55 protein-coding genes (2 of these 55 only partly in view) are annotated in these 57,671 nt (G+C 30.2%); 15 read left to right on the forward strand and 40 right to left on the reverse strand.

Annotation, left to right across the window (positions count from 1 at the left end):
• Together Q0958_RS01810 and Q0958_RS01815 are read right to left on the reverse strand one after the other, a co-directional pair.
• Positions 1-688 carry the 5' portion of a phosphoglycerate kinase gene (locus Q0958_RS01810; RefSeq protein ID WP_299118818.1) on the reverse strand. The gene continues 500 nt to the left of window position 1, outside the view, so only the first 688 of its 1,188 coding nucleotides appear in the window; its start codon is at positions 686-688; its stop codon lies beyond the left edge, outside the window.
• Positions 689-697: 9 nt separating this feature from the next.
• Positions 698-2,245, reverse strand: a complete 1,548-nt coding sequence (locus Q0958_RS01815; protein ID WP_299118821.1) for a hypothetical protein — start codon at positions 2,243-2,245, stop codon at positions 698-700.
• A 76-nt stretch (positions 2,246-2,321) separates the two neighbouring features.
• Here Q0958_RS01815 and Q0958_RS01820 point away from each other — a divergent pair, with 76 nt between their 5' ends.
• Entirely contained in the window at positions 2,322-2,744 is a 423-nt protein-coding gene (locus Q0958_RS01820; protein WP_299118823.1) for a molybdenum cofactor biosynthesis protein MoaE, read from the forward strand.
• Between the two features lie 9 nt (positions 2,745-2,753).
• Complete coding sequence (locus Q0958_RS01825) at positions 2,754-3,287, forward strand: GNAT family N-acetyltransferase (protein ID WP_299118825.1); 534 nt, start codon at positions 2,754-2,756, stop codon at positions 3,285-3,287.
• Here the strand turns inward: Q0958_RS01825 and Q0958_RS01830 are convergent.
• Positions 3,284-6,040, reverse strand: coding sequence for a PD-(D/E)XK nuclease family protein (locus Q0958_RS01830; RefSeq protein ID WP_299118826.1), 2,757 nt, complete (start codon positions 6,038-6,040; stop codon positions 3,284-3,286). The genes Q0958_RS01825 and Q0958_RS01830 overlap by 4 nt on opposite strands.
• A gap of 73 nt (positions 6,041-6,113) precedes the next feature.
• Between Q0958_RS01830 and Q0958_RS01835 the strand changes: the two genes are divergently transcribed.
• Positions 6,114-6,899, forward strand: coding sequence for an amidohydrolase (locus Q0958_RS01835; RefSeq protein ID WP_299118827.1), 786 nt, complete (start codon positions 6,114-6,116; stop codon positions 6,897-6,899).
• 33 nt (positions 6,900-6,932) lie between these two features.
• On the opposite strand, the gene Q0958_RS01840 is transcribed toward Q0958_RS01835, so the two are convergent.
• The 10 genes from Q0958_RS01840 to Q0958_RS01885 form a co-directional block, all read right to left on the reverse strand.
• Entirely contained in the window at positions 6,933-7,913 is a 981-nt protein-coding gene (locus tag Q0958_RS01840) for an acyl-ACP desaturase (RefSeq protein WP_150898268.1), read from the reverse strand.
• Between the two features lie 32 nt (positions 7,914-7,945).
• The gene (locus Q0958_RS01845; RefSeq protein WP_299118831.1) at positions 7,946-8,674 is read right to left on the reverse strand and encodes a lysophospholipid acyltransferase family protein; all 729 of its coding nucleotides are present in this window, start codon (positions 8,672-8,674) and stop codon (positions 7,946-7,948) included.
• A 63-nt stretch (positions 8,675-8,737) separates the two neighbouring features.
• Positions 8,738-9,160: a hypothetical protein gene (locus Q0958_RS01850; protein WP_299119970.1), complete on the reverse strand. Its 423-nt coding sequence runs from the start codon at positions 9,158-9,160 to the stop codon at positions 8,738-8,740.
• 144 nt (positions 9,161-9,304) lie between these two features.
• Positions 9,305-12,511 carry a TonB-dependent receptor gene (locus tag Q0958_RS01855; protein ID WP_299118833.1) on the reverse strand — a complete coding sequence of 1,069 codons (3,207 nt, stop codon included), beginning with the start codon at positions 12,509-12,511 and terminating at the stop codon, positions 9,305-9,307.
• A gap of 136 nt (positions 12,512-12,647) precedes the next feature.
• Positions 12,648-14,216, reverse strand: a complete 1,569-nt coding sequence (pgi, locus tag Q0958_RS01860) for a glucose-6-phosphate isomerase (RefSeq protein WP_299118835.1) — start codon at positions 14,214-14,216, stop codon at positions 12,648-12,650.
• A 7-nt stretch (positions 14,217-14,223) separates the two neighbouring features.
• On the reverse strand, positions 14,224-15,537 hold the full coding sequence (locus Q0958_RS01865) for a peptidoglycan DD-metalloendopeptidase family protein (RefSeq protein ID WP_299118837.1): 1,314 nt from the start codon (positions 15,535-15,537) through the stop codon (positions 14,224-14,226).
• Between the two features lie 96 nt (positions 15,538-15,633).
• On the reverse strand, positions 15,634-16,410 hold the full coding sequence (locus Q0958_RS01870; RefSeq protein ID WP_299118838.1) for a DUF3108 domain-containing protein: 777 nt from the start codon (positions 16,408-16,410) through the stop codon (positions 15,634-15,636).
• A gap of 97 nt (positions 16,411-16,507) precedes the next feature.
• Positions 16,508-17,425 carry a tryptophan 2,3-dioxygenase family protein gene (locus Q0958_RS01875; protein ID WP_299118841.1) on the reverse strand — a complete coding sequence of 306 codons (918 nt, stop codon included), beginning with the start codon at positions 17,423-17,425 and terminating at the stop codon, positions 16,508-16,510.
• A gap of 171 nt (positions 17,426-17,596) precedes the next feature.
• Positions 17,597-18,757 (reverse strand): 4-hydroxyphenylpyruvate dioxygenase, encoded by a 1,161-nt coding sequence (hppD, locus tag Q0958_RS01880; protein WP_299118844.1) that lies wholly within the window; start codon positions 18,755-18,757, stop codon positions 17,597-17,599.
• A 22-nt stretch (positions 18,758-18,779) separates the two neighbouring features.
• On the reverse strand, positions 18,780-19,937 hold the full coding sequence (locus Q0958_RS01885) for a homogentisate 1,2-dioxygenase (RefSeq protein ID WP_150898260.1): 1,158 nt from the start codon (positions 19,935-19,937) through the stop codon (positions 18,780-18,782).
• Positions 19,938-20,259: 322 nt separating this feature from the next.
• On the opposite strand from Q0958_RS01885, the gene Q0958_RS01890 reads away from it, so the two are divergent.
• The 6 genes from Q0958_RS01890 (at position 20,260) to Q0958_RS01915 (ending at position 29,354) form a co-directional block, all read left to right on the forward strand.
• Entirely contained in the window at positions 20,260-22,599 is a 2,340-nt protein-coding gene (locus tag Q0958_RS01890) for a TonB-dependent receptor (protein ID WP_299118852.1), read from the forward strand.
• A 217-nt stretch (positions 22,600-22,816) separates the two neighbouring features.
• Entirely contained in the window at positions 22,817-25,525 is a 2,709-nt protein-coding gene (locus Q0958_RS01895) for a TonB-dependent receptor (RefSeq protein WP_299118853.1), read from the forward strand.
• 100 nt (positions 25,526-25,625) lie between these two features.
• Positions 25,626-25,955: a hypothetical protein gene (locus Q0958_RS01900; RefSeq protein ID WP_299118854.1), complete on the forward strand. Its 330-nt coding sequence runs from the start codon at positions 25,626-25,628 to the stop codon at positions 25,953-25,955.
• 1 nt (position 25,956) lies between these two features.
• Positions 25,957-26,259 carry a hypothetical protein gene (locus tag Q0958_RS01905; protein ID WP_299118855.1) on the forward strand — a complete coding sequence of 101 codons (303 nt, stop codon included), beginning with the start codon at positions 25,957-25,959 and terminating at the stop codon, positions 26,257-26,259.
• Entirely contained in the window at positions 26,259-28,328 is a 2,070-nt protein-coding gene (locus Q0958_RS01910) for a PepSY-associated TM helix domain-containing protein (RefSeq protein WP_299118857.1), read from the forward strand. The genes Q0958_RS01905 and Q0958_RS01910 overlap by 1 nt, the downstream gene beginning before the upstream one ends.
• A 57-nt stretch (positions 28,329-28,385) precedes the next feature.
• Complete coding sequence (locus Q0958_RS01915; RefSeq protein WP_299118861.1) at positions 28,386-29,354, forward strand: AraC family transcriptional regulator; 969 nt, start codon at positions 28,386-28,388, stop codon at positions 29,352-29,354.
• Position 29,355: 1 nt separating this feature from the next.
• Here Q0958_RS01915 and Q0958_RS01920 read toward each other — a convergent pair whose 3' ends face one another.
• The 11 genes from Q0958_RS01920 to Q0958_RS01970 are packed head-to-tail and all read right to left on the reverse strand — an operon-like array spanning position 29,356 to position 42,700.
• The gene (locus Q0958_RS01920) at positions 29,356-30,186 is read right to left on the reverse strand and encodes a crotonase/enoyl-CoA hydratase family protein (protein ID WP_299118863.1); all 831 of its coding nucleotides are present in this window, start codon (positions 30,184-30,186) and stop codon (positions 29,356-29,358) included.
• A 23-nt stretch (positions 30,187-30,209) separates the two neighbouring features.
• On the reverse strand, positions 30,210-31,130 hold the full coding sequence (locus Q0958_RS01925) for a sterol desaturase family protein (RefSeq protein WP_299118865.1): 921 nt from the start codon (positions 31,128-31,130) through the stop codon (positions 30,210-30,212).
• Positions 31,131-31,132: 2 nt separating this feature from the next.
• Positions 31,133-32,149, reverse strand: a complete 1,017-nt coding sequence (locus Q0958_RS01930) for an alpha/beta hydrolase (protein WP_299118867.1) — start codon at positions 32,147-32,149, stop codon at positions 31,133-31,135.
• A 1-nt stretch (position 32,150) separates the two neighbouring features.
• Complete coding sequence (locus tag Q0958_RS01935; protein WP_299118870.1) at positions 32,151-33,251, reverse strand: heparan-alpha-glucosaminide N-acetyltransferase domain-containing protein; 1,101 nt, start codon at positions 33,249-33,251, stop codon at positions 32,151-32,153.
• A gap of 13 nt (positions 33,252-33,264) precedes the next feature.
• A complete protein-coding gene (locus Q0958_RS01940; RefSeq protein ID WP_299118873.1) occupies positions 33,265-33,846 on the reverse strand; it encodes a nitroreductase in 582 nt (193 codons plus the stop codon).
• A 1-nt stretch (position 33,847) separates the two neighbouring features.
• The gene (locus tag Q0958_RS01945; RefSeq protein WP_299118876.1) at positions 33,848-35,671 is read right to left on the reverse strand and encodes an IucA/IucC family siderophore biosynthesis protein; all 1,824 of its coding nucleotides are present in this window, start codon (positions 35,669-35,671) and stop codon (positions 33,848-33,850) included.
• Positions 35,661-36,254 carry a GNAT family N-acetyltransferase gene (locus tag Q0958_RS01950; protein ID WP_299118879.1) on the reverse strand — a complete coding sequence of 198 codons (594 nt, stop codon included), beginning with the start codon at positions 36,252-36,254 and terminating at the stop codon, positions 35,661-35,663. Before Q0958_RS01950 ends, Q0958_RS01945 begins: the two co-directional genes overlap by 11 nt.
• Before the next feature lie 2 nt (positions 36,255-36,256).
• A complete protein-coding gene (locus tag Q0958_RS01955) occupies positions 36,257-38,677 on the reverse strand; it encodes a GNAT family N-acetyltransferase (protein ID WP_299118880.1) in 2,421 nt (806 codons plus the stop codon).
• Between the two features lie 3 nt (positions 38,678-38,680).
• The gene (locus Q0958_RS01960) at positions 38,681-39,856 is read right to left on the reverse strand and encodes an MFS transporter (RefSeq protein ID WP_299118884.1); all 1,176 of its coding nucleotides are present in this window, start codon (positions 39,854-39,856) and stop codon (positions 38,681-38,683) included.
• 4 nt (positions 39,857-39,860) lie between these two features.
• Positions 39,861-41,183, reverse strand: a complete 1,323-nt coding sequence (locus tag Q0958_RS01965) for a lysine N(6)-hydroxylase/L-ornithine N(5)-oxygenase family protein (RefSeq protein WP_299118887.1) — start codon at positions 41,181-41,183, stop codon at positions 39,861-39,863.
• Positions 41,183-42,700: an aspartate aminotransferase family protein gene (locus Q0958_RS01970; RefSeq protein ID WP_299118890.1), complete on the reverse strand. Its 1,518-nt coding sequence runs from the start codon at positions 42,698-42,700 to the stop codon at positions 41,183-41,185. The genes Q0958_RS01965 and Q0958_RS01970 overlap by 1 nt, the downstream gene beginning before the upstream one ends.
• A 127-nt stretch (positions 42,701-42,827) precedes the next feature.
• On the opposite strand from Q0958_RS01970, the gene Q0958_RS01975 reads away from it, so the two are divergent.
• Complete coding sequence (locus Q0958_RS01975; protein ID WP_299118893.1) at positions 42,828-43,346, forward strand: flavodoxin; 519 nt, start codon at positions 42,828-42,830, stop codon at positions 43,344-43,346.
• A 31-nt stretch (positions 43,347-43,377) separates the two neighbouring features.
• Here Q0958_RS01975 and Q0958_RS01980 read toward each other — a convergent pair whose 3' ends face one another.
• The 7 genes from Q0958_RS01980 to Q0958_RS02010 form a co-directional block, all read right to left on the reverse strand.
• Positions 43,378-43,710: a 2Fe-2S iron-sulfur cluster-binding protein gene (locus Q0958_RS01980; RefSeq protein WP_150898244.1), complete on the reverse strand. Its 333-nt coding sequence runs from the start codon at positions 43,708-43,710 to the stop codon at positions 43,378-43,380.
• A gap of 4 nt (positions 43,711-43,714) precedes the next feature.
• Entirely contained in the window at positions 43,715-44,047 is a 333-nt protein-coding gene (locus tag Q0958_RS01985) for a hypothetical protein (protein ID WP_299118896.1), read from the reverse strand.
• Between the two features lie 27 nt (positions 44,048-44,074).
• Positions 44,075-44,983: a sterol desaturase family protein gene (locus Q0958_RS01990; RefSeq protein ID WP_299118899.1), complete on the reverse strand. Its 909-nt coding sequence runs from the start codon at positions 44,981-44,983 to the stop codon at positions 44,075-44,077.
• 4 nt (positions 44,984-44,987) lie between these two features.
• Positions 44,988-45,566, reverse strand: coding sequence for a GrpB family protein (locus Q0958_RS01995; protein WP_299118902.1), 579 nt, complete (start codon positions 45,564-45,566; stop codon positions 44,988-44,990).
• A 3-nt stretch (positions 45,567-45,569) separates the two neighbouring features.
• The gene (locus tag Q0958_RS02000; RefSeq protein WP_299118906.1) at positions 45,570-46,625 is read right to left on the reverse strand and encodes an NAD(P)/FAD-dependent oxidoreductase; all 1,056 of its coding nucleotides are present in this window, start codon (positions 46,623-46,625) and stop codon (positions 45,570-45,572) included.
• A gap of 64 nt (positions 46,626-46,689) precedes the next feature.
• The gene (locus tag Q0958_RS02005) at positions 46,690-46,926 is read right to left on the reverse strand and encodes a NifU family protein (protein WP_150898241.1); all 237 of its coding nucleotides are present in this window, start codon (positions 46,924-46,926) and stop codon (positions 46,690-46,692) included.
• Positions 46,927-46,935: 9 nt separating this feature from the next.
• A complete protein-coding gene (locus Q0958_RS02010) occupies positions 46,936-48,066 on the reverse strand; it encodes an Mrp/NBP35 family ATP-binding protein (RefSeq protein WP_272150480.1) in 1,131 nt (376 codons plus the stop codon).
• A gap of 127 nt (positions 48,067-48,193) precedes the next feature.
• Here Q0958_RS02010 and Q0958_RS02015 point away from each other — a divergent pair, with 127 nt between their 5' ends.
• The gene (locus Q0958_RS02015) at positions 48,194-49,093 is read left to right on the forward strand and encodes a sterol desaturase family protein (protein ID WP_299118960.1); all 900 of its coding nucleotides are present in this window, start codon (positions 48,194-48,196) and stop codon (positions 49,091-49,093) included.
• Here the strand turns inward: Q0958_RS02015 and Q0958_RS02020 are convergent.
• From Q0958_RS02020 to Q0958_RS02035, 4 genes are all read right to left on the reverse strand, one after another.
• A complete protein-coding gene (locus tag Q0958_RS02020; RefSeq protein ID WP_299118962.1) occupies positions 49,088-49,414 on the reverse strand; it encodes an MGMT family protein in 327 nt (108 codons plus the stop codon). The genes Q0958_RS02015 and Q0958_RS02020 overlap by 6 nt on opposite strands.
• Before the next feature lie 3 nt (positions 49,415-49,417).
• Complete coding sequence (locus Q0958_RS02025; RefSeq protein ID WP_299118964.1) at positions 49,418-50,029, reverse strand: hypothetical protein; 612 nt, start codon at positions 50,027-50,029, stop codon at positions 49,418-49,420.
• 95 nt (positions 50,030-50,124) lie between these two features.
• Positions 50,125-50,796, reverse strand: a complete 672-nt coding sequence (gene trmB / locus Q0958_RS02030) for a tRNA (guanosine(46)-N7)-methyltransferase TrmB (RefSeq protein WP_299118967.1) — start codon at positions 50,794-50,796, stop codon at positions 50,125-50,127.
• 12 nt (positions 50,797-50,808) lie between these two features.
• A complete protein-coding gene (locus Q0958_RS02035; protein ID WP_299118969.1) occupies positions 50,809-51,027 on the reverse strand; it encodes a hypothetical protein in 219 nt (72 codons plus the stop codon).
• Positions 51,028-51,069: 42 nt separating this feature from the next.
• On the opposite strand from Q0958_RS02035, the gene Q0958_RS02040 reads away from it, so the two are divergent.
• A complete protein-coding gene (locus Q0958_RS02040; protein ID WP_299118971.1) occupies positions 51,070-51,972 on the forward strand; it encodes a DUF6427 family protein in 903 nt (300 codons plus the stop codon).
• A gap of 2 nt (positions 51,973-51,974) precedes the next feature.
• On the opposite strand, the gene upp is transcribed toward Q0958_RS02040, so the two are convergent.
• The 3 genes from upp to Q0958_RS02055 are packed head-to-tail and all read right to left on the reverse strand — an operon-like array spanning position 51,975 to position 53,656.
• Positions 51,975-52,628 carry a uracil phosphoribosyltransferase gene (upp, locus tag Q0958_RS02045; protein ID WP_299118973.1) on the reverse strand — a complete coding sequence of 218 codons (654 nt, stop codon included), beginning with the start codon at positions 52,626-52,628 and terminating at the stop codon, positions 51,975-51,977.
• A gap of 23 nt (positions 52,629-52,651) precedes the next feature.
• Entirely contained in the window at positions 52,652-52,864 is a 213-nt protein-coding gene (locus tag Q0958_RS02050) for a hypothetical protein (protein WP_299118976.1), read from the reverse strand.
• A 15-nt stretch (positions 52,865-52,879) separates the two neighbouring features.
• A complete protein-coding gene (locus Q0958_RS02055) occupies positions 52,880-53,656 on the reverse strand; it encodes an alpha/beta hydrolase (protein ID WP_299118979.1) in 777 nt (258 codons plus the stop codon).
• 50 nt (positions 53,657-53,706) lie between these two features.
• On the opposite strand from Q0958_RS02055, the gene Q0958_RS02060 reads away from it, so the two are divergent.
• From Q0958_RS02060 to Q0958_RS02070, 3 genes are read left to right on the forward strand one after another with little or no spacing between them, the layout of a single operon-like run.
• On the forward strand, positions 53,707-54,255 hold the full coding sequence (locus Q0958_RS02060; RefSeq protein WP_299118982.1) for a hypothetical protein: 549 nt from the start codon (positions 53,707-53,709) through the stop codon (positions 54,253-54,255).
• On the forward strand, positions 54,256-55,527 hold the full coding sequence (gene brnQ, locus Q0958_RS02065) for a branched-chain amino acid transport system II carrier protein (RefSeq protein ID WP_299118985.1): 1,272 nt from the start codon (positions 54,256-54,258) through the stop codon (positions 55,525-55,527).
• A gap of 46 nt (positions 55,528-55,573) precedes the next feature.
• Positions 55,574-56,029, forward strand: a complete 456-nt coding sequence (locus tag Q0958_RS02070; protein ID WP_299118988.1) for a nuclear transport factor 2 family protein — start codon at positions 55,574-55,576, stop codon at positions 56,027-56,029.
• A gap of 57 nt (positions 56,030-56,086) precedes the next feature.
• Here Q0958_RS02070 and Q0958_RS02075 read toward each other — a convergent pair whose 3' ends face one another.
• A complete protein-coding gene (locus Q0958_RS02075) occupies positions 56,087-56,575 on the reverse strand; it encodes a DUF3575 domain-containing protein (RefSeq protein WP_150898222.1) in 489 nt (162 codons plus the stop codon).
• Between the two features lie 214 nt (positions 56,576-56,789).
• A protein-coding gene (gene feoB / locus Q0958_RS02085) for a ferrous iron transport protein B (RefSeq protein WP_299118994.1) crosses the window boundary here: on the reverse strand, positions 56,790-57,671 show its 3' portion. Its footprint extends 1,224 nt past the window's final position; the window shows 882 of its 2,106 coding nt (coding positions 1,225-2,106); its start codon lies off the right edge, out of view; the stop codon is at positions 56,790-56,792.

Genomic DNA, 57,671 nt, shown 5'->3' on the forward strand with positions numbered 1-57,671 from the left:
CTAAAGCTTTAATAAAAGTGAATGTCATTCCTCCACCTACAATAATGTGGTCTACTTTTTCAATAATATTTTCAATCACTCCTATTTTAGACGATACTTTAGCTCCACCTAAAATTGCTGTTACTGGCTTTTCTGAATTATTTAAAACCTTGTCAATACTTTCAATTTCGGTAGCTAATAAATTTCCAAAACATTTATTCTCAGGAAAAAACTGTGCTATTACTGCTGTAGATGCATGTGCTCTGTGTGCAGTTCCAAAAGCATCGTTTACATACACATCTCCTAATTTAGATAATTGCTCAGCAAAAGCAACATCTCCAGCTTTTTCTTCTGAATAAAAACGTAAATTTTCTAATAATAAAATCTCCCCGTTTTTTAAATCAGCAACAGCAGCTGATACTTTATCACCAACACAATCGTCAACAAACTTAACTTGTACCCCTATTACTTCGGTTACTTTGTCTACAATATGACCTAATGAAAATTTATCTTCCTTTCCTTTTGGTCTTCCTAAATGTGACATTAACACACAGCTTCCTCCATCTTCTAAAATCTTTATAATCGTTTTCTTAGCTGCTTGTATTCTGGTATCATCAGTTACTTCAAAACTATCGTTTAAAGGAACATTAAAATCTACTCTTATTAATGCTTTTTTATTTTCGAAATTAAAATCGTTAAGTGTTTTCATTACTTAAATTTAGTTGATTGTTATTTTTAAAAATTGTCTTTTCTTTCTTCTTTCACCGTATAAAATTAACTCATTCTCTGAAACTTGTTGTACATATCGGCAATTAAAAGGTGCTACTTCTTCTTTATTAGCTAATAAAGTTTTATAAATAAAGTTTCCATCGGTGTCAAATTTAACAATATATAAATTGGTATTATTCCTTGTTGCTTTCCATAAGAAACTTTCTCTAAATTTTATTCTACCTCCTGATAATTCTCCCATTTTCTTATGAGCGTTTAAAATAAGATACTCATTATTGTTATATTGAGCTGTACCAAAAGACATTAATGGATTTGAAAAATATCCTGACGTTTGTGCTTTATTGATATTTCTAGCCCACAAAAGATCTCCTTCATCACTTAATTTCAATGTAATTATATCGTCAAAATTGTATGATATTCTTGAATACCCTCCAAACCTATTGTAAACATACGTTGTTGTTATAAAAAATTCTTCTGCTGTAATAATCATTCCTCCTCCGTCTGGATATGAAACGCTTTTAAACCTAATATTACTCAACTCTTTATCTTTCGATTTCCCGTATTTGTCCATTAAAAACTGCTCAGTAAATGGAGAAAATTTAGAGTTTTCTATATTCAAATTTTCTGGATCAATAATAAAAGAACATACTCCCTTAAATCTAAACTCATTTCTATCTGAATAAAAACCTATACAACTTAATTTATTTTCTGGTGTAAAATCTAATTCCAAAGTTGCTACAAAATGATCTTCTACAGACAATTTTGTTGAAATTACATTGTTTTCTGTGATTTTAAATAACTCATAATGATAATTTCCTCCTTTTTTCTTTTTCTTCTTTTTAGGATATACTTTCCCTAAGACAGATACTTCTCCTTCATCTGATACTTTTACATCTTGAAGTTTAAATTGTTTGTCTTTATAAGGTAACTCAAACTCCTTCTCCCAAAGTTGATTAAAATCTTCATCAAAAACTAAGATACTGTGATGTTCATTTTTTTTATCAGAAGAATCTATATTAAACACATTATATTTCCCTGATTTTGAAAAAGATAAATTACCTTCAAAATCCCTATCTATTTTAGACCCTGAAAAAATAGATGCAAAAAATGATGGATACCTATCTGTAGTTACCTCGAAAATTTTTCTTTTGGTAAAATCAAATTCTTCTTTTGCTGAAGTATATAAAAAAGCCTCTATCTTTTTTTCTTTTTTATTTCTATAATACTCAATAAAGCCTAGAATATCTCCATTTAAAAAACTTGCAGATACTCTTCGTCTTTTTTCCATTTTATGTTCAAATGATTTTATCTTTTTAAAATCATTATCAAAAACATCTATATAAAAGTATTTTTCATTTTCTGAAGTTTTAAGTACATATAACTTATTAGACTCGTCTTTAAAAATAGTTCTTAAAATATTTGATTGTTTTTCTTTTTGAACGTCACTTTTAAACAAAGCAACATCTATTGGGCTTTCTTGTGCCTTTATTTTTAAGGCAATAAGAATAAATAATACTAAAAAAAGTGTTTTTTTCATTGCAATTGTGTTTTGATAAATTTAGTTGTCGAAAATACTATATTTTAGCAATACATTTAACCTTATTTTAATCAATATGGAAAACACTTCTGTACTAATAAAATCAGAAAAATTAAATCTACAAGAATGTTACAATTTTGTTTCCGATCCTTCTTGTGGTGGTATTGCTGTTTTTGTTGGAACCGTAAGAAATGCCACTCAAAACAAAAGTGTTACTCAACTAGATTTTTCAACATATAAACCCATGGCTATTAAAGAAATGCAAAAAATTGCCAACATAGCTTTGGATAAGTTCTCTATTAAGAAAATTGCCATTCATCATGCCGAAGGTTTACTACAAATAGAAGATATTCCTGTTATTATTACCGTTTCTTCTCCTCATAGAAAAGCCGCTTTCGATGCTTGCCAGTATGCTATCGATACTTTAAAAGAAACTGTACCTATTTGGAAAAAAGAATACTTTGAAGATGGTGAAGTTTGGGTAAATGCTCATCCATAACTCTTTTTTATGATACAGTACAAAACAACATCAAGTATTGAAGAACTAAACCAAATTATAGATTTACAGCTTAGTAACTTACCTCAAAACTTAACTGATATTGAGAAAAAGGAGCAAGGTTTTGTAACTGTACAACATTCTATTGAGGTTTTAACAAAAATGCATGATATACATCCTCATATTATTGCTAAACATGGAGAACAAGTTATTGGTTATGCTTTATCCATGTCTAAAATTTTTAGGAATGAAATTCCTGTTTTAGTTCCTATGTTTAATGAAATTGATAAATCTTCTAAAAAAGAGGACAACTATATTTTGATGGGACAAGTTTGTATTGATAAAAATTACAGAGGCAAAGGAATTTTTAGAAGCTTATATGAAGAAATGAAAAATGCATTTTCTAACACTTATGATGCTATTATTACTGAAATTGATGCTAACAATACTCGGTCTTTAAATGCACATAAAGCAATTGGTTTTAAAGAATTATCTATTTATAAATCTAACAACCAAAATTGGATTATTGTTTATATGGGTATTTAATACGGTAAATCTGCTGGCTCCATAAAACTAACTTCTGGGTTATACATTTCTTTTAAAACCTCTTTTATCTCTTCCATAAACTCGCTCAATTTCTCTTTTGTTACTAAATTATCAGGCTTTCTATAATTTGATGAAAAATTCATTTTCAAAAACCCACTTTTTAAATTCTTGAAAGAAATTATTCCTGCTTCTATTTCTTTAGAAAAATCAAACTTAGTATTTTGAGTATATAAAAAAGCATATAACATAACTTGTATTGCTTTATGATACTTTAACTCTCGAATGCTATCAAAATCTATAACTTTCAAATTGGTTGAACTAACCATACCAGTTTTATAATCAATAATTCGGGTTACTCCGTTTAGTTCATCAATTCTATCAACCTGTCCATGTATTTTTATCGGAAACTCTATTCCTTCAACAGCTATTTCAGCAGCTAAGTTTTGCTCTGTTGCTATAATTTTTAATTGGTTATTTTTATCTTTTAGTAATTGTTCTTCTTTTGCTAAAAAATTTTTTACAAAACGATTTGCAACTTCAAAAACCAATCTATTTTTACCCGTTTTTATATCTCCGTTTCTAAAATGCTTTGAAAAGAAAAAGACAACAAGGTCTTCTCTTTTCTTATGCATTTGCTGTACATCCTCTAATTGTAAAAACTTATTTAAATACGGCTTATATAATTCTTCCAAAGTATCATGAACTACTGTTCCCATTGTATTCGCTGCCACAGTTTCTTCTACATTTTCAAACTCATTTATTTTTAAAACTTTTTGTTTATAAAAAGCTATCGGATTGTATAAGTAGTTTGTTAATGCAGATGGTGAAATTCCTTTCCTTGCCAGTTCTTGCAATCGTTCTAAAGCTTTTTCATCTTTTTGTATTTCTTTTAATTTTACTGGCGATGTTACTACTTTTGGACTTATTGTTTCCTCAGTAATATCATCTCTCATCATTTCTAACTGTGTTACAAAACGACTTTTTTCTCCACTTCCAAATACATCATGTTCTGTATTATACAGTATATAAATGTTCTTTGCTCTTTGTAATAATCTAAAAAAGTGATACGAAAAAAGAGCATCTTTTTCCTTATATGTTGGAAGCCCAAATGCTATTTTAACATCAAAAGGAATGAATGTATTTTGTTGACTACTAGCTGGCAATACTCCTTCATTTACTGAAGTTATAATTACGTTTTCAAAATCTAACATACGTGTTTCTAGTACTCCCATAAGTTGCAATCCTTGTAAAGGTTCTCCCTGAAAAGACAAACTTTCTGATTGAATTAATTGTTTAAAAAACTGATGTAATGTTTTTAAATCTTGTACATAATTAAACTCGTTATGCAAGTTTTGTAATTGCGTAAATGCTGTATAAAATCTAAACAAGTATTCTTTCTCTAAATCGTTTGCTGTATCTTTTAAAACATTGATGAGCTCTAATATTCTTGATAAAAAATCGCTTATTGATGTAAATGGTTTAAAAACATTATCGATTACCTCCTTTATTTTATCCTCTAAAGGAAGAAGAAACTCATTAATTTTCTCTTTGTCTACAAACGTGTTGTTCTCTTTTACGATAGCTTCTGAAATTACATCTGCAATATTTTTTTGCTCTTCTACTTGTAAAAGTCTATATATGGTTGCGTCTTTTACCAACCGAACAACATCTTTATGGTAGAATAACCCTTCTTCTTGTTTTTGTAATTTTTCTTGATTGATAAACAATTGAAAAACAGCAAAAATTAAACTTGTTGTTGGAATATCTTTTAACGGATATCCCATTGTTATATTTATTGCATCTACATTTTTTGGTAAGGAGTTTAGAGTAATTGGTAATAAAGTTTCATCAGCCAACACCAATGCTGTATTATTATAACTTGGTAATTTTGATAAAATCTCACCAGTATATTTTATTTGAGTAATATTTTTTGACGCTCCAATTACTTGGATGTTTTTGGATTCAGAAAAATAATCTTTAATCGTTTGAATTGGATTGTTTTCATAATGCTTCCAAGTAGTTTTATATTTCCTTAGAAAACTTCCTGCTTGATGAGTTCCTTCATAAAACGTTTTTTCAATATCCCAATATACTTCAGTAGTTTCACTAGTTAAAAACTCTTGAAATATATATTCTTCAGCACTATTCAATGCATTGAACCCTATAAAAACATACTTCTTATCTTTATTTCTTTGAACATAATCAGCTACTTTTTTAGTTGCTTCTCTGTACAGTACTCCTTGATAACCTATTTTATTGTCTGTTAAAAAATGATATAAAGATTCGTATAATTTTTCCAACTCTTCCATAAAAGAAAAGTGATCTTTCATTAGTTCAGTTTCCTTAAACTCTCCTTTTACTGACCATTTTTTTAAACGATGTATATCTCTCAAATACACAAAAATATCGCGAGGATTAATTAAATGTTGATCTATCTCATTAAAATCTTGTAATACCGTAAATGCCCAAGAAGAAAATTTATCAAATGAATCCGGATCTTTTACTATTTCTTTATAAATTGTATAAAAGTGAAATAATAACTGAACACTATCTGCTTTTTTTATTTCAGAAATTTCTTCAACAAAATCGCCAATATTAACTATACGAGGTAAAAAACCTGCTAAAATTTTATTCTTAAAATCTTGTTTAACAAATACACCTGCTCTTTGAGATGGTAATATAAACACTACATTTTCAAACGTTTTTGTTGTTTGCGCAATAGCATCTAAAGTTTCTGAAATAAACGATTGCATAAGCTAATTTTAGTATAAGCAAAGTACAATTTTTATCTTATTTTTGAGATGATAATACTTTCAATTTTTAGCAATGAATTCATCTAATAAACTTAAGATTGCTCTTATACAATCTGACCTTGTATGGGAAAATCCAACTGAAAACAAAAATCGCTTTCAAGAGAAAATTATGGCTATTTCTGATACTATCGATTTAATTATTCTTCCTGAAATGTTTACTACTGGTTTTTCTATGACGCCAGAAAATATTGCTGAAACTATGGAAGGAAATACGGTGAATTGGATGCTTAAATTAGCTAAAGAGAAAAACTGTGCTATTACTGGAAGTATTATTATTACTGAAAACAATAATTATTATAATAGATTACTTTTTGTTCATCCTTCGGGGAAAATAGATTCTTACGATAAAAAACATACGTTTACATTAGCTGGTGAACATGAAGTATATACTGCTGGAAAAACTAAAAATATTATTGATTATAAAGGATGGAAAATATGTCCTTTAATTTGTTATGATTTACGCTTTCCTGTATGGGCTAGGAATACTGAAAACTATGATTTATTATTATATGTAGCCAGCTGGCCTAAACCTCGTGTTGAGGCATGGGATTCTTTACTAAAAGCTCGTGCTATTGAAAATATGAGTTATACTATTGGTGTAAATAGAGTAGGGGTTGATGCTAACAACTATGAATATAATGGTAACTCCGTTGCTTATGATATGCTAGGAAACTGTATAGACAAAAAGAATAATAACGAAGAAGTTTCTATAATGATTGAACTTGATAAAAAATCTCAACTTAAAATTAGAAATAGATTTCGTTTTTTAGAAGATCAAGACAATTTTATATTTCAATAAAAAAAGCAACCTTTTAAAGGTTGCTTTTTTGTTTTAAGCTGGTATCATCCACTTAAAATTAAACTTGGTATCTGGAACTACAATACGTTCTGTAATTCGATACATTCTATCTGGCAACTTCATTAAGTAGTCTCTTGCTTTTTCTGCCTCTGGAGTTAAACCGGTGATTTTATCAATCTCCCAAGCTTTGTTTAACTTCCTTAAAATGTCAACATAGTCAAAACCTGTGTATACACCTATTCTTTGAGCTACTGTAGAGAAATCATCAAATAAACTTCCTTTTTCTCCAAAAGACTCTCTTAAATGCATTGCAGGCATTACTATTTTGTGTTTCATCATGTGTTGAAAAGCTAACATCATTTCACTCGGATCTATTTTAAATATTTCCTTCACAAAATCTGTATAAGCAATGTGATGACGCATTTCGTCTCCTGCTATAATTTTAGACATTTTTGCTAAAGCTTTATGTCCTTTTTTCTTAGCTATCTTAGCTACATTATTATGTGAAATGTATGTTGCTAATTCTTGGAAGCTTGTATACACAAAGTTTTTATATGGATCAGTAGCTGTTCCAATATCAAAACCATCAGCAATTAAATGCTGAGTAGAAATTTCAACTTCACGCATATTTACTCTTCCAGAAAGGTATAAATACTTGTTTAATACGTCTCCATGACGATTTTCTTCTGCTGTCCAAGCGCGAACCCATTTTGCCCAACCATTATCTGGTTGCTGTGTTACTCCATCTAAATCTAATAACCAAGACTCATATGTTGGTAAAGCTTCTTCTGTGATTGTGTCTCCAACCAAAACTACCCAAAAATCATCATCAAGCTCTTTAGAAAGCTCTTGAATTTCTTTTACTTCTTCTATAAAAGAATCTTTTTGAGAATTTGGTAAAAAATCTGTTGGTTGCCAAATTTTTTCAATTGGGATTAAGAATTTGTCTACAAAACTGTCAATATTTTTTTCCAGCGTTTGCATTACTTCCTTTCGAATGTTTTGTAATGACATAATTATATTTAATTTTAATTTTTATAAGGGGGTTATTCAATTGACTCTTTGATGGTGGTCTCTACATTTGCTATCAACTCATCAAACGGTAAACTATCAATTTTTATTGGTTGGTGTGTTTTAATTTTTATGGGACTTCCTAATCCTAATGGAAATTTACCATACTTAAACACTTTCCATGAATTGTTAATTGTTAGTGGTACAATATACGCTTCAGGATTATATTTTGTAATCATTTTAAGACCATTAACTGAAAATGATTTAGGTTTTCCTGTTCTACTTCTTGTTCCTTCTGGAAATATAGCTGCAGACCATTTATTTTTATTAATTCTTTTTGAAAAACTTGCTAACTCTGTTAAAGCTTGTCTAGAATCTTTTCGATCAATTAAAGCTGCTCCTCCATGTTTTAAATTGAAAGAGATACTTGGAATTCCTTTTCCTAGTTCTTTTTTGGATACAAATTTTGGGTAGTGTTTCCTAAAATACCAAATAATTGGCGGAATATCAAATGTACTTTGATGATTTGCAACAAAAATTAGTGTTGTGTCTTCAGGTAAATTTTGTTTATTCTCAACTTTTACTCTAATTCCTAAGATTAGAAGTGATTTAATTAAAAACCAATTCATAATATCTACCACGTTTTGATGCCCTTTTTGACCAAATAATTTTAGGCCAATCCATTGCAAAGGATGGAATATTAATAGTAGAGAAAAGAACACCAATGCAAAAATTGATGACAATATATAGCTTAAGAATTTCATTGTTTTATTTTTAATAATCTGCAAAAATAAAAAATCCCGCGAAAGCGGGACTATATATCTGTGTTAAAACCAATTATTCCATGGAATTCTCGATAGCACTATTACTAATGCTAATCCATAAAAAATTGCAAAAGTTTTAAATTTTGCTTCACTCTTAACTTGCTTTTTATGTTTTGACCAACCAATTGTTATTAAAACAATAGCTATAATCATCATTATTGGATGCTCTAAAGCCAACAAACGTGCTCCAGAATCTTTCATTACCTCTCCTCCATTACTTTTTAAGGCTTTATACCAAGGAGACATAAAATACCATCCTAAACCTATTAATAATTGAATGTGGGCCGTTATTAAAGTAAATAAACCTAAACGGAATTCTTTATGAGTAAATTCTTTTTTTTGTACTAAACCAATTATTGCATTTACAACTGTATAAACTAATACGGCTAATACTATATACGCCCAATAAGAATGTATTGTTTTCATCATATCTTCACTTAATTTTATAGAGTGATGCAACTAATAATTACATCAAAATTTGTTAGTTTTTGTTGCTTGCAAAGTTACTGTTTTTTATGCATAAAAAAACCACCTCAATTGAGGTGGTTTTAAATTTTATTAAACTAAGTTTTAATTAAACTTATATCTAACTCCTAATTGCATTTGCCATCTTGATGAGTTTAATCCACTATCATCAGATCTATTAAGTGATGTTTCTGCTCTTGGATCATAAGTATATCTTGGAGTAGTACCATCCGCTTCAAATCCTTCGAAGTTTATTAACTGTACAGCATTGAAACTTCCTGAGAAATATCTTTTACCCCAATTCTTATTTAATAAGTTTGTGAAGTTAAAAATATCTGCAGTTAATTCTATTGCGTGAGAATTTTTCTTTCCTTTTAATTTAAACTCATGAGCAAATTTTAAATCTACTACATGGCTCCATCTAGATCTATCTCCATTTCTTTCAGCAAACTGACCTCTTCTACTTCTAAGATAATCATTACTTTCAATAAAGTTGTTTAAATCTGTCCATTGCTGAGCTGCTGTATAAGTACCATCGTCGATTAAATTAATTTCAGATGCGCTAGAAGGTACATAAATTAATGAATTAGATGCTCCAGAATCAGAAGCTAATGCTCCTCTATCGTTGTATATGTAACTAAATACATTTCCTTGACCTGCATCATAAAATAACCCTAAAGTTGTTTTATTCCAATCATTCCATTTGAAATCAATAGATGCATTAGATAATACTCTATGTCCTTGAGCAAAATCAGATCTTGATAAACCTAAATCGTTAGCTCCATTAATATTTTCTACTCTTGCCCATTGAGAACTGTTTTGAGAAGAAGTTCCATCATTGATTACATAAGAATCACCATAAGAATATGAAGCTTGTGCTCTTACATCAATAAAATCTGAATAAAAGTTTTTACTTAATGTTGTTGAGAAGTTCCATGAGTGACCTTCATTTGTATTAGATGCTAAATACACTCCTTGATAAGCATTATCTACTCTCTTGTATCCATAATTTGGTCTACTTCCTGGTTCAGTAGTTTTAAACTGAGGTCCTTCTATATTTAAGTTTTCATATTTAATAGCTCTGATATTATCATTCCAGATAAAATCTGCAGAGATATTAAAATTAGCTGGTAATTTTTGATCAATTGCTAAGTTTGTTTTAAAAACTTGAGGTAACATAAAGTCTGCTGCAAATAAATCAACTACACCTCCTGTAGAACCTGAACCAGGTGCTGGATCTTTATATTGAGAATTAACGTCAGGATTAAAATCTGGTATAAAGTCACCTCTACTAGAACGGTTATCAATTCTTCCTGATGTAACTCCATTATTGTTATAAGCTCCTCCTGGCCATACTAAAGGTACTCTTGAAGTAAAGATACCAAATCCTCCACGGATTTTTGTACTCTTATCTCCTTTAACATCCCATGTAAATCCAACTCTTGGAGAAATATGTAACTTAGAGTCAATTCCTTTACCTACTCTAGCTCCTTGTAAATTTTTACCAGCAGCAGTTAATAAATTAACTGTTCTAGTGTTAAAGTCTGCATTTGTTCTTCCATTTTCCCAGAAAGGAACATCAAAACGTAAACCTGCTGTTACTTTAAGTCTGTCAGAAAATGTAATTTCATCTTGGAAATATACACCTAATTGATAAGCATCAAATTTTGCAGCTCCTAATGAAGTATCTCCATTACCTCCAATTAAAGAATAACCTAAACGATATCTAATAGCTTTTTGTTTTGCTAAGAAATCATTTACATTACTAAATTCATAATATCCAAAGTTTCTTCCAAAGAAAACATTGTTAATAGATGAAAATTCATTGTGAGTACCTATAGTAACTTTATGAGCTCCAGCGTAAATTTCAAAATTATCAGTAATTGTTAATATATCTGTCTCTAATAAGTTTGCTGTAGAAAAAGGCTCTGATCCAAAAGTAATACTACCTCTACCATCTCTAATTCTTACATTAGGAAAAGGACTACCATTAAATCCTCTATCATCTTTAACTTTTGTATAACCTACTACTAAGTTGTTAGAATATTTACTACCAAAAGTAGAGTTTAATTCTAAAGTAGATGTATTAGTAACTGATTCGAAAACTTGGTTACCATTTGAAAAATTGATACTTCTTGTAGAAGATGAATTTGCATTATTATTTACTCCTTTTACATAAGAGTGCTTTAAAGATAACTTGTGGTTATCGTTAATGTTCCAATCTATCTTAGCAATTAACTTATCACTTTTTAATGAAGAAATTGCATTATTAAATCCTCCTACGTTATATCCGTATTCGTTTGCTATAAATTGAGATAAGTTAGCTAAACCAGCTGCGTCAGTATCTCCAGTATAATTATCTGTGAAAAAAGCTCTAGGAGTTTCATTATCTTGTCTTTCGTAGTTAACAAAATAGAATAATTTATCCTTTTTAATTGCTCCTCCAATTCTAGCTCCATAAGTTAAAGCTGTAAATTCAGCTAATCTAACTCTTTCGTTAGTACCAGCAATATCAACTGGTGTTTTACCTGCTAATTTTTCATTTCTGAAAAAAGAATAAACAGATGCTTGTGTTTGATTAGTACCTGACTTTGTTATTGCGTTAATAGATCCTCCAGCAAAACCAGATTGTCTTACGTCGAAAGGTGCTATATTAATCTGAAACTGATCAATTGCATCTAAAGATATAGGACTAACTCCTGTTTGCCCTCCATTTGTTCCTGAACTAGCTAAACCAAATACATCATTATTAACAGCTCCATCTAAATAAATAGCGTTATATCTATTATTTTGACCTCCAATTGAAATCGTATTATCTCCACTTATCTGAGCTTGTGGTGTTAATCTAGCAAAATCAGAAATAGATCTCGAAATAGATGGTAAAGCAGAAATTTGTTTTCTAGATACTTTTGTTTCTGAACCATCCTTTTGATTAGTAGTATTAGCTACTACTACAATTTCTGTTAACATGTTTGAATCCTCAGCTAATTTAGCGTTTACAGTTTCTGAATCACCTAAGCTTAAAAACAAACCTTCTTTTTCATAAGTTTTATACCCTACAAAAGAAATTGTAACTTTATAAGGTCCACCAGATCTCATATTTGAAATTCTGTAAAATCCATCTAAATTTGTTGATGCTCCATACTTAGTACCTGTAGGCATGTGTACAACTAAAATATTAGCCCCTGGTAATGCTTCATCGAAACCATCAATTACTTTTCCTCCCATTGAAGAGGAAGTAACTCCCTGTCCTAAAATTGTAGCCGATACAAAGAATAAGGCCACAAGTAAAACATTTTTAAATTTTCTCATTGTTTAATCTAATTGTTATTAAATGCGGAGGCAAAGGTCTTGCTTTTATACCTTGTTAATATTAACTTAATGTTAAGTTTTTTAACATTGGCTTAACAATACCTGATAAACAAGAAGTTAAATTTTAATGCTTTTTTTAGTTTTTTAGCATTTTTTTAGCAAGTTCTTTCCCTAATTCAACACCAAACTGATCAAAAGAGTATATATTCCACACTATTCCTTGTGTAAATATTTTATGTTCATAAGTTGAAATTAACATTCCTAATGTTTTTGGAGTCAATTTTTTAAACAAAAGTGAGTTACTTGGTCTATTTCCTTTAAATACTTTATAAGGAAGTAATTTATTTATTTGGTCTAGCTTATTTTCTGTCTTTAACTCCAAGTGTACCTCTTCTTTTGTCTTTCCATAAGCTAATGCATCCATTTGTGCATAATAATTAGCCATTAACTTTTTATGGTGATCTGTTAAACCATATAATGATTCTTCATATCCAATAAAGTCAGTTGGAATCAATTTTGTTCCTTGATGAACTAATTGCATAAATGCATGTTGCATATTCGTTCCTGTACTTCCCCAAACAATTGTTCCTGTTTGATAATCTATTTCTTCTCCATTTCTATCCACTCCTTTACCATTACTTTCCATAATAGCTTGTTGTAAATATGCAGGAAGTTTGGATAAGTATTGACTATATGGAAGTACTGCCTCTGTTTCACTTCCATAAAAATTATTATACCAAATACTTAACAGTGCTAAAATTACGGGAATGTTTTTATCGAAATCAGCTGTTTTAAAATGAACATCCATTTCTTCAGCTCCATTCAATAACTCTTTAAAGTTATCATAACCTACCGATAAACTTATTGATAAACCAACGGCTGACCATAAAGAAAATCTTCCACCAACCCAATCCCACATTGGGAAAATATTTTTCTTGTCTATACCAAAACTATTTACTGCCTCTAAATTGGTAGATACCGCAACGAAATGTTTAGTAATATCAAAAACTGTAGCTGATTTTAAAAACCAATCTCTAATAGTATTTGCATTAGTTAATGTTTCTTGAGTTGTAAACGTTTTTGATACTATTACAAATAATGTAGTTTTAGGGTCTAACTTTTTTAATATTTCTGAAACATGATCACCATCTATATTAGAAACAAAATGTGTATTTAGTTTGTTCTTATAATATTGTAATGCTTCCACTACCATATCAGGACCAAGATCTGAACCTCCTATACCAATATTAACTACATCGGTAATTGACTTACCTGTATATCCTTTCCACTTTCCTGAAATAACTTTATTACTAAAGCTTTTTATTTTTCTTAAAGCTGTTTGTACTTTAGGCTTTATATCTTTACCATCTACAAGGATAGGCTCTTCAGAATTACTTCTTAAAGCTGTATGTAATACTGCTCTATTTTCTGTTTCATTTATTTTTTCTCCTGAAAAACATTTTTCTATTGCTTCTTCTAAACCTACTTCTTTTGCTAGAGAAACCAATAAACTAATTGTTTCTTCTGTTATATGGTTTTTTGAATAATCTACTTCAAAATCATTATAACAAATAGAAAAATTTTTCTTCCTATTCTTATCCTTTAGAAATAACTCTTTTAAACTATTGTTTTTTGCTTCGTTAAAATGTTCTGTCAACTTTTTCCATGACTCAGTTTGAGTTGGATTTATGTTTGGTAAAGGCATAATTGATTTAGTGTTTTTCTATTACTTCTAATTTCTTAGCTAAAAGTGTATCTTTTTTTTCTTCTGCTATTTTAGGTTTCTTTTCTGGAAAAGATATAGTATCCAACTGTTTTTTTAATGGTTCTATAAACTTAAAAAAAGTTGGTTTTATTTTTGGATCTAATGGTTCTGCAGATGGTAGTTTTTGTCTAAAAGGATCGACTTGTCTTCCATATTTCCAAAAACGATAACATACATGTGGTCCACTTGTATTTCCTGTCATTCCTACCCAACCTATAATATCTCCTTGTTTTACATAATCACCTACTCTTACATTTCTTCGTTTCATATGTAAGTATTGTGTTGAGTAAGTACTATTATGTTTTACTTTTACGTAGTTACCGTTTCCTCCTCTTCTGGCAGATTCAACAACCGTTCCACTAGCCGTGGTCATAATAGGTGTTCCATATTTAGCTGCAAAATCGGTTCCTCTATGTGCTCTAATTCTATTTCCGTATAACTTAATACGTCTTCTTAAATTATATCTAGAAGAGATTCTATATTGAAATTTTATTGGTGACTTTAGAAAAGCACGTCTTAGCATATTTCCTTTTTCATCATAATATTCTGCAATATTCTTAATAGAATCTGCCACAAACTTATAAGCGTGTAAATCTTCTCCTTTATGATTGAAAACGGCTGCTTTTATTTCTCCATATCCAACAAACGTAGTATCATTAATAAAACGCTCTTCGTAAATTAATTTAAATTTGTCTCCTTTTTGTAATCTGTAAAAATCAAGAGTCCATGCATAAATATCGGCAACAGTATTTGTTAAAGTAGGTCTTAATCCTAAGCTATCCATAGTTACTGATAAACTTGAATATATTTCTCCGGCTATTTCCTTTTCAACCGTTTTTACTTTTTTCTTAAATCTATATGCAGATATAATAGAGTCTTTAAAGTCTACTATCATTGCATTTACCTTATCCTGTTTATAAATAAAAACTTGTGCTTTTGCTAATGAATCTTTAGATGTTAAAATAGTATATGCTTTTCCTGAACGAATCCTTCTTACATCAAAAGTGTCTTTTATTTTTGTCGCAATTTGATTAATTTTTGGATACATCACATGATGTCTATCTAATATAATACCAAAACTCTCTCCATTTTTAATGGTATCATTGACAATATTGTAATCATCTAAATTGTATCCAAATACATAGACTGGCTTAGGTTTTTCAATTTTAACAACTGGTTCTACGGGAGCTTTCTTTTCTTCTTTACACGAGATAAAAAATAAAAATACGAGACCAAGAAATGGGAGGATGTGTTTTTTCAAAAAAGTTGTTTTAAAATTGAGTTTGTGCGCAAAAGTACAAATAAAAACTTTTGCTTTTAACACTTTAACAATATCTAAACATCTTATAACTTACTATTAATCAACTATAATTTCAAATGGATTTGCTAAACCTTTATAGGCTTCTAATTCAGCACGTAGTGAGCCAACAGACAATGATGCTTTCATTTTTATTGGAATCTTATTATCATCGGCAGTAATCCAAACAGTTACACTTTCTTGAGCTTTAAAAACTCTTCCTGCTTGTACCAAAGGTCTAAACTTTTGTGTCCTTACCTTACCAAATTTTGTTTTTAAAATTTCAAACCCTAAAAAACGTAATTTAAAAGGATAGGTTTTATCATCCATAAACATATCTACTTTTATCTCTTCCCCTTTTTTCATCTTTTGGGTATCGTGACTTCTTAAAAAATAGAAAGTAGAAATCATATCCTGTGGACCTTTTATAGAAATAATACTATCTTTTTGTTTTAGAAAGTCCTGTACATATGCTGTATTATTTTTATGGTTAAATGTTACTTGACGATTCTTTTTATAACCTCCCTCATCTATTTTTCTTTTGAATAAATATGGTTTCCCTGTATTCTTATCAAAATATGATTGGTAATTATCATCTACTTTAAAAAACCATTTAATCATCCCTGTTGTCCATCCTTTTCCTGTAGCATGCAACACCTTTTCACCCTTCAAGTTTTCTTCCTTTAATGATAACGTAGCATTACCAGCTTTTAAAAAGCCGCTGTAACTCATTTTAAACTTTAACCATTCACCGTCTTTAAATGCTGTTATTTTTTCTTGACTAAAACTTTGTATAGCAAAAAACAATATGGAAATAAAAAGTATCTTTTTCTTCATGACATTCAAACTTATGAAAAATGATAGACAATTACCATTCCAAAATAAAAAAAGAGATTAAAACTAACCTCTTTTTAAACTTATTATAATGTTAAAACTAAAATGTACCCCAGTTTTTCAGCTCTTCTTCACTCCATAAATATGGAAAGAAAATTCTTCGCTGATATTTTGGGTGTAAATATTTTCTCCAATTACTTCCACCTGTTGCTTCAAGTGCCGTATCATCTCCTCCTAAATATTTACCTGCTGCATTATAATGTGCCATTACCCACTTTACATTAACTGTATAATCGTAATGACGCATTGCTTCTATTAACTCTTTATTCTCTTGAACTTCTTTAGGCAATTGCTTAAACTTTTTTGAAAGATTACAATCGTTATAATCTTCCATAAAATCAATAAACTCACCCATATATTTCTTTTCAAATAACTTTAATAAGGTAGTTTTTTGTCCTGTTGAATAATTTTTACCTGCTGCTTGCCAATACAAATGATCGTAAGCATTCTTAAATGAAGAATCCCTATCAATGGTATCTCTAAAACGGGCATCAATTAAGTTGATTAACTCTGTTGATGCAAATTCTATTTTTCTGTATTGTGCACTTTGGAAACCACTTGCTGGAGTTAAGGTATTTCTAAATTTTAAATATTGCTCCACATCCATTCCTTCTCCCATTACTGAAAAAGAACTACTTAAAACATCAAAATACCTACTAATTCTCATTAGATGTTTAGTAAATTTTTCTGCAGATATTTCATTTGATTTTGCAACTTGATCTATTTCCCATAGAATCATTTTGAACAACAACTCATTTACTTGATGATACATGATAAATACCATTTCATCTGGTTGTGTTGTTCTAGGGATTTGTAATCCTAAAAGTGCATCGGTTTGTATATAATCCCAATAGGTTATAGGTTTACTCCACAGTAAGCCTTCTAACATTGCTTCTACTGGCACTCCTAATTCTTCGTATTTATTTTCTATTGACTTTAATATTTCTTCTTTACTCATTGTTTTGTTTATTAAAAATAGGTATAAAATTCACTTTCGATTTTGTTAGTGAATTTTACGAGAAGGGAGATTTTATATTTAAATATCGATCCATTTTTTCAACTAAAAACCAAGAAACATAACATGTAAGTTTTGATTCTTGGTTTTTTGTTTTTGATTAGACTTTTGTCTCTATAGCGTACCTCTTAATTGTTGTTCTCTTTCAATAGATTCAAACAATGCTTTGAAGTTTCCTGCTCCAAAACCACGGGCTCCCATTCGTTGAATTATTTCAAAGAATAAAGTTGGCCTATCTTCTACTGGTTTTGTAAAAATTTGTAATAAATATCCCTCTTCATCAGCATCTACTAGTATTGATAACTTTTGTAATTCAGAAATATCTTCTTTCATAATTTCCATATGCTCTCCTAAACGCTCTGGAATCATATCATAATATGATTGTGGTGGTGGCGGTAAAAACTCAACTCCATTAGCTTTTAACTGAGATACTGTTTTAATTATATCATCAGTAGCTACAGCAATATGCTGAACTCCTTCACCTTCGTAGAAATCTAAATATTCTTCAATTTGAGAACGTTTTGCTGCTTTTGCTGGCTCGTTGATTGGAAACTTAATTCTTCCGTTTCCGTTAGACATTACCTTACTCATTAAAGCTGAATATTCTGTATGAATTTGTTTATCATCAAACGATAAAAAGTTTACAAATCCCATTACATCTTCATACCATTTTACCCATTTATCCATTTGATTCCATCCTACATTTCCAACCATGTGGTCAATGTATTTTAAACCTGCATTTGGTGGATTGTAATCTGTTTTCCATTCTTGAAATCCTGGTAAGAACACTCCATTGTAGTTTTTACGTTCTACAAACATATGTACTGTTTCTCCGTAGGTATAAATCCCTGCACGAACTACCTCTCCATGCTCATCAGTTTCAACAGTAGGTTCCATGTATGATTTTGCTCCTCTTGAAGTTGTTTCTTCCCAAGCTTTACGAGCATCTTCTACCCATAGTGCTACAACTTTTACACCATCACCATGCTTTACGATATGATCGTTAATTGGCGATTTACTATTTAATGGTGTTGTTAAAATTAATTTAATTTTGTCTTGTGTTAACACGTAGCTTACAGAATCTGTAGATCCTGTTTCTAATCCTTTATATGCATATGACTGAAAACCAAATGCTGTTTTATAAAAGTGAGCAGATTGTTTTGCATTACCTACATAAAACTCTACATAATCTGTTCCTAAAAGTGGTAAGAAGTCTTGTGCTCCTTCAAATATTTTTTCTAAACCGTAGTTTACTGATTTTATCTCTTTACTCATGATGTTGTTTTGTTAGTTATTGTTATTCCAACCAAGACTTATAATAATCTTCGTCTGCAATCTTCATCGCCTCTTCTGTTACTTGTAATGGTTTAAAAGTATCTACCATTACAGCCAATTCTTCTGTTACTGTTTCTCCAATACTTCTTTCCGTAGCTCCTGGGTGTGGTCCATGAGGGATTCCTGCTGGGTGTAATGAAATATGCCCTGCATCGATATCGTTTCTACTCATAAAATCACCATCTACATAATATAATACCTCATCAGAGTCTATATTACTATGATTGTATGGAGCTGGAATTGCATTCGGATGATAGTCGTATAATCTTGGTACAAAACTGCAAATTACAAATGCGTTTGTTTCAAATGTTTGATGCACTGGTGGCGGTTGGTGAATACGACCAGTAATTGGTTCAAAATCGTGAATTGAAAACGCATACGGGAAATTATATCCATCATAACCTACCACATCAAAAGGATGTGAAGCATATACCATTTCTATAATTTCTCCTTGTTTTTTTACTTTAATTAAGAAGTCTCCTAATTCATTATAGGTTTCTAATTCTTCAGGCCTTCTCAAATCACGTTCACAAAATGGTGAATGCTCTAATAATTGACCAAACCAGTTTCTATAACGTTTAGGTGTATATACTGGAGAGTAAGACTCTACTATAAAAAGTCTATTATTCTCATCATCGAAATCTAATTTATATATTATTCCTCTAGGAATTACTAGATAATCTCCATATTTAAAATCGATATTACCTAACATTGTACGTAATTTTCCAGACCCTTTATGAATGAAAATTACCTCATCTGCATCGGTATTTTTATAAAAATAGTCTTTTGTTGAATGCTTTGGTGCTGATAATATAATATTACAATCTGAGTTTGTTAAAACTACTTTTCTACTCTCTAAATAATCGTTTTCAGGCGGTACTTGAAACCCTCTAAAACGATATGATTGTATATTATTAGCTTTCGCTATTTTTGGCGCAACAGAATATTGTTTACGAATTTCTTTAACCATGGTAGGCCTGTGCTCATGATAACTATTGGTTGACATACCGTCGAAACCAATGGTACCGAAAAGCTGTTCGTAATACAAGCTTCCATCTTCTTTACGAAATTGTGTGTGTCGTTTTGGTGGGATTTTCCCTAATTTATGATAAAATGGCATAACCTTATATTTTTAATGATTTTTTATATAGTGCTCTTCATAAGAAACACTACTCTTTTTACTAATCGTTAATATTTATAAGGTAATTATTCTGGATTGCGTTTTATCATATATTTTAAATGCGCTAAAAGACCTTCCCAATGCATTTTCATTAGTTTTTGTTGTGTGCTTACAAATATACCAAATTTAAAAACACATTATATCTTCTTAGAATTCAAAAAAATACACTAAGTTATTTAAAATAATTCTAAATAACCTTTGTTTACGAAAAATTATGAAATACATTTGTCAATTATTTTAAATAAATCTAAATAAAAACAAAATGATTAAAAATGTTTTAACATCGTTATTATTGCTGCTTACAACTTCAATAATAGCACAAAACAGTATTATAAGGGGGACTGTTTTACAAAAAAACAAGACACCAATTAGTTCTGTAAATATTAAATTAAAAGGAACAAATAAAGGTGCAACTACTGGTAATAATGGTTCTTTTGAAATCAAGAATTTAAATGCAACTAATTATTCGATAACTATTTCAATGCTTGGGTATGAAACTAAAACAATAGAATTTAGTTGTAAACCCAATTCTGTGAATAACCTTGGCGACATCATACTAAATGAAAGTTTAAATCAACTAGACGAAGTTACTATTAACGGTAATAAAAAAAGTAAAAATAAGGTATCTTCTTCATTACGTTTAAAAACACCTATAACTCAATTACCACAAAACATTCAAGTTGTTGATAATGAATTATTGGAAACTCAAATGATAACCAATATGCTAGATGGAGCTTTTAGAAACGTTAGTGGTGTTAGTAATATTGAGCACTGGGGACATTTCGCTAGAATTAACATGAGAGGTTTTAGACTTCCTGCGTTTAGAAATGGATTTAACATCCAAGATTCTTGGGGTCCATTATCTGAAGACATGTTTATGGTAGATCGTATTGAATTTGTGAAAGGTCCTTCAGGATTTATGATGTCTGCGGGGGAACCTGGTGGTTTTTATAATGTAGTAACAAAAAAACCTACTGAACAAAAAATAGCTAATATTAGTTTTATGGGAGGTAGCTTTGATACTTATAGAGCAGCTGCTGATGTTGGTGGTGCATTAACTGAAGACAAACGTTTATTAGCTAGATTAAATGTAATGTATCAAAATACTGGTAGTCATAGAAAGTTTGAAGATACAGAGCGTTTTGGAATCGCACCATCTATTTCTTATAAAATAAGTGATAAAACAACATTTCTTACAGAGTTTACTTACCAAAAACTAAACACTTTAATTGGAGCGGCATATGTTTTTGGTTCTGTTGACAGAGGTTATGGTAGTTTAGATAAAAACTTTACTATGATAGATAGTAACTTTCCAAGCACAGACATTAAAGAAGTTAGCTTGCTAAATCGTTTAACTCATAATTTTAACGATAACTGGTCAATAGAAGCACAGTATTCTGTTATGCGTTATGATCAAGAAGGAGCTTCAGCATGGATTGCTTCTTTGCAAAATAACGGAGATGCAATAAGAACTACTGGTATTTGGGATGCTATTTCTGAAAGTGAATATTTCCAGTTATATACTAATGGTAAATTTAACACAGGAAACATTAGTCATAAAATTTTAGGAGGTTATGATTATACTGATAAAGAATATTTTGCGGATTTTAGTCAAAGTGTCTTAGTAGACTTACCAACCAATCCTTTCAACATATATAATCCTACCTATGGAAATAGAGTAATTCCAGTATTTAATAGAAGTACTCCTTTAAAAGAAAGACAAGGAGTATATACCTATGGTACAAAAATCAATTCATTGTACTTACAAGATGAATTAGGTTTTATTGACAATAAAATTAGACTGACTTTAGCTGGTAGATATACTGAACTAACACCTAAAGGAGCTAATAAAATATCGAAAATAACTCCAAGAATTGGTTTAAGTGCTGATATAAATTCAAAATTAACTGTTTATGGATTATATGATCAATCATTTTTAGCTCCAACTGGTATTCCTCGTAACGGAGTAACTTTTGATCCAATTTCAGGTAATATTATTGAAGCAGGAATAAAAACGAAGCTTATGGATAATAAAATTACTGCTTCTTTATCTGCATATATGATTACTAAAAATAACTTATCAGTTCCAGACCCAAATAATATTACAGGTGAACAATTTAGTGTACAACTAGGAGAAGTAGAATCTAAAGGATTTGAATTTGATATGACAGCACAAATCACAGAAGAATTTGATGTTTTATTAAACTATGCTAATACGAATGCTAAGACTACAAAATCTACTATTCCTTCTATGGTAGGAAATAGAATTGCTGGGCATGCCAAACATATTACAAATGGGTGGCTTAACTACAAATTTAATAAAAACAGTACTTTAAAAGGATTTGGTATTTCATTAGGTTACCAATATTTAGTAGATAGATCTTCTTGGACTTGGAATGCAAATAATCAGACAGATTTACCTAACTATTTCAGATTAGATGGTGCAATTCATTGGAAAAACGATAAACTTCGTATTGGCTTAAACATAAACAACATCTTAAATGAACATTTATACTCAGGAGCAAATTACGGAAGTTATTTATACTGGCAATCAGAACCTGGTATTAACGGGAGGTTATCAATAAATTATAATTTATTTTAAAATCATTATTAAAGAAAGTCACTTATATATAAGTGGCTTTTTTTTAGTAGAACCATTAAATAATTACTTGACTTTTCAAAATAAATATAAAAAAACAGTTAAAATATAATAGAGATAAAAAATTATCTAAAATTAATCTAAATAAAGTTTGTTGTTAATTTTTTGTGAAATATCTTTGTCCCTGTTTTTCTAAATTAATTAAATCTAAATAAAAACTATGAAAACAATAATGACAACCGCGCTATTATTCTTAGCTACGGTAGTTTTAGTAGCTCAGAATTCTATTTCTGGTACTATAGTTGACAATAACAACGAATCTATTGTAGGTGTTAACGTCATAATTCAAGGGACAGACAAGGGGGTACAAACTGACATGGATGGAAAGTTTGAAATTAAAAATGTTCCTTCTGGTAATTTTAAATTAGTAATTTCTTTTATTGGTTTTAAAACTAAGGTAATTGATGCAACTGCTTCAAATAATTTAACAGTAACTTTATATGAAGGAAATGAATTATTACAAGAAGTAGAGGTAACTTCAAGAAACAATAAGTTTTCTCGTAAGAAAACAGCCTATGTTTCTAAATTACCTTTAAAAGACTTAGAAAACTCTCAAGTTTATTCGACCGTTACTTCTGAATTATTAGAATCCCAAATTATAACTAATGTTGAAGATGCCCTAGTAAATTCTACAGGTATTAGTAAATTATGGGAAGCAACCGGAAGAGCTCCTGGTGAGGGAACTGGTTATTTTGCTGTACGTGGTTTTGCTACACAATCACAATTAGTTGACGGAATGCCAGGTTTTACTTTAAGCGCACTTGATCCTTCTTATATTGAAAGAATTGAGGTGGTAAAAGGACCTTCGGCAACTTTATTTGGTAGTACAGCTACTTCTTTAGGAGGATTAATTAATATTGTTACTAAAAAACCTTACAAAGGATTAGGTGGTAGTGTATCTTTTACTGCTGGCTCTTTTGGACTTAACAGACTTTCTTTAGACTACAATACTCCTTTATCTGATGATGAAAAAACATACTTCAGATTAAATGCAACAAACTTATCTCAAAATAGTTTTCAGGATGCTGGATTTAAAGATTCTTTCTTTGTAGCTCCGTCAATTATACATAAAGTAAACAATCGTTTAAACATATCTTTTGGTCTTGAATTTGCAAAAACTTCGCAAACAAACCCATCTATGTTATTTGTTAACAGATTAGGTCAAGGAAGATTAACAGCTATGTTAGCTCCATTTGGAATTACTCCAACTGTACCGACTAATGTTACTGAATTAAATGTAAATCCTAAAAAATCTTTTACGTCTAATGATGTTGCTTTAAACAGCTTGAACTTTAACACAAGAACTATTGTAGATTATAAAATTTCTAACGAATGGAGTTCTCAAACAATTTTTGCAAGTAGCTATGCAAGAACGAAAGGTTTTTATCAATATAATATTGATGGTGGTGCTGCAGCAATTTTACAATTAGCACCTCTATTATCTGACCCAAGATTGGCTCCTGTAAACCCAATTATATCGCCAATCATTACTCCAATGCTTATTGAGTCTGGTACTTTATTAGCTTCACCTTCTTTTACAAGAATTTTTGATAAGCGTAATGCTAATGCAACTAACTACAATATTCAACAAAACTTTATTGGTGATTTTAAAATTGGTGATTTAAGAAATCGTTTTGTAGGTGGTTTAGATTTTGTAAGCAGATCTCAACATTCAAGAAATCAAAATGGAAATCCAACAATAACTTCTACTCCAGGTTTTGCACAATTATTAGGGTTCTTTAATAATCCACAAGCATTTATACCATTTCCTTTAGATCCAGCTGTGGTCGGTGCATTACAAGCAACAGGACAACAAGTTGGAGGAGGATTTAATGCACTTCCATATTTCGATGCGTTTTTAGATGCACAAGGAAATGTAAAAACATCAACATTTACACCTAATGCTGTATACTCACCTACAAAAGCAAGTTTAGAAAATATATTTAGTAACGTTCCTGTTAATGACTTTAGAACAAATTCTAAGACTTATGCAGCTTACATTTCAAATGTATTAAATGTTACTCCAGAATTAACTGTAAATTTAGGATTACGTGTAGATCACTTTGATCAAGATGGTAATACAGCTACTACTGCTGATGATTATACCAAAACTACTTTTTCTCCAAAAGCTGGAGTAGTATATCAAGTAATCCCTAATGAATTATCTGTATTTGGTAATTACCAAACTGGTTTTGTAAATAAAGACCCTGTTATTACTCAAACTGGTATACAAAACTTTAAACCTATAAAAGCAAATCAATTTGAAGGAGGAGTAAAAACAAATTTATTCAATAACAAGTTAAACTTAGGTGCTTCTTATTACCATATTATAGCTAACAACGTTACTACAACAGATCCAACTGCTTTCTTAACAACAAATCAAATAGATCTTAAAGAGGTTGTAAGTAAAGGAATCGAATTAGAAGCAAACTCAAGTCCTTTTGTAGGGTTAAACTTAAGAGCTTCTTATGCTTATAACGATAGTAAAGTTACAGATGCTAACAGTGTATTTGCTAATAGAAATGTTGCTGAACTTTTAAACAGGAGACCTGAAGAAGCTGGTCCAAAAACTACATATAACTTTTGGGCAGATTATAAATTCCAACAAGGAAAATTCTTAAAGAACATTGGTTTAGGAGCTGGATTTAATGGAGCTTCAGAGCATTTAACAATTAACAATGCTATTTCTGGAACTTTTACATTACCAAGCTATACTGTATTTAATGCTGGTGCATATTATGATACTGATAAGTTTAGAGTTGCGTTAAAAGTAAATAATTTAACTAACGAAACTTACTACAAAGGATGGAGTACTGTTAATGCACAAGCTCCAAGAGCTTTCTTAGGTACTGTAACCTATAAATTTTAAAACTAAACACTTTGTGTAGTATAAATTAATCTATTTAAATAAATGCTTCAAAACTCTTAGTCATTTTATGGCTGAGGGTTTTGTAATTAAAAAATAAATAATGATAAGTATTTTAATAGCCATACTATTTTTAGGCTGCTACCTATTTTACAATACTTCACAAAAAACAACTATTGTTTCAAATAGTTATTTAGAAAAAAGGATACGTAGCAACGAGCAAATATCAAAAATTGTAGGTGGAAGTTTCTTACTAATTACCTTGATAATAGCAGGTATTCATTTTGGACTATTCTCAGGTATTCTTTTTTGGCTAGTAGCTTTAACAATGCTAATGAGTTTACTAATAGTTATAGCTCCACTAAAGCTTATAAACTATAAAACTTTAGTTGCTCTTTTTTTTGTTCTCTTATTAATCGAATTCATTTTTTAATATGCCTGCAAATCCAAAACATCTAACATCGTCTCCTTGGCAACAATTTGCAAAAATATCTTCTGGTATTCTTGGTGGATATATTGTTACTGCTTTATTTCATATGTGTTTGGCTCTATGGCTACCGAACTCAAGAGAAGTTTTAATAACCTCTATTTATACACATTTTATAATTTGGTGTGTATTGCTCATTGTTCCTTTCCTTTTTAAAAATGGATGGAAAGCATGGGGACTATATATTCTTATATCGATAGTTCTTTATGTGATTTATTATTATGGTAATCAACAAAACCCTTTTGTATAATGAGTAAAAGAAACTACAATGTATTTTTTAATACACATACAGTAAGTGGTATTGTTATTAGTGTAGCTTTATACGTTATCTTTTTTGCTGGAGCTTTTGCTTTATTTAAAGACGAAATTGAAATATGGGAAAACGGAAAGCATTCTAAAAATATAGCTAGAGAAAAAATAGACTACGATTTTTTATTAAATAAATTATCTGAAAACAATCATTTAACTAGTAGAGATATTCGTTTTTATTTAGGTCATAAAGACGATAATATTTATGTATTAACTACTCCTGCTAAGGATACTATAGACATTCCTGAAAAAGCAAAATATCAAAGCTATGAATCGATAAACATTCATACTGGTGAAACTGCTACTTATACCGAAAAATATAGTTTAGGTGAGTTTTTATATCGCTTGCACTTCTTAACACAAATACCCGTAATAGGTGTTTATTTAGCCGGTTTTATTTCATTATTCTTTTTGTTTGCTATTGTAACTGGAGTTATAGTTCATTGGAAAAAAATTGTTTCAAACTTTTATCAATTCAACCCCAAAAATGCTTTAAAGCGAGTTTGGACTGATGCACATACAGCATTAGGTGTGATTGGTTTGCCTTTTCAATTTATGTATGCCGTTACTGGAGCTTACTTCTGCTTAAGTATTTTGGTTTTAATTCCTGCTAACTTTTTATACAATGGAGATCAAGATAAATTAATGGAAGATTTACGTCCTGATCGAAAAGTGTATGAATGGGTTCAAAAAACCGATAAGCAGCTTCCTAGTGTTAATGATTTCGTTGAAAAGAATACTAATCGCTGGGATGATTTTAATCCTGAATATGTGCTTATAAAAAACTATGGAGGCACAAATATGAAATATGTTCTTTTAGGCGCATTAGATCCTAAAGAACGTCTTCTAAGTTCTGGAAATGTTATTTATGATTTTGAAACTGGAAAAACTACTGTTAATAGAGACCCAAATGAAGCTAAATATACTGATGATATTCAATTGTCAATGGGACGTTTGCATTTTGGTAATTTTGGTGGCGTTGCTGTTAAAATCATCTATTTCATATTAGCTTTAATTACTTGTTTTGTAATTATAACTGGAGTATTAATCTGGATTGAAGCTCGTAATAAAAAGAGCATGACTTTACGTCAACGATTATATACAGCAAAAGTTGGACATATTTATATGGCTATTTGTCTTTCTTTATTTCCAGTAATTGCTTTATTCTTTTTAATAGTTAAAATACTTCCTGAAGAATATTTAACTCAAAAAATGTCAATCTTAAACAACTGGTTTTTTATTGTTTGGCTTATATGTATTCTATTCTTCAGATTTAAACGCAATAACTATTTCACTAATAAAGTAACCTTACTAACTGGTGCTATTTTAGGATTCTTAGTTCCTATTGCCAGTGGAATTAAATCAAACAATTGGATTTGGAATACTTATAAAAACAACCAATTTGATATCTTAACTATTGATTTATTATGGATAATTCTATCTGCTACAGCACTATTTATATACTTTAAAATAAAGCTATCTGTACAAGAGCAAAGCGCTTTTAACAAACATAAAATTGACTACAAAAACATTAAGACTTTAAAATTAGAAGAGAAAAATAAATTACAACAAACAAAACCAAAAATTATGGAAAACACGACTATACAACAAGGTTCTTTATCTCTAAGAACAAAAATTATTATTCTATGGATCTTTTTAGCTATTGGCTGGATTGTTCATCATATGTATGGATTATTTAACATTTACTACAATGAAACTTTAGTAATGAAAGATGCTACTGGTGAAGCTCCTCTGATTCATCATATATACCGAATTTTATTTGAAGGTATGTGTTTATTATTTGCTTTATTGTCTATAGAAATTTCTAAAAAATGGTTCAAAATTGCCTCTATTGTTTGGGCTAGCATTGCTGCTATCTATAACATTTATCACTTTTTTGAAGCTATTATGCATGAATCAAGTAATATTTCAGAAATCTTTATGCTTACGCTAGTTGCAATAGCAAGTACTCTTTTAGTTATTAATATTAATAAATGGATTAAAAGTTAGATAAAGGCTTATTAATTATTTATAGGCCTATTATCTATTTCCTTTTGTCCCCCGTTTATGGAAATTCTAATAGCCAACAACCAAACATCGCAGTTAAAAAAAATACTGCAACTTCAATCTAAAAGTATAGACTGTGGTATTAAAACTTCAGTCTATACTATTAATCCTGTATATGGCGAAGGTTTTATTATAAGCTACTTTTTTGACGGCTTATTAATCAATATTATCAGCGCTAAATTTAAAGAGGACTTTTTATTTATATCTAAACACAACTTAAGTGCTTTAGAACTCTCTGTTTTAATGGAAGGTGAAAAAATTATTCGCTCTTCAAACTTTAAAAGTGATTTGATTCTTGAAAAAAATGAAAGCTATCTTTTATACGATGATTGTGAAAGTAAAAAGATTATTTTTTATAAAGACAAACCTCTCAAAGAAGTAAAAATTAGGATGTATGATGACTTCATTAAAAAGCATCAAATGCAAGTTCTTTTATCAAACGATAAAACACTTAGTTTAAAAAAATCTAATCGAAATTTCACACATCAGCTAACTTCAAAAATGGAAGAAGTTGTTTCTGAAATACTTTCAAATTCTCAAAAAGGATTACTAAAAAGGATTTTTTTAGAATCTAAAACGTTAGAATTGTTACATCTTCAGTTAAATTTTCAAGCAAAGAAAACCTATAATTCAGATAATATTTTAAAGAAAATATATAGAGTAGAAACCATACTTCAAACCAATCTACACAAACAAATATCTATTGAGCAATTAGCTCGAATGGTGTTGTTAAATCAGAATGTTTTAAAAAATGAATTTAAGAAATTGTTTGGTGAAACTATTTTTAATTACACTAAAAAGTTAAGAATGAGTAAAGCTAAAAACTTTCTAATCCATACTCAAAAACCTGTTTATGAAATAGCAGACATGGTAGGATATAAAAATCCTACCCATTTTACTGCTGCTTTTAAAAAGTTTGAGAAAATAACTCCCAAAGAATTTCGTAAAAACCATGTTTATATTCCTTAAACTAGGATTTACATTCCTGCTTTAATTTTCTTAACTGAGCGTTAATCATAAGTTCCATTCTACGTAAGCTTTCACTCTCTAAACTCATACAAGCATCTACCCACATATTTGTAATATCTCCTAGTTCACTTTTTTGTAGAGGAAAAACTCTTTTAATGCATTTATAGTGGTTGTATTTAAAACTAAAACTCGATTTATTTAAATAATTAACTACAGCTTCTATTCCTGATTCATTTGTAAAAATATTGTCCACCAGCCCCATTTCTTCAACTTCTTTTGCTTTGTATACATTTCCTGTATTTAAAACTTCTAGAGCCGTTTTTATATTTAATTTTCTACATAAAAAACTATAGGCTCCCATCCCTGGAAAAAGGTGAAATTTATTTTCTGGTAAGCAAAACTTTGCTGATTCATGAGATAATATAATGTCATGCGCCATTGCACATTCAAATCCACCTCCATAGGCATTTCCTTCAACCAAAGCAATGCTTAAAACAGGTAAATCAAACGTATTATAAATGTTATAAATAGCATCTATACATAAATTAGCATACTCCTCTAAAGCTGTTTTATTATGAGATTTTATATTTTTTAAAAAGTAAGGTAAATCGCCTCCCATATTATATACCTCATCATGAGTTGATGCTGACACAATGTATTTTAATGGGTACCCATTGTCTGAAAACATCATTTTTAAGTCTTTCTTCAACTCATTAAACTCTCTCAATATACCGATTGAAAAATTAGGAACTCCTTCTGATTTGATACTCCAAAGCACAAGCTCATACTCTGGATAATAGTTTACTTTAAAATTTTCATATTGTTTTATCATTGTCCTATTTTTTTAGATGTATTCTAAGACACATCTGTTTTACATTTATTTAACCAAGCTTCATCTCTATAAGCTTTGGCTTTTTTCCCACCATCAATATGATTCCAACCTGGTGGCATAAAAATGTATTTTACTTTATCTGAAAAAGTAGGCGCTTTTTTAACGTCATTCCATAACTCTTTCCACATTAAAAATTGCACATCCGAAAAACTCTCACTATTCAAAGTATCATGCATAATTCCATAAGAAATTTTCTCATTATCTAACTCTTTCTGAAATGTTTTGAAAATGCGGTCCCAAATACTAAATGTTTCTCCATAATTTCTATCTAAATAAATATGGTTTTTTGCATGGTGAACCCTATGAACTGAAGGTGTTATTAATATTTTATCTAACCATTTTTGTTTCCCTATAACTTTTTCGTTTACATGCGTTAAAGTTGCATACAAACGTGCAATAGGCTCGATGATAAATATCATTAATGGATGAAAACCTAATATAGGTAACCATATAAAGTTAAATGGTGTAAAAAACACATCGAATATGGAACCTCTAGCAACCACAGTTAAATTCATATCTTCCGCTGTATGATGTACTCCGTGAATACACCATAAAACACGAACTTTGTGCCCTAAAAAATGAATAAAAAACACTGTAAAATCATATAATAAATAAGCTATAATCCATACATACCATTGAAAACCTAGGTCAAACAACCTATGTTCGTATAACAAAAACATTGTACCAACAATGAATACTTTAGATAATAAAAAGTAAGGAATACTTTGTACTATATATGATAATATACTAACCACTCCTTCTTTTTTTCTTTCAACATAATTAGTTAAAATAAGGATTCCCCATTCTACCAACATAAGTGCAAGTACTATTACACTCATATGCTCTAACTGCCCTACTATTTTTTCTATAGATGATAAATCCATTTCTATAAATTATTATTTAAAAAAGTACATATTTGCATTACTGCCGCTTTAGAAGCTTCTGTTTCTCTCAAAGGATTCAGCACAATAAAATCATGAATAGTTCCTCCATATCTTGTTGAAATTACTGGTACCTCAGCCATTCTTAATTTTTTAGCATATGCTTCTCCTTCATCTCTTAACACATCATACTCTGCTGTAATTAAAAGTGTTTTAGGTAAATTTTTAAGCTCTTCTAAACTTGCTCTTAAAGGTGCTACTGTTGAAAATAAATGTGTTTCCTTTTTAGGTGCATACACTTTCCAAAACCATTTCATTGTATCTCTTGTTAAATAGTGTCCTTTAGAAAATTGTTCGTAAGACCCTGTATTCAGATTCGTATCCGTTACTGGGTACAATAATATTTGACCTTTAAGCTTAGGAACACCTTTCTCTTTTGCCATCATAGCAACAGCTGTTGCCATATTTCCTCCAGCACTATCTCCTCCTACTATAATTTTAGTAGGGTCTAAACCATATTTTTTTCCATATTTTGAAACAAATAATGTTGCTAAATAACCTTCTTCGTTGGCTACTGGATATTGCACCTCTGGCGCTCTTGAATAATCAACAAAAACAACTCCTATATTTGCTTTTAAAGCAATATCTCTCATTAATCTTTTGTGAGTCTCAAAACTATTGAATACCCATCCTCCTCCATGGAAATAAATTAAAGTAGGTAGTAGTTTCCTTCTTTTTTTAGGCTTTACTATTACTACCTTGACATCTTTATTTTCTTGTTTAAAAACCGCCTTAGTAAAGGTTACTTTTGTATAAGTTAATGTTGAATCTTGCTGCATATACTCCATAGCATTTCTACCAACATCCAATGGTAATTCTTGCAATGGTGCTCCATCATAGGAATGTACTGCTTCCAGAAATTTCTGAACTTTAGAATCTAAACCATAACTTCCAGCTAGTTTTGTTTGAGCTATGGATGTAAATTGTAATAAAACAATTATAATAACTAATAACTTTCTCATACTATGCTGCTTGTTGTAGTACTTTTCTTTTTTTACTTCTTTTAGAAATTACATAATTGTTAAATAGATACAATAGTGTAAATGTTCCTACATTAATGCCTAGCATTATTAACAAAACAACTGGCTCATTGTATGCTGAAAAATCTAAAAACACTAACAACCAATAAATTAAAATCCATTGTATCATATAGAAAGTAGTTACATTTTTACTACAGTAAAAAAATAATCTGCTTATGTAATTATTTTCAGGCAATGCTTTTTCTATTAAATAATACACCCAAAAAAGCACTAAAATAATTCCCATTAATCCCATACTTCCTCCTGGACCTAAATGATAATAATCTCCAAAATGGTATTCGTAATTATAATCGCATAGTAGTTTTCCAATCACTAGAAAAATTAAACCTAAATAGAGCATAGGTCTAAATAAAGATTTATCTGCATTTTCAGGATTTTCTTGATAACGTAACCCTAAGTATAATCCCATTAGAATAAATGAAAGCCAAGGAAATAATGGAAAGTACACATCGAAATTATTACCCCAAATCAAATTCAAAATATAATCTACACCAGGAACACCTAATTGTATTCCACTCACAATTTTTGAAAGCCACATTATAACTAATGCTATAAAAATTAGTACTCCCTTATTTTTTATTAAAAACTTAAAAGATAGCCCTATTAAGAACAATGATATTCCTACTAGCTGAAACATATCACCTTTTAAGAAATAGTTTAATAAACTACTAAAGTTACTTAATTCAAGCCCACTAGCTTTTACAAAACTCTCTGGAAATCCTCCAAAAAACAAAACTGGTATGATAAATCTTAAAAAATTTAAAATATATCCTAAAGCAATAATCATTAATGCTTTTTTTAAGATTCCATTTTTGTTTGCATTTCTTGAGAATGCAAATGAAATTCCCATTACAATAAGAAATACAGGAGATCCTCTTTCTAATAACTGCCCTATATTTCCTGTAACTGTATTTTCCCAAGTTTCCATACTTGAAAAAATCATTAAAACATGTACAGGAATCATCATAAGAACACTAAAACCTCTTACAAAGTCTACAGCTCTTACTCTATTTTTTGTTTTCATTTTTTATCTTTTACTATTTTTTATTCCAACTTAATTTCTTCGATAATGATTTTCTTTTTCTTCTAGGCTCTGGAATATTTTCTTTTTTGTATCCCATAAAAAAGATTCCTAAAAACTGCTCGTCCTTTTCTAGGTTTACGTATTCTTTTCCATACTCTAAAGTTGCTGGAGAAGAATCCCAATAACTACCCAAACCTAAAGAAGTACAACTCAGCCACATGTTTTGTACAGCACAAGAAACAGCAGCTAACTCTTCCCATTCAGATAGTTTTGCTTTTTTATTTGGTGTAAACACAATTCCTATTAAAGTTGCATTTTTAGCATAGGTTTTAGTAGCTTCATAACGCTCGTTAGAAAATTGTTTTTCGATATACAACTCTCTATAATAAGATGCCATAAACTCACTTAAATCCAATTGATGCTTACCTTCTAAAACTACAAAACGCCATGGCTGTGTTACTAAATGAGTTGGTGCCCATAATGCGTTTGTAACTATAGCTTCTATCGTTTCTTTTTCAATTTTTTTGTTTGCATAATCATACGCGTAAGTACTTTTACGCGTATGTATAACTTTTGTAAGCTCTTCGAAATTCATCTTAAAAAGTTTCTGCTACTTTATTTATTCCAGCTACTTCTTTTTTAAATTGAGCGAGTGGATTTATTAAAGTTCCTTCTAACTTTAAGCTTTCTATTGGATCGGCCAAGGTTAACATTTGCTTTGTATTCCCTAACTGTAATCTATTTAAGCAACAACGATCAAACTCATTTACGAATAAATCATATCGTTCGTATTTTTCTGAAAACTCTGGATGTTCTTCTTGATATTCATAGACACATTCTGCTACTAATTGCCAAAAATTATATTCAGAAAAATTCGCATGAGTATCTAATTGTTGTCCCATAAAACGGAAAATACAATCAAAAACATCTGTGAAAATTGATAGTATTTTCATTTTATCAGAAGTCTTCGTAAACAGCCTATCTGCATGTTCAGGTAAATGCATTGTTTCGTTGAAAACAATTACTTCCTCTGTAATATCTTTCATTAATACATGTACAGGAGTATTTTCTTCTAATACCATTATTAGGTTTTCTCCATGGGGCATGAACACAAACTCGTATTTATAAAAGCAATGTAATAATGGCGCTAAATACGCTTTTAAATATCGTTGTACCCAAGTAGTTGCACCATATGGAGAGGCCTCTATCAACGATCCTAATAACGAATTCCCTTGGTAATCTACATGCAACAAAGCTGCCATTGTAAATACTCGTTGATTAGAGGCTATCTTAATAAACGGACTTTCTCTCCATAATGCAGACAACATTTTATTGTGTGGATTTGTTTTTCCTAATACTTCATAATAATGGTTATGATATCCTACGGTAGCAACTTCTCCTAACATTGTAAAGCCATTCTCATTCAAGTAGGTGTCTTCTGCTAGTAAATTTGTTATCCATGTAGTAATATGCGGAGTACTTTGCATATAATATGGCGACAAACCTCTCATGAACCCCATATTTAGAATGGATAATGCTGTTTTTGTATATAACTTTTCTGGATGTGAAGCATTAAACAATGTTCTAATAGATTGTTGCGCCGAAAACTTATCGTCACTTTCTCCAACTAAAACAATATTTTTCTGTGCAATGTCTGCTCCAAAAACTGCTACTATTTTATTTTTCCATTGCCATGGGTGCACTGGCATAAAAATATAATCTTCAGGCGCTAAATTATTTTGATGTAACACCTCATTAAAACCAGTAATTTTATCTTTTCCTAATTCACTTAATAATAACTGCTCATAATCATACCCCTCAACTGCTGTATAAGTTGCGTATTTTTTATGTCCTGCTATCCATAAAATTTGGAAAGGATGATTACTTTCTGGTGCATATGCATGATAGTCGTCAATATTGAAACCTATTCGACCATTATTAGCTACAAAACAAGGATGTCCTTCGGTCATACCATGCTCTATCTCTTGGAAACTTTTCTCTGCTAATTCTTTTGCTGAAAATTTTTCATTTAGATATTTATAAGCAGCTCCTGAAAGTGTGCTTGTTATCTCTTCTAAATAGGTTGCTAAAAACTCATCAGGAATTCCTAATGTAGTTTTAAACTCAACAATGAAATGTAATGCATCTAAATACAATACATCTTTTGAATCTTCTTTTGTTTTTTTAATACTATCAGTATCTACCAACCAATGATCTAACAAATATTTTTTTGCTTTAAATTGATAGTTAAACTCTTTAGCGTCTGATTGTATTTTATATAAATTCCATCCATCTTGCTCTTCAAGAAATTCTGGAACTAAAATAAGCTCATGAGAAAACTCACTAATCGCTTTTTTTATTAATTGACGATTTACAAATTCCCATACCTGAGGTTGTAAATGTTCTATATTATTTTTCATTCTTGTTCTCTAATTGGTTTAAAGCTTCCTTGTACATTTTTTTAGTACAAAAAGCCAAAGCTGCTTTCTTATAAGACAAGTCTATTTCTTTTTGATAAACAAAACCTGCTTTCTTATTTAACTTGTGAATTTTTTCATTGTTTACATCTGGTTCTACAACAACTCTTGCTACTTGTGGTAAACTGAAAAAATAATCGATAATGGTTGAAAACACATGCCAAGTAAATTGAGGTATTCTTTTTTCTATTGGAGCAACTAATATGTGCATCCCATAATCACTCTCTTGCGCTTCGTAGTGTTTCGCTATGATATCTGTTGAAGCTTTATAACGTTCCATTAAAAACACAGGAATATTATTTAACATTCCTATGTAAGTATGATGATTTGGATTTTCTTCTATCTCCTGATACTCGGCACGTACTTCTTCTAAAGATTTATCTAACATTCCCCAATATTTAGCATAGGGTTGTGTAACCCAAGTATGCAACATTGGTGAATCTGTATCTACATGAAATGGGCGAATACTTAAAACTCCCAATCCAGCAATTTCTTTGCTAAATACTTCTTGATTCGTTTGTACCATGATTAAACTTCTTGCGTTTTAAATACTGCTAATGGGTTTTGCAGTTTCCCAGCAAATTGTAATAAGGCTACTGGGTCATCTAAATCAATCATTTGTTTATGATTATTTAACTGTAACCTATTTAAACATGACAATTTGAAATCTTCTGCAAATAAATCGTATTGTTCAAACTTTGCTGCTAGTTGTGGGAATTTTGCTTGATATTCTTGAATGTTTTCTGCCACTAATTCCCAAAAACGATTTTCATTATAATCTGCATGCTCTTCTAAAATAGGTGATAAGAAACGGAAGAACCCATCAAACATATCAGTAAAAATTGATAGTAATTTTACGTCTTCTGGCACTGGAGCATACATTCTCTTTAAATGTTCTGGCAATTCAACCTCTGGATTTAAAATACAAGCTTCCTCTGTAATATCTTTTAATAATGCATACACAGGAATATTATCTTCTAACACCATAATTAAGTTTTCTCCATGTGGCATAAACACTAAATCGTAGTAATAGAAACAATGTAACATTGGACTTAAATATGCCTGTAAGTATTTACGTAACCAATTATCAATTGAAATTCCTGAATCTTTAATAATTTCTGGTAATAATGCATTTCCATGATGATCAATATGAAGTAAGGCTGCCATAGTTAAAGGCTTCTGATTTTCTTTAACTACTGAATAAGGACTTTCTCTCCATAAAGAAGCTAACATTTTGTTATAATCGTTATGAGGTCCGAACTCATCAAAATAAGGATTCACATAACTTACTGAACCTATTTCGCTAAGCATTCTAAATCCATTTTCTTGGATATAGCTATCGTTGTATAATAAATCTTCTAACCAAACTGCCATTTTAGGTGCTGTGCCTAAGTAATATAAAGGCAATCCTCTCATGAATCCCATATTTAAAATAGACAACGCCGATTTTGTATAGAATTTTTGCGGATTAGTAACATTGAATAATGTTCTAATAGATTGCTGTGCTAAATATTGATCTGGTCCATATCCTAAGCAAATTAAATCTCCTTTTGCTACTTCTGGAGAAAATATATTTGCAAGCTTGTTAAACCATTGCCAAGGGTGAATTGGTAAGAATAAATAATCTTCTGCTTTGTATCCCTTTCCTTCTATGATTTGATTGAATTGTGCAATGGTCTCTGCATCTAATTCTTTTTGTATTAATGTTTCATAAGGAAGCGACTCTATAGCAGAGAAAACTGCTTTCGATTTATGTCCTGCTAACCATAATAAAGAAAATGAATTTCCTGCTTCTGGTGCATATGAACGGTAATCGCTACTATCAAAACCTATTCTTCCATTATTAGCAACAAAGCCTGGATGTCCTTCTGTCATAGATTGCTCTATAGTTTGAAAATCGGCCTTAGCTAATTCTTGGGCTGTTGGATTTCCCTTCGTTATTTTAAAAGCACTTCCGTATAATGTACTAATAATTTCTTCTAAGTATACTGGCATTTTCTCATCTGCAATGCCTAATATTTTTCTAAACTCTTTTATAAAATAAATAGCATCTACTTCAGTAATAGCATCTTTTACATACTTTTTAATTGACTTTTCGTCTATCATAAAATGATTTAATGCCATTGGCTTTGCATTAAACTCGTATCGTATATCTAAAGAATCTGTATAAACTTTGTAGTGTTTATATCCATTACTTAATTCTTCTATTATTTCGGGTTTTATTAATAGTTCGTGTGAAAATTCACACAATGCTTTTTTTACTAATAATAAGTTCGCTTGTTTCCAAACGTTTGATTGTATATGTTGAGTTGATTGTTGTGGCGATACCACATTATCTAAGGTGTTCATGGCACTTCTTTTTGATGGTGAAAAAGATTGAATTTGGTTTTTATAGTTGATTTTGGTTAAAAATGCTAACTGAGCTGTTTTATTAGGTAACTCAATTACATTAGCCAATTGAAATCCTATTCTTTGGCATAGTGCAAACATTTTTTTGTTTCGAATATCTGGCTCAACAACTATTCTATTAATTGCTGAATTTGTAAAAACAAAATCCATAATTGATTGAAACATAAACCAAGTAAAATTTGGAGTTTTTGGCTCTTTTGGCGGAGCTACAATAATGTGTACTCCACAATCTGAATCTTTGGTTTTATAAAAATTATTGATAATGTCTAATTGAGGATTGTAACGCTCTAAAACAAATGCAGGTTCGTTATTAAACATTCCAACGAAAACATCATAATGTTCAGGAGCAGTTAATTCTGTATACTCTTTTTCTACATCTTCTAATGTAGCATTTGGCATTCCCCAAAAAACAGCATACTCTTTAGTTACCCATTTTTGCAAAAAGACACTATCTTCTTTTACTTGAAAAGGACGAATAGTAATCGTTCCAAAATCGTTATATTCTTTTGAAAAAACTGTGGTGGTTTGTGTTGTTGACATTTCTTAAGCTTTTGCTAGTTGTTTATGAACTTTTCTTACCGACTTAAACACAAAAAAATATAATACTAAGGTTAGTAAAAACCCTCCTAAAGCAATTGCAAAAGGCATCTGTAAACCAAATTCATCTACTATAATTCCTACATTTAAAGAAGCTAATAAAACTCCTAAATTTTGAAAGAAATGTATTTTACTATAGTCTACAGAATATGATTCTGGAGTACTTAATTCAAATAATAAAATATCGAATTTTACTACCCCTTGAAAAATTGCCCATCCATAAACAATTCTTCCTAAAATCACAATCCCGTCATAAGGTATTCCTTGCAATAAAAGACCAATTAAGCCTATAAATAATGCATTTATAATTCCTTGATGTCCTTCTGATTTTCTTCTGTTATTAATCCATAAGGCTACTAAAGCAACAAAACCAGGAATTGCATAAATAGTTCCTGAAACTAACTTGCTTTTATAAGCTGAAAAACTTTCCCAATACGATGAAAAGAAAGGTCTAATTAAAAAGTCACTGAAATATAAAATCAACGTAATTAGTCCTAATTTTAAAATAAAGCCTTTAGGAATAAACTTCTTTTCTGTATTCTCTGACTCTTCTGAAATGATTAAATCTGTAGCGTACTTTTTACTTTTTAGTAAATAAGCACTCATTGCCATTTGTATAAAATCGCCTCCAGCCATAATTAAAAAGATACTACTTGGTGCTATATAGTCTACGGTTATTCCTCCTAGTACTGCTCCTAATATTCCTCCTAAGTGCACAACTACCGAAAGTAACCCAATAGTACTTGGATGTTCTTCTTTGGTTATAATTTTAAGAATATAAGGGTACACCAATAAATAACTTCCCTTAAACAATACCATAATTAATGATACTATCCAGAAATTTATATATGATGTTGTATAATAGCAATACAGGGCTAATACACCTGCCATTGCTTGGGTATATACTAAAATATTAAGTTCTGAAACCTTTTTAGAAACATATGCCCAGAATGGAAATGCTATCATAACCATAAAACAAATAGCAGCGAAATAATATCCTACGTTTTTGGGATTGGTCATACCAAATCGAAGCTCAAAAAACTGCGGATAAAATGGATGCAGTAGATAATCACTTACTACTGCAACCAATGTCATTACTATTAAAAATGTTTTTAGCTTCATATTTCTATGCTAAAACATTTAATTGAATTTCTTCTTCCTTAGTAACATCAAACTGTTGAAAGGCTATTTTTTGTTCAATAGGGTAGTGCTCAACTCCTGTCATTTCTTTAATTATGTAAGAGTTTCTATAAGCTACCATTCCTAAATCTGGAGTTACAAATCCATGTGTATGTAATTCTGCATTTTGCACAAAAATTTCACTACTATTTTTATCAATACTATAGTTTCTATTTACGTCAAAACGACTTTGTTCGTCCCATTGAATTCTATCTGAAATTTCACGTAAGAATTCTGGTAAATAATAGCTATATCCTGTTGCTAAAACCAAACCTTCTGTTTCGTGTTTGAAGTATTTATCTTGCTCAACTTGATGTAATTCTAAGCTAATAGAATTGTCATTTAATTCAGTTTCCTTTAGCTCAGTATTTGTTCTTAAAGAAACTTTTAATGGTCCCTTAGCTACAACTCTCTTAGCATATAACGTATCGTGAATAGCTCCTATTAAATCTTGGTTTACACCTTTGTATAAATGTTTTTGATTCTTAATTAGATGGTCTCTCTTCTGAGGAGGTAAATTATAGAAGTAATCTACATATTCAGGAGATGTCATTTCTAATGTTAACTTAGAATATTCTAGTGGGAAGAAACGTGGAGAACGTGTTATCCAATTTAATTCATACCCTCTAGTATCTACTTCTTGTAGTAAATCATAAAATATTTCGGCAGCACTTTGTCCACTTCCTAAAATGGTAATCTTCTCTTTTTCTTGTAAACTCTCTTTGTACTCTAAGTACTTAGATGAGTGCAATGCTTTTCCTTTTAATTTTTTACTACACTCAGGTATATATGGTTGAGTTCCTGTACCAAGAACTAACTTTTTAGCTTTATATATTTTAATCTCATCTGTTTTAGTACAAATGCTTGTTACAATATAAATTCCTTGAATTTCATCGTAATTAATATCTGTAACATTGGTATTAAAATAAACATTAGATAATTTACTAATTGCCCATTGGCAATATTGATTGTACTCATTTCGTAATAACAAAAAGTTTTCACGTATATAAAACGAGTAAATTCTTCCCTGCTCTTTTATGTAATTTAAAAAACTAAACGGATTTGTTGGATCGGCAAGTGTAACTAAATCTGCCATAAATGGAACCTGTAATGTTGTATCTTCTAATAACATTCCTGGGTGCCAATCGAACTTATCTTTTCTATCTAAAAAAATACCATTTAACCCTTCTATTGGTTCTGTTAAACATGCCAAACCTAAATTAAAAGGTCCTACTCCTATTGCTATAAAATCTGCTACTGTACTTTGCATTATAATAATTCTGTTTTTGGTTGAAACTTCTTTCCTGTGTCTTCTATCATTTCAATAATATTTAGAAGATTGTTTAGCGTATTCTTTGGGTTTAGCAATGTGAATTTTAAATAAATACTACCATTCAATTTTGTACTCGCTATAGAAGCTTTACCTGCTGCATACAACGTATTTTTAATATGCAAGTTTACCATATCATGTGTTGGTTCATGTGCGGCTTCTGAGTTTTTATATCTAAAAACAAGCGTACTTAACTCTGGTACATGTGCTAATTCGAAGTTTGGATTAGCATTCATTTTTTCATGTACACGCTTCGTTAAGTTATGTACTTCTTCTAAATAAGATGCAATTGTTTTAGTTCCTAAAGTTTTAAGGGTTAACCAAACTTTTAAAGCATCAAATCGGCGGGTGGTTTGTATTGATTTCTCTATTAAATTTGGACGTTCTTGATCCTTGTTTTCAAGTGGGTTTAAATAATCGGCGTAATACGAAATATACTGAAAGTGCTTTTTATTATTGGCTAAAAACGCACTACAACTAACAGGTTGGAATAATGTTTTGTGGAAATCTATGGTTATAGAATCTGCTATTTCTGATCCTTTAAAATGATGTTTATGCGTGTCTGTAAGTACATAACATCCTCCATAAGCTCCATCAATATGTAACCACATATTGTGTTCTTTAGCAATCTTTCCTATGGTTTGCAATGGATCAAAACTACCATAATCTGTAGTTCCTAAAGTGGCAACAACTGCTACTGGAATATTTCCTTCCTGCTTAACTTTTTCAATTGCTAGCACTAATTCATTGGCATCCATTCTCATTTTAGAATCAGCCTTAACAGGAATAACGGCATCATAACCCATTCCTAACAAAGCTGCATTTTTCTGAATACTAAAGTGTGCTTTTTCTGAACAGAAGAAACGAAATTTACTTATTTCATCTGACCAACCATTCTGCTTGATATTAACACCATAATTCTCAAAAGCATAATGATCTCTAGCCATTAATAAAGCCATAAAGTTCGATTGAGTTCCTCCACTTGTAAATACACCATCTGAATTTTCAGAAAAATTAAACTCGTTACAAATCCAACGAATAACTTCTTGCTCTATAAAAGTTGCTGATGTACTTTGATCCCATGTTTCTACAGCAGTATTAATAGTGGTGGCTATCATTTCTGCTACTATTGACGGTAATGTTATAGGACAGTTTAAATGTGCTACATAATTCGGATTATGGAATGCAATTGCTTTTTGTATGTACAACTCATTCAGCTCTTCTAAAACGGTATCTAATGATTGAATATCTTCAATATTATCTAACTTTGCATTAAGTTTGTCGTTTTGAATTTCTGCTAACTCATCTCCTTTGTAGAATTTTCTGTTTGATAAAAACTTTTGAATGTAGTTTAGCGTTTTTAGTGTATACTCTTCGTATAATTTCACTGACTCATCATTAAATAGGTGATTATTTAATGACAATTCTTTTAGTGAAGGGCTTTCTTTAAGAATCATTATTTTTATTTAGTCTTAATAGTTTTTATATTGCAAAAATATATCTCGCTTCATAAAAAAAATGACGCGATTAGAAATTAAAAAGACGCAAAACAAAAAAGGATTACAATTTTTAAAACCACTAAAAATGAATAAAAATATTGGCTTAATTTATGGCTCTGATACTGGAATGACAGAAGAAATAACGCATACCATTGTAGATGAGTGGAATGAAAGTGAAATTGAAGTAATTGAAGTATCGCAAGTATCAAAATCTGATTTTGAAAGAATGGATATTCTGTTTTTAGGATTATCTACTTGGTATGATGGTGATTTACAAAGCGATTGGGAATCGTACTTTGATGAGTTTAAAACCATTGATTTTACAAACAAAACAATAGCTTTATTTGGTTTAGGTGATCAATATGGTTATGGTGAATATTTTATTGATGGTGTAGGAATGTTAGCTGAAGTAGTTTTAGAAAATGGTGGAAAAATTATAGGGCAATGGCCTACGGATGGTTATGATTACACTGAATCTAAAGCAAAAATAGATGGTGAGGAGTTGTTTTATGGTTTAGCTTTGGATGAAGACAATCAACCAGAATTAACACAAGAAAGATTATCTACTTGGTTATCGATATTGAAAGAAAAATTAATAGCTTAAGTTTGATTAAACTTAAGCTATTTAAATATTTTTAACTCTCTGGTGCTAGTTCTACTTCTAGTCCTTCTAATTCAGGTGTCATTTGTATTTGACAACCTAAACGGCTATTATCTTCTACATAAAAAGCTTCTGCAAGCATTGCGTCTTCATCATCTCCCATTTCTGGCAATTCATGATCTGATTTGATATAGCACTGACATGAAGCACACATTGCCATACCTCCACAAATTCCAATAGTTCCTTCTGGTGCTAACTCATAGGAACGAACTACTTCCATTAAATTCATAGCCATGTCTGTAGGTGCTTGTATTTCATGCGTCACACCTTCTCTATCTGTAATTTTTATTGTAATATCTTGTTCCATTTTCTTATATAAAATAATCAGTACCTAACAATTGGTACAACGGAGTTATTGTAACCAAAAAAATTAAAATGAATACAACAGCTTTTACCCAAACTGAAGTTATTTTTTCTAAAGGAATTAACTCTAAACCTAATTTCTTTTCTTGCAATAAAATGTCTTTTGAACCGTAAATAGGTTCTTCTCTTTTGATATATCCTATACTTCTACTTTTTATTTTACTATAGTACCATGATAAAATCATACAAAAGACTACTACAAATAAAGCAAACGCAAATAAAGCACTCCAAGTGAATGGATAATTGAAAATATTGTTTCCAAATAAATTTAATTCAATCATAACTATATTTTTCTTTAAAAATATAAATTAAATATTTTCTTCTTCTTTTAATTGTCTTCTTAATACTTTGGCTCTTTTATCTTCTCCATCATGACTCCAACCTGGTGAGTTGAAAATATAGTTTAATTTATCACTCCATGAATCTGCACGCTTTACATCTTTCCATATAGCGGCATACTCATGTGTTGCTACTTTAACTGGATTGTATGTTTCTATGTTTACTGTTAAGCCATAAACAGGTTTATCTACTTCTTTTAATTCTTCAGAAAATGTTCCAAACATACGATCCCAAATGATCAAAATTCCTGCGTGATTACAATCTAAATAGCGAATATTAGAAGCATGGTGTACTCTGTGATGAGAAGGTGTATTAAAAATAAACTCTATTGGCTTTGGCAACTTATCAACTAGTTCTGTATGTACAAAGAATTGATAAATTAAACTAATACCCATCATAGTGAACATCATTAATGGATCGAAACCTAATAAAGGTATCCACATCCAAAAGAAAAATTTGTGAATACGCTCTCCAACTCCCTGACGTAAAGCTGTCCCTAAATTCATGTGTACTGATGAATGATGTGGTACATGACCTGCCCAGAATAATCGTACTTCATGATTCAATCTATGAAACCAATAATATGCTAAATCATCTGCAAATAATAACACAATCCATGCCCACCATTGACGTCCTACAACACCTTTTAATGGACTTATTTCATATAAGTAAAAGAAAGCTACAAAGGCTAAAATTTTAGGAATAAACTCAACAATAGCAGAAAATATCATCATCAATAAAGAAACACCTGTATCTTTACCGTAATATTTTTCTTTTGCAAACTGATATTCGACCAGCATGGAAATAAAAAAAATGGGTAAAGCAAAGTATAATAATTTATCTTCTGAAAGTTGTTGTATGTAATCTGTTAATGTCAATTCTCTATTCTTTTTTGTAATATAATTTAAGAGTTTCTTTTACAAAATTAGTTTTTCCTAATACATAAGCGCCTCTATCGTTTTTATGCTTAGATGCTAATTCTACTTTTAGTCTCTCGTATTCTTTTGCTCTTTTTGGATTATCAATTAAATAGTCTCTAAACTTTAATTGTTGAGTCATTTCATTGCCCTTAGGACACATATGAATATGGTAAATTTGTTCTTTTTTACCTTCTAAATTATACCCTTTACCAAAAGACATATACGCTTGTATATTTTCTCTTTCTGGCACTTCAAAATAAGCATAACCTAAATTTTCGAAGCTTTTTATTACTTCTTTATTGAATAAAAGCTCTTTTGGAATCTCAATAAATAAATCAATATAAGCTTTTGATTTTATATTTGGTATTGAAGTACTACCAAAATGCTCTATTCTATTAAAATATGAATTATCGACATTCTTAATAATATTGGCTTTTTCTCTTTCAAAAATGTGTTTCCAATTTTTATTATGATTTGACAATTGAATAGGAAAAAGTGTATTCCAATCTTCTCTTGTCAAATCATATAATGTCTTAGTCATTTTTTAGTTAATCGCTTTTACAACAGCTTTTGGTGCTTCTTTTTTAGTTCCATCAAAACCTGTTACCCCTCCAACTGTAGTATATTTCATTACATACTTTTTGTCTGGAAAAATACGCTGAAATGCACTCTGACACATTAAAGTTGCTTCGTGAAAACCACATAAAATTAACTTTAATTTTCCTGGATATGTATTCACATCTCCAATAGCATAAATCCCAGGAATATTTGTTTGATAATCTAATGCATTATTTACTTTAATTGCATTTTTCTCAATCTCTAATCCCCAGTTAGCTATAGGTCCTAATTTAGGAGCTAATCCGAATAATGGAATGAAATGATCACATGCTAAAGTAAATGGTTCTTTATCTTTTTGTTCTACCATAACACCTTCCACTTTGCCTTCTCCAACAATTCCTTTAACCTCAGCTGGTGTTATTAGATTAATCTTTCCTTCGTTCTTTAATTCCTGAACTTTATCTACCGAATCTAAAGCTCCTCTAAATTCATTTCTTCTATGGATTAGTGTAACTGAAGAAGCTACGTCTGCCAAGAAAATAGACCAGTCTAATGCAGAATCTCCTCCACCAGCAATAACTACATCTTTATCACGATATAATTCTGGTTCACGGATCATATATTCTACTCCATTATCTTCAAAATCAGCAATATTTGGAATAGGTGGTTTACGAGGTTCAAAACTTCCTAATCCTCCTGCAATAGCTACCACAGGTGCTTGGTGTTTTGTTCCTTTATTTGTAGTTACAATAAAAGATCCATCGTCTTGTTTTTCGATAGTATCTGCACGCTCTCCTAAAGTAAAACCTGGTTCAAATTGCTTTATTTGTTCCATCAATTTATCGGTTAAATCACCTGCTAAAATTTCTGGATAAGCTGGAATATCGAATATTGGTTTTTTAGGATATATTTCTGAACATTGCCCTCCTGGTTGTGGCAATGCATCAATTAAGTGACATTTTAACTTTAATAATCCTGCTTCAAAAACGGTGAACAGTCCAGTGGGACCAGCACCGATAATTAGTATATCTGTCTTAATCATTTTCAAATAATAAAATCGAGTAAATTTATTAGTTGTAATTTTTTTAAATACTGATTTTTATCAGTTATTCAACATTAATTACTTCTTCAATTTCTGGTGCGTATTTTTTAATTGTTGCCTCAACTCCGTTTTTTAACGTCATTTGATTTACTGAACAACCACTACACGCTCCTTCTAATTGTACTTTTACTGTATTATTTTCAATAGATAATAACTTAATATTTCCTCCATCGCTTACTAAAAACGGGCGGATTTCTTCTAACGCCTTCTCTACGTTATTTTTTGTTTCTGTTGCTGTCATAATCTTTGATTATTTTGTGCTACAACCACTCATTGTCGTAATACGAACTACTTCAGTTGGTGGTAAATTTGCATTTCTTTTTAATAATTGAGAAACCATTTCTTTTGTTACATCAGTAAATGCTTTTTCTAATGGTGAGTTTTCTTGTAAAGCTACTGGACGTCCTGCGTCTCCTGCTTCACGAATACTTTGCACCAATGGAATTTCTCCTAAGAAACTAGTTTCAATATCTTCAGCTAAATTTTTTGCGCCTCCTTCTCCAAAAATGTAATATTTATTATCTGGCAATTCAGCTGGTGTAAAATACGCCATGTTTTCCACAATACCTAAAACCGGCACATTAATACTTTCTTGTTGGAACATTGCTACTCCTTTTTTAGCATCTGCTAAGGCAATGTTTTGTGGTGTACTTACTACTACTGCTCCATTAATTGGAACTGCTTGTACAATTGATAAATGTACATCTCCTGTTCCTGGAGGTAAATCAATTAATAGAAAATCTAGCTCTCCCCAATCTGCATCAAAAATTAATTGGTTTAATGCTTTTGATGCCATTGGTCCACGCCAAATTACTGCTTGGTTTGGGTTTGTAAAAAAACCTAGAGATAATAATTTAACACCATAGTTTTCTACTGGTTTCATTTTCGAACGTCCATTCACATTAACTGCTAATGGCTTTTCTAATTCTACATCAAACATTAAATGTTGTGATGGCCCATAAACATCGGCATCTAAAACTCCAACTTTGAACCCCATCTTTGCTAAAGATACTGCCATGTTAGAAGTAATAGTAGATTTTCCTACTCCTCCTTTACCAGATGCTACTGCAATAATATTTTGAATATTAGGAATTTCTTTTCCTCTTATCTGATTTGGATTTTCTTTTTGTTGAACTTCTACCTTCACATTCACTTTTACGTCAATCTTTTGATCAACGTGTTGGTGAATTGCTTTCATTATCTCAACTTCAACTTTCTTTTTAGCTTGTAATGTCGGATTAGAAATTGTTACATCAACAATAACCTCATCGCCAAAAGCTACTACGTTTTTTATATTTTCGTTTTCAACCAAACTTTTACCTTCTCCAGGTGCAGTAATAGTTTCTAACGCTTTGTATATATCTTGTTTCTTAAAACTCATTAGAGTAATAAATTAAATTAATTCTAAATTACAAAGATACGCTTTAGCCCTCATAAAATAAAGCGTTTACATCGTGATTATTTATAGATTTATAAGCGATATTTATTTTTAGTATTTTCGTTAACCTATGGATCTAATAAATCAAATAAACTTACTGGCTTACCCTATAGCTATTCCTATATTTATTCTCTTAATTTTAGTAGAAATATATCTTGGCTGGAAAGACCGAAATCAGAATCATGAATTCAAGGACTCTGGTGTAAATATTCTTTCGGGATTAATCTTTTTTATAATTTCATTATTTACAAAATCATTAAAACTATTACTATTCTTTTTTGTGTATGATAATTTAAGGCTATTTACAATTGGGTATAACTCTTGGCCATCATGGATAGTTTTATTCTTTTTAGATGATTTTGTTTTTTATTGGGGACATAGAATTTCTCATACCGTATCCTTTTATTGGGCTAGTCATGTGGTACATCACTCTTCTGAACGTTTCAATTTTTCAACTGCTTTACGAAAAACTTGGACCTATGATGTTACAGGACATTTTTTATTTTGGATTTGGTTGCCTTTAGTAGGTTTTCATCCTCTACAAATATTTGCTATTAAAACTTTAAATTTTATTTATCAATATTGGATTCACACAGAAAAAATTAAAAAGCTTCCTTCTTGGTTTGAATTTGTTTTCAACACACCTTCTCATCATAGAGTACATCATGGCTCTAACTTAAAATATTTAGACAAAAATCATGCTGGCGTTTTAATTATTTGGGATCGTATGTTTGGTACTTTTCAAAAAGAAGAAGAAACTCCTACTTATGGATTAACTTCTAATATTAAAACTCATAACTTATTTAAAGTTGAGTTTCATGAATGGAAAAGCATGCTTACTAGAGCTTTTAATAGTGGGAGTTTACTTAATGGAATTAAGTATTTATTAATGCCTCCGGGTTGGAGTCATGATAAGAGTACTTTAACTACAAAAGAACTGAGGAAAAGTCTTGGTGATAAAAAACTATAATTCTTCAGATGGGTTCCAAAAAACCTTATCAAAATCTTGAATTTGATTTTCTTTAACCTTTATACCTTCACTTTCTAAAAGTTGCTGCATAAGGTTTGTTCCATCAAAATGTTGTTTACCTGTTAGCAAGCCTATTCTATTTACAACTCTATGCGCAGGAACATTTTTAGCACTGGAATTGTTCATCGCCCAACCCACCATTCTTGCAGAACGCGCTGCTCCTAAATACGTTGCTATAGCTCCATAACTAGTAACTCTACCGTATGGTATTAAACGTGCTACTTCGTAGACTCTTTCAAAAAAATTATCTGATTTTCCCACTTATTAAAAATATAATTTGACAGCTGAATAAATTGCAATAAATCCCGTGATTACCCCTATTAATATTGTAAAATATTTAGAATACTCTATAAGTTTATTCTCAAACTTTTGTGCTAAAAAAAGATAACTACTTAAAATAGCAAAAGTCCCAAGAACGGTACCCAACCCAAAAACTGAAGTACAAACAAGTCCAGACATTGCCCATCCGTGCATTACAAATGATGAATGCGCTACTGCAAAAAAAGGAATTGCAAACATATTAACAGAAGACAATGACAAGCCAAAGAAAAAACCATTTCGGATAGGTTTGTTTTCTTTCTGTTTAGACTTTGACAGCCCTTTATATATAAAAGTTGCAGAAATAATAGCAAAAACAAAGATTGCTATTTTTTTAACCCAAATTATTATTTCAGGGTATTCTTTCAAAAAAGATGATAATAAAACTGCTAATAAAACCTGAATTAAAACAATTACCGAAGCTCCAAGAGCAAATTGATAGGCAATTTTTCTATTATTTTCAATACAGATTTTACTCGCTGTAATATTTAACATACTTGGTGGTGTATAACCTATATAGGAAGTTATAAATCCTAGTGCCAAGTGTGATAATATCATTTCTTACGAGTTTTGTTTTACTATTGTGTTGGACGGAAAGAACGAGCAATCCTTTCTCAAAAATAGCTTAAAAACTCTTTATAAATTGAATTTATCTAGTATTTTAATTTAAAACGGATATAAGTAATTGGTTTACCAATTTCTAAGTATTGTTTTTCGTAAAAAGTTTGTGTTGAAGTTACTTCCTCAGGAGCTCCTTCATTTTTATACACATTGTGGTTTGCATGTATTATTTCATGTCCTTCTCCATGTAACAAACCTAATGTATATCCATGCATAAACTCGCTATCGGTTTTTAAATTCATAAAACCTCCTTCTTTTAAGATATGGTAATATCTTCTTAAGAAGGCAGCATTTGTCATACGATGTTTGGTACGTTGGTACTTTATTTGTGGGTCTGGGAAAGTAATCCATATTTCATCAACTTCATTTTCTGCAAAAATGTAATCGACTAATTCTATTTGGGTTCTAATAAAGGCAACATTATCCATGTTGTTTTCTAAAGCTGTTTTAGCTCCACGCCAAAAACGAGCACCCTTTATATCGATACCAATAAAATTTTTATCTGGATTTTTTTCAGCTAATGCAATAGTGTATTCTCCTTTACCACATCCTAATTCTAAAACAATAGGATTATCATTCTTAAAAAAAGTGTTCCATTTTCCTTTTAAAGAAAAATTATTGATTACTTCTTCCCTTGATGGTTGGAGTACATTAGCAAACGTTTCATTTTCTTTGAAACGTTTTAATTTGTTTTTACTTCCCAATGTATATAGAAATTAAGCTCTATCTTCAGTTCCTTCACGTAAGAAAGTAGCTGATTGGTTCATCCAATAAGCAAATAACACTAATAAGACTCCTAAGAAAATCCAATTAATGGTATTAGAAGTCCACCATCCTGCATCTCCTTTAGCTACTTCTAATCGTAACCACTTAAAAGGGACGAATAATACTTCAAATAAATCTCCTATTAATCTAAAAATATTTAATCCTAACATAACTTGATTATCTTTACGTTTGCAAAAATATAAAAAGAAACGATGTTAGCCAATTTTTTCGGTAAATCTAAACCTGTAAATTTCGTAGTGCTTTTTGCACTCTTTTTAATTTATTTTTCTTTAAGCCTATTTTCTAAAGAGTTATCCTTTGGTCTTTTTAAAGAACTTCTTTGGTTTATTGTGGTTTTTTCTGTTTATAATTTCATTATTGCAAAGAATCAACTCACTTTTGATAATTCTTATGCTTTTTTATTCTTTGTAATTCTTCTGGGGTTTTTCCCAGATACCTTAAACATTAACAATACTTTTTATGCTTGTTTAACTGTATTACTCTTTTTACGTAAAGTATATAGTTTGCAATCGTCAAAGAATGTTTTTCATAAAATATTTGATGGTGGTTTATGGCTTGGGTTTTCTTTTTTAATTGAACCTTATACTGCCATATTTATTCTTTTATTATATCTTTCTATATTCTTACATCAGCGTTTTACGTATCAAACATTACTAATTCCTATTATTGGATTTAGCAGTCCTGTTTTTTTATATTTTACTTATTGTTTTTGGTATGATAAAACTGAAGACTTCCAACTTCTTTTTAACTGGAACTTCTCTTACAAATTGGATTTCTATTTAAATACTAAATATTTATTCCCAATTATTTTCATTTCCTTTTTAACATTATCTTCAATACTGTTAAAAAGTCCAAAAGCATTAGGTGTTCTTAACACTTTTAGAAAAAACTGGATACTAACTTTAACTCATCTAACTATTTCTTTATCTATAATTTTCTTAATTAAAGATAAGGTAGGTAGTGAATTATTATTCTCTTTCTTTCCTATTTCTGTAGTACTAGCTAATGGTTTGGAATTATTCCAAAAAAGATGGTTTGCAGATTTATTTGTTATAGCCGCATTAGCATGTTCAATTGTTCTATATTTTATATAGAATTACATTTTTGTTCCAAAGGCTAAATCTCCTGCATCTCCTAATCCTGGAATGATGTATCCTTTGTCGTTAAGTTTTTTGTCAATATCAGCAATCCATAATTCAGTATCGTCTGGAAAGAATTCTTTAATATAATCAACTCCTTCCGATGAACCTATCACTGAAACAATTTTAATTTCTTTAGGAGTTCCATATTTTTTTATGGCTTCATAAACTGCTACTAACGAACGTCCTGTTGCTAACATTGGATCCACCAATAATAATGTTTTTCCATCTATTGATGGTGAAGCAAAATATTCTACTACGATTTCAAATTCTTCATCATTATTTGGGTGATGACGGTACGCAGAGATAAAAGCATTTTCTGCATCATCAAAATAGTTCAATAATCCATTATGCAAAGGCAGTCCTGCTCTTAGAATTGAACATAAAACTGTATTGTTAACTGGTAAGTTTGTTGGTTTAATTCCCAAAGGAGTTTTAACATCCTTATTTTCGAAAGATAATTTTTTACTTAATTCATAACCTAAAACCTCTCCAATTCTTTCTATATTTCTACGAAAACGCATTGAATCTTTTTGTACGTTAACGTCTCTAATTTCTGCTAAAAATTTATTAAGTATAGAGTTTTCTTGGGCTAGGTGATGAATGTGCATATTTTAAATTATTTCCTGCGAAATTACAAAAAAGAAAAACTCCATCTTGAATGATGGGGTTTTAAATTATTAAAAAACAACATACAAAATTTAACTCCTACTGCTAGATAGATTGCTAAACTATCAATCCATTTTGGTGTATCAAAATCTTTAGCAAATCCTAATCCTACATGTGCATTGAATAACCAATTTCCTCCTAAAGACCTTTTAGCTATATAGTTCTTTTGAAAAACCAAGTTTAATGCCAGCTATTATTTTACAAACGACTTTAACATTTTTATAACTTCATCCTTGTTTTCAATATGACTCATATGTCCATTGGATAAAAACTGAATTGGTGTTTTTGTTCTTTTCGCTTCCTCTCTAATTGATTCCTCATTGATAATAGGGTCATTTTCTCCTGAAATAATTAAACGTTTCTCAATCTGCTTCAAAACATTTTCTTTATTCTTCCTTAGACGCATTCCTTGTGTTGCTGCTATATAACCTTGAAGCGGAGTTTTTAACGCTTCCTTTTTAACCTCATCAATTTCAAACAAAAACTCTTGTCTAGTTTCTTCTGCAAATAAATTTGCAATAGACATTTTTATCAAACCTGTATAGTTTCTTTGTGCTACTTCACATGCTTTCAAACGTATTTCTTTTCGTTCTTCTGAATCTGCTTGCGATGTTGAGTTAAGTAAACACAATCCTTTGATATTATCTGAATATTTTTCTGCAAAAACTAAAGAAACATACCCTCCCATAGAATGTCCAATTATAAAAAACCTTCTAACTCTCAAATGCTTTAAAACTGCTTTAACAGCTTCTGCCATATCTTCCATAGAATGCATATAACCTATACATTCAGAATTACCATGACCTAATAAATCAATACAAATTACACGATTATTTTTTTTTAGTTCATTGGCTATTTCATTCCACATAGCAGCGTTTTCTAGAAACCCATGAAGTAAAACTATAGCTCCTCCTTTTCCTATATCTGAATATGCTATTTTACTGTTTTTATAATTGATAAATTCTTGCATCCTGCAAAAATATGTATCTTTCACTAGTTAAAAATTCTATATTATAAAAAATGCTTCTTTCTCCCTTCAATAAATTAACTAAAACTCAAGAAAACAGACTTACCTACCTGCTTGTTTTTTCTACTATGGTTCTAATTATCTGTATGCTTTATTTAGATAGTTTTCTTACCAATTCTATATGTAAGCATGGTATTGTTAGTTTTGAATTAGCTAAAGATTTAAAAGTCTCTGAAAGAATTATCAATTCATGGGATGAAACTTCAAAAATTAGTGCAGGTATTAGTTTAGGACTCGATTTTCTATTTTTAATTTCTTACTCTTCTCTAATTGCTATTTTAATTCATAAACTCAACTCTCATTTATGGAAGAATACACGGCTTTATAGTTTTGGAGTAGTTCTAATACTTTCATTGTTTTTTACTGCATTATTTGATGCTATCGAGAATATTGGACTTATTCAACTATTATTGGGAAACCTAAAACAAACTTGGAGTTCAATAGCCTATTATTTTGCTGTACCTAAGTTTATAATAATTTTAATTGGTATCCTTTATATTCTTTTCAATTTTGTTTATTTGTTAATCAAAAAATATATTTAGATGAAACTCTCAAAAGAAGTATTGATTACCGGTTTTGCTTTATTTTCTATGTTCTTTGGGGCTGGAAACTTAATTCTTCCTCCTTTTTTAGGAAAAAATGCTGGAGATAATTGGTCTTGGGTTACTCTAGGTTTTTTTATAACTGCTGTTTTTATACCTATTTTAGGAATTTTGGCACATGCTAAATTACAAGGAACTATGTATGATTTCGGCAAAAAGGTTTCTCCTTTATTCAGTACTATTTATTGTTTTATTGTATACACTATTTCCATTGCTTTACCTGCTCCCAGAACTGCTTCTGTTACTCACGAAATGGCTATAGCACCATACTTTGATATCAACTCAATAATTACAAGTACAATATATTTTGGATTGGTTTTTTTATTTGTAATGAATAGAACCAAAATTTTAAATTTATTAGGTAAATTTTTAACTCCATTAATCATATTAATACTACTTGCTATTATATTTATTGGAATGTTTACAGCTCCTGTAGCTACAAATCCTTCTACTTTTAATTCTCCTTTTGTCGGTGGGCTTCTTGAAGGCTATCAAACTTTTGATGCCATTGGAGCTGTGGTAGTAGGTGGAATTCTAGTTATTTCAATGAACTTTAACAAGAATACTTCTTTTGAAACTAAAAAAGAGTTAATTACAAAAGCTGGTATCATAGCTGGTATTGGTCTTTTAATTATATATGCTGGACTTATTTATAATGGAGCTATACACAATGGTATTTTTAGCAATGATGCTACTAGAACAGATGTTTTAAATACATTAAGTACACAAACATTAGGAAATATAGGAACTGTTTTCTTAGGTATTTTAGTAGCCTTGGCTTGTTTTACTACTGCTGTAGGTATTATAACTGGTACAGCAGATTATATTAAAGGAATTACAAATAATTCGCAAAAGGCTTATACGATTACTGCGGTTATTAGTTGTATTTTAGGTGTTTTAGTTGGACAGTTTGATGTACATTATATTATAAACATTGCACTACCTGCATTAATGTTTATATATCCTATAACCATTGTTTTAATCATCTTAAATGTACTTCCTAACAAATATACATCTGCTAGAGTTTTTAGAGTAGTTGTTATAATTACTTTTATTTTTAGTGTTCCAGATTTTTTAGGTTTTATTGTCCCTAAAGAAAGTTTAGTTGATGTAAAAAACATAATTCCTTTAGCTAATAATCACTTGGGGTGGGTATTACCAGCTATTTTAAGTTTTGTTGGTATTAACTTAACAAAAGAAACAATTGTTTAAAATCTAAAAATCAGTAAATTGATTATTTTTAACAAAACCAAAAGTCATGAAAACTTTTTATTTGTTAATCATTTTATTTATTACAACTCAACTCACTGCTCAAGAGAAAGAGCAAGCAATTAAGGACGTAAAGCAAGCTGCCTATAATTACATTGATACTTTTTACAAAGCTGATACTACTTTAGCTTACAAAAGTGTTCATAAAGACCTCAGGAAAGTAGGCTGGTGGTTTGACAAGAAAAAAGGAAAATTTTCAAATAAATCTGAAATGCCTTTTCATAAACTAATTGCATTGGCTAAAAAATGGAATGCTAAAGGCAATAGAGCCAATGAAAATTCAATTAGAAAAATAAACGTTTTAGAGGTTTCCGATAAAATTGCTGTAGTAAAGGTTACGGCAGTTTGGGGGATAGATTATTTGAATATGGTAAAAACTAAAGATGGCTGGAAGTCTATCAATATCATCTGGCAATCAAAACCTAAATTTTCTTTAATAGATTAATCCATAAAAAAACCGAACTAGTTTAAGTTCGGTTTTTTATTTTATTTAAAAGAGTTATTAAAATCTATACCCTAAATTAATACCTACTCTTGGTACAATAGATCTTGAATCTGAAGAAAACATATTTCTACCTAAACCTCCATGAACATCAATAACAAAACCTCCTGAAGATACATACTTAGATCCAACAGCTATACCTAAAGCTCCATCTGTATATTCTTTGTATTGATTTGTTCCAATTTTTCTTTCACCAGTGTTAATTCCTAAAAAAACTTCTCCAAAATAATTCCAGTTTCTATTATTTGTAAAATAGTGACGGAAAAATGGTGTAATCATTCTTTTTTCATTGTATCTAAAATCTGCTGATCTCTTCTCAAAATTAAATAATGCAGAAACCCCAACAGAAGATTGTTCGCTTGTATAATACTCGTAAGATACGTCTAAGGTTTTAAGTGCTAAAGCATCAAATATGTCAACTTTTACCTCTTGTTGTGCTTGAGCAAATGCGCTGATAAATATCACAGCAACTAATATTATTTTTTTCATCTTTTACTTTTTATTGATTTAAATTACCTATCAATTATAGTACCACAAACATACATTAATTGTTTAATGCGGTAAAAACTTACAACAACATTTTACAGCTATGAACAATTGCAGTTTGTATCACAATTATTTTTCTTTTTTGATTTTATAAAAAACTTTTTAATCAAAAAAACAACTGCCAGTAAAACAACTATATATGTTAAAACTTCTTGCATTAACTTAAAAATTGATAGGCTCCTAATGCCGATAAATATGCTAAAACTCCCATTCCTACTAATTGTATTAACGGCCATTTCCAGCTTTTAGTTTCTCTTTTAACAATAGCCAATGTAGCCATACACTGCATTGCAAATGCATAAAACAACAATAAAGATATCCCTGTAGCAAAGTTAAATCGGCTTTTACCTGTTTCTGGATTTATCTCTGAAGCCATTTTTTCCTTAATTGTAGTTATATCTTCATCATTATTCTCTACACTATAAATAGTAGCTAAAGTTCCTACAAAAACTTCTCTTGCAGCAAAAGACGCTATTAAACCAATTCCTATTTTCCAATCGTAACCTAATGGTTTTACAATTGGCTCAATTGTTTTTCCTGCAATACCTATATAAGAATTCTCCAACTTAGCTGAAGCTATTTTTTGTTCTAGCTCTTGCTCTGATAACTGTTGGTTCATTGTTTTTTGGGCTATGTCTTTTTCAATATTATCGAATGACGAAGGCCCATGCGATGCCAAAAACCATAAAACTATAGAGATTGCTAATATTATTTTTCCTGCTCCAAATACAAATGCTTTTGTTTTTTCTAATACATCTAAAAAGACATTTTTTACTGAAGGCACTTTATAATCTGGCATCTCTATTACAAAAAACGAATTACTTTTAATTTTTAGTGTTTTATGTAAAATAAATGCTGCTATTATTGCCGCTCCAAAACCAAGAACATACAAACCTAATAATGTAAGTCCTTGTAAACTTACAAAGCCTAAAACTTTAGTATTAGGAATAATTAAAGCAATTAAAATTGCATATACTGGTAAACGAGCAGAACATGTGGTAAATGGTGTAACTAAGATTGTAATTAAACGTTCTTTCCA

Origin of the sequence: uncultured Tenacibaculum sp., from assembly GCF_947499065.1 — a bacterium.
GTDB lineage: Bacteria > Bacteroidota > Bacteroidia > Flavobacteriales > Flavobacteriaceae > Polaribacter.

Bases quoted from the DNA above. Each gene is read 5' to 3' on its own strand.
- Q0958_RS01815 (WP_299118821.1), bottom strand. From the start codon at position 2,245: ATGAAAAAAACACTTTTTTTAGTATTATTTATTCTTATTGCCTTAAAA.
- Q0958_RS01820 (WP_299118823.1), top strand. From the start codon at position 2,322: ATGGAAAACACTTCTGTACTAATAAAATCAGAAAAATTAAATCTACAA.
- Q0958_RS01825 (WP_299118825.1), top strand. From the start codon at position 2,754: ATGATACAGTACAAAACAACATCAAGTATTGAAGAACTAAACCAAATT.
- Q0958_RS01830 (WP_299118826.1), bottom strand. From the start codon at position 6,040: ATGCAATCGTTTATTTCAGAAACTTTAGATGCTATTGCGCAAACAACA.
- Q0958_RS01835 (WP_299118827.1), top strand. From the start codon at position 6,114: ATGAATTCATCTAATAAACTTAAGATTGCTCTTATACAATCTGACCTT.
- Q0958_RS01840 (WP_150898268.1), bottom strand. From the start codon at position 7,913: ATGTCATTACAAAACATTCGAAAGGAAGTAATGCAAACGCTGGAAAAA.
- Q0958_RS01845 (WP_299118831.1), bottom strand. From the start codon at position 8,674: ATGAAATTCTTAAGCTATATATTGTCATCAATTTTTGCATTGGTGTTC.
- Q0958_RS01850 (WP_299119970.1), bottom strand. From the start codon at position 9,160: ATGAAAACAATACATTCTTATTGGGCGTATATAGTATTAGCCGTATTA.
- Q0958_RS01855 (WP_299118833.1), bottom strand. From the start codon at position 12,511: ATGAGAAAATTTAAAAATGTTTTACTTGTGGCCTTATTCTTTGTATCG.
- pgi (WP_299118835.1), bottom strand. From the start codon at position 14,216: ATGCCTTTACCAAACATAAATCCAACTCAAACTGAGTCATGGAAAAAG.
- Q0958_RS01870 (WP_299118838.1), bottom strand. From the start codon at position 16,410: ATGAAGAAAAAGATACTTTTTATTTCCATATTGTTTTTTGCTATACAA.
- Q0958_RS01875 (WP_299118841.1), bottom strand. From the start codon at position 17,425: ATGAGTAAAGAAGAAATATTAAAGTCAATAGAAAATAAATACGAAGAA.
- hppD (WP_299118844.1), bottom strand. From the start codon at position 18,757: ATGAGTAAAGAGATAAAATCAGTAAACTACGGTTTAGAAAAAATATTT.
- Q0958_RS01885 (WP_150898260.1), bottom strand. From the start codon at position 19,937: ATGCCATTTTATCATAAATTAGGGAAAATCCCACCAAAACGACACACA.
- Q0958_RS01890 (WP_299118852.1), top strand. From the start codon at position 20,260: ATGATTAAAAATGTTTTAACATCGTTATTATTGCTGCTTACAACTTCA.
- Q0958_RS01895 (WP_299118853.1), top strand. From the start codon at position 22,817: ATGAAAACAATAATGACAACCGCGCTATTATTCTTAGCTACGGTAGTT.
- Q0958_RS01900 (WP_299118854.1), top strand. From the start codon at position 25,626: ATGATAAGTATTTTAATAGCCATACTATTTTTAGGCTGCTACCTATTT.
- Q0958_RS01905 (WP_299118855.1), top strand. From the start codon at position 25,957: ATGCCTGCAAATCCAAAACATCTAACATCGTCTCCTTGGCAACAATTT.
- Q0958_RS01910 (WP_299118857.1), top strand. From the start codon at position 26,259: ATGAGTAAAAGAAACTACAATGTATTTTTTAATACACATACAGTAAGT.
- Q0958_RS01915 (WP_299118861.1), top strand. From the start codon at position 28,386: ATGGAAATTCTAATAGCCAACAACCAAACATCGCAGTTAAAAAAAATA.
- Q0958_RS01920 (WP_299118863.1), bottom strand. From the start codon at position 30,186: ATGATAAAACAATATGAAAATTTTAAAGTAAACTATTATCCAGAGTAT.
- Q0958_RS01925 (WP_299118865.1), bottom strand. From the start codon at position 31,130: ATGGATTTATCATCTATAGAAAAAATAGTAGGGCAGTTAGAGCATATG.
- Q0958_RS01930 (WP_299118867.1), bottom strand. From the start codon at position 32,149: ATGAGAAAGTTATTAGTTATTATAATTGTTTTATTACAATTTACATCC.
- Q0958_RS01935 (WP_299118870.1), bottom strand. From the start codon at position 33,251: ATGAAAACAAAAAATAGAGTAAGAGCTGTAGACTTTGTAAGAGGTTTT.
- Q0958_RS01940 (WP_299118873.1), bottom strand. From the start codon at position 33,846: ATGAATTTCGAAGAGCTTACAAAAGTTATACATACGCGTAAAAGTACT.
- Q0958_RS01945 (WP_299118876.1), bottom strand. From the start codon at position 35,671: ATGAAAAATAATATAGAACATTTACAACCTCAGGTATGGGAATTTGTA.
- Q0958_RS01950 (WP_299118879.1), bottom strand. From the start codon at position 36,254: ATGGTACAAACGAATCAAGAAGTATTTAGCAAAGAAATTGCTGGATTG.
- Q0958_RS01955 (WP_299118880.1), bottom strand. From the start codon at position 38,677: ATGTCAACAACACAAACCACCACAGTTTTTTCAAAAGAATATAACGAT.
- Q0958_RS01960 (WP_299118884.1), bottom strand. From the start codon at position 39,856: ATGAAGCTAAAAACATTTTTAATAGTAATGACATTGGTTGCAGTAGTA.
- Q0958_RS01965 (WP_299118887.1), bottom strand. From the start codon at position 41,183: ATGCAAAGTACAGTAGCAGATTTTATAGCAATAGGAGTAGGACCTTTT.
- Q0958_RS01970 (WP_299118890.1), bottom strand. From the start codon at position 42,700: ATGATTCTTAAAGAAAGCCCTTCACTAAAAGAATTGTCATTAAATAAT.
- Q0958_RS01975 (WP_299118893.1), top strand. From the start codon at position 42,828: ATGAATAAAAATATTGGCTTAATTTATGGCTCTGATACTGGAATGACA.
- Q0958_RS01980 (WP_150898244.1), bottom strand. From the start codon at position 43,710: ATGGAACAAGATATTACAATAAAAATTACAGATAGAGAAGGTGTGACG.
- Q0958_RS01985 (WP_299118896.1), bottom strand. From the start codon at position 44,047: ATGATTGAATTAAATTTATTTGGAAACAATATTTTCAATTATCCATTC.
- Q0958_RS01995 (WP_299118902.1), bottom strand. From the start codon at position 45,566: ATGACTAAGACATTATATGATTTGACAAGAGAAGATTGGAATACACTT.
- Q0958_RS02000 (WP_299118906.1), bottom strand. From the start codon at position 46,625: ATGATTAAGACAGATATACTAATTATCGGTGCTGGTCCCACTGGACTG.
- Q0958_RS02005 (WP_150898241.1), bottom strand. From the start codon at position 46,926: ATGACAGCAACAGAAACAAAAAATAACGTAGAGAAGGCGTTAGAAGAA.
- Q0958_RS02010 (WP_272150480.1), bottom strand. From the start codon at position 48,066: ATGAGTTTTAAGAAACAAGATATATACAAAGCGTTAGAAACTATTACT.
- Q0958_RS02015 (WP_299118960.1), top strand. From the start codon at position 48,194: ATGGATCTAATAAATCAAATAAACTTACTGGCTTACCCTATAGCTATT.
- Q0958_RS02025 (WP_299118964.1), bottom strand. From the start codon at position 50,029: ATGATATTATCACACTTGGCACTAGGATTTATAACTTCCTATATAGGT.
- Q0958_RS02035 (WP_299118969.1), bottom strand. From the start codon at position 51,027: ATGTTAGGATTAAATATTTTTAGATTAATAGGAGATTTATTTGAAGTA.
- Q0958_RS02040 (WP_299118971.1), top strand. From the start codon at position 51,070: ATGTTAGCCAATTTTTTCGGTAAATCTAAACCTGTAAATTTCGTAGTG.
- upp (WP_299118973.1), bottom strand. From the start codon at position 52,628: ATGCACATTCATCACCTAGCCCAAGAAAACTCTATACTTAATAAATTT.
- Q0958_RS02055 (WP_299118979.1), bottom strand. From the start codon at position 53,656: ATGCAAGAATTTATCAATTATAAAAACAGTAAAATAGCATATTCAGAT.
- Q0958_RS02060 (WP_299118982.1), top strand. From the start codon at position 53,707: ATGCTTCTTTCTCCCTTCAATAAATTAACTAAAACTCAAGAAAACAGA.
- brnQ (WP_299118985.1), top strand. From the start codon at position 54,256: ATGAAACTCTCAAAAGAAGTATTGATTACCGGTTTTGCTTTATTTTCT.
- Q0958_RS02070 (WP_299118988.1), top strand. From the start codon at position 55,574: ATGAAAACTTTTTATTTGTTAATCATTTTATTTATTACAACTCAACTC.
- Q0958_RS02075 (WP_150898222.1), bottom strand. From the start codon at position 56,575: ATGAAAAAAATAATATTAGTTGCTGTGATATTTATCAGCGCATTTGCT.